This window comes from Streptomyces sp. NPDC046379, assembly GCF_055587785.1.
The window spans coordinates 1-56204 of record NZ_JBVJFP010000023.1 but is presented as its reverse complement, the minus strand read 5'-3'; the positions used below and the strand labels follow the sequence as shown (position 1 = coordinate 56204).

52 protein-coding genes, 1 rRNA gene and 1 pseudogene are annotated in these 56204 nt (G+C 72.7%); 23 read left to right on the top strand and 31 right to left on the bottom strand.

Translation table 11 applies throughout. The annotated features are described in order from the left end of the window. Nucleotides 1–258: 258 nt before the first annotated feature. Both ACZ6KF_RS30335 and ACZ6KF_RS30330 read left to right on the top strand, forming a co-directional pair. Complete coding sequence (locus ACZ6KF_RS30335) at nt 259–912, top strand: hypothetical protein (protein ID WP_356632452.1); 654 nt, start codon at nt 259–261, stop codon at nt 910–912. Between the two features lie 140 nt (nt 913–1052). Then, entirely contained in the window at nt 1053–1949 is an 897-nt protein-coding gene (locus ACZ6KF_RS30330; protein ID WP_469160064.1) for a phosphorothioated DNA-binding restriction endonuclease, read from the top strand. A 10-nt stretch (nt 1950–1959) separates the two neighbouring features. Here ACZ6KF_RS30330 and ACZ6KF_RS30325 read toward each other — a convergent pair whose 3' ends face one another. The 4 genes from ACZ6KF_RS30325 to ACZ6KF_RS30310 all read right to left on the bottom strand — a co-directional run bounded on the left by ACZ6KF_RS30325 (nt 1960) and on the right by ACZ6KF_RS30310 (nt 5047). After that, complete coding sequence (locus ACZ6KF_RS30325; RefSeq protein WP_356632456.1) at nt 1960–3132, bottom strand: oxygenase MpaB family protein; 1173 nt, start codon at nt 3130–3132, stop codon at nt 1960–1962. A gap of 38 nt (nt 3133–3170) precedes the next feature. Next, on the bottom strand, nt 3171–4223 hold the full coding sequence (locus ACZ6KF_RS30320; protein WP_469241299.1) for a polyprenyl synthetase family protein: 1053 nt from the start codon (nt 4221–4223) through the stop codon (nt 3171–3173). After that, entirely contained in the window at nt 4216–4491 is a 276-nt protein-coding gene (locus tag ACZ6KF_RS30315) for a polyprenyl synthetase (RefSeq protein ID WP_356632460.1), read from the bottom strand. The genes ACZ6KF_RS30320 and ACZ6KF_RS30315 overlap by 8 nt, the downstream gene beginning before the upstream one ends. Before the next feature lie 112 nt (nt 4492–4603). Then, nucleotides 4604–5047 carry a hypothetical protein gene (locus tag ACZ6KF_RS30310; RefSeq protein ID WP_356632462.1) on the bottom strand — a complete coding sequence of 148 codons (444 nt, stop codon included), beginning with the start codon at nt 5045–5047 and terminating at the stop codon, nt 4604–4606. Nucleotides 5048–5493: 446 nt separating this feature from the next. On the opposite strand from ACZ6KF_RS30310, the gene ACZ6KF_RS30305 reads away from it, so the two are divergent. The 4 genes from ACZ6KF_RS30305 (at nt 5494) to ACZ6KF_RS30290 (ending at nt 10275) form a co-directional block, all read left to right on the top strand. Beyond that, nucleotides 5494–6150: a hypothetical protein gene (locus ACZ6KF_RS30305; RefSeq protein ID WP_356632464.1), complete on the top strand. Its 657-nt coding sequence runs from the start codon at nt 5494–5496 to the stop codon at nt 6148–6150. A gap of 150 nt (nt 6151–6300) precedes the next feature. Further along, nucleotides 6301–7824 (top strand): ABC1 kinase family protein, encoded by a 1524-nt coding sequence (locus ACZ6KF_RS30300; RefSeq protein WP_469178344.1) that lies wholly within the window; start codon nt 6301–6303, stop codon nt 7822–7824. Nucleotides 7825–7922: 98 nt separating this feature from the next. After that, nucleotides 7923–9002, top strand: coding sequence for a polyprenyl synthetase family protein (locus tag ACZ6KF_RS30295; protein ID WP_469241297.1), 1080 nt, complete (start codon nt 7923–7925; stop codon nt 9000–9002). 259 nt (nt 9003–9261) lie between these two features. Then, nucleotides 9262–10275 (top strand): terpene synthase family protein, encoded by a 1014-nt coding sequence (locus ACZ6KF_RS30290; protein ID WP_469241295.1) that lies wholly within the window; start codon nt 9262–9264, stop codon nt 10273–10275. A gap of 14 nt (nt 10276–10289) precedes the next feature. On the opposite strand, the gene ACZ6KF_RS30285 is transcribed toward ACZ6KF_RS30290, so the two are convergent. After that, on the bottom strand, nt 10290–11861 hold the full coding sequence (locus ACZ6KF_RS30285; protein ID WP_469241293.1) for an EamA family transporter: 1572 nt from the start codon (nt 11859–11861) through the stop codon (nt 10290–10292). A gap of 101 nt (nt 11862–11962) precedes the next feature. Here ACZ6KF_RS30285 and ACZ6KF_RS30280 point away from each other — a divergent pair, with 101 nt between their 5' ends. After that, nucleotides 11963–12922, top strand: coding sequence for a LysR family transcriptional regulator (locus tag ACZ6KF_RS30280; protein WP_469241291.1), 960 nt, complete (start codon nt 11963–11965; stop codon nt 12920–12922). Here the strand turns inward: ACZ6KF_RS30280 and ACZ6KF_RS30275 are convergent. The 5 genes from ACZ6KF_RS30275 to ACZ6KF_RS30255 all read right to left on the bottom strand — a co-directional run bounded on the left by ACZ6KF_RS30275 (nt 12885) and on the right by ACZ6KF_RS30255 (nt 18272). Then, nucleotides 12885–13715: an ATP-grasp domain-containing protein gene (locus tag ACZ6KF_RS30275; RefSeq protein WP_356632474.1), complete on the bottom strand. Its 831-nt coding sequence runs from the start codon at nt 13713–13715 to the stop codon at nt 12885–12887. The two genes, ACZ6KF_RS30280 and ACZ6KF_RS30275, sit on opposite strands and share 38 nt — an antisense overlap. Nucleotides 13716–13926: 211 nt before the next feature. After that, nucleotides 13927–15435, bottom strand: coding sequence for a sensor histidine kinase (locus ACZ6KF_RS30270; RefSeq protein WP_469160057.1), 1509 nt, complete (start codon nt 15433–15435; stop codon nt 13927–13929). 56 nt (nt 15436–15491) lie between these two features. Next, nucleotides 15492–16271: a response regulator transcription factor gene (locus ACZ6KF_RS30265; protein WP_469160056.1), complete on the bottom strand. Its 780-nt coding sequence runs from the start codon at nt 16269–16271 to the stop codon at nt 15492–15494. Between the two features lie 268 nt (nt 16272–16539). Next, entirely contained in the window at nt 16540–17184 is a 645-nt protein-coding gene (locus tag ACZ6KF_RS30260; RefSeq protein ID WP_356632480.1) for an FMN reductase, read from the bottom strand. Continuing rightward, nucleotides 17181–18272: an LLM class flavin-dependent oxidoreductase gene (locus ACZ6KF_RS30255; RefSeq protein ID WP_356632482.1), complete on the bottom strand. Its 1092-nt coding sequence runs from the start codon at nt 18270–18272 to the stop codon at nt 17181–17183. The genes ACZ6KF_RS30260 and ACZ6KF_RS30255 overlap by 4 nt, the downstream gene beginning before the upstream one ends. A 105-nt stretch (nt 18273–18377) precedes the next feature. Here ACZ6KF_RS30255 and ACZ6KF_RS30250 point away from each other — a divergent pair, with 105 nt between their 5' ends. Both ACZ6KF_RS30250 and ACZ6KF_RS30245 read left to right on the top strand, forming a co-directional pair. Next, the gene (locus tag ACZ6KF_RS30250; RefSeq protein WP_356632484.1) at nt 18378–18713 is read left to right on the top strand and encodes a YnfA family protein; all 336 of its coding nucleotides are present in this window, start codon (nt 18378–18380) and stop codon (nt 18711–18713) included. Nucleotides 18714–18872: 159 nt separating this feature from the next. After that, nucleotides 18873–19643: an SDR family NAD(P)-dependent oxidoreductase gene (locus ACZ6KF_RS30245; protein ID WP_356632486.1), complete on the top strand. Its 771-nt coding sequence runs from the start codon at nt 18873–18875 to the stop codon at nt 19641–19643. A gap of 5 nt (nt 19644–19648) precedes the next feature. On the opposite strand, the gene ACZ6KF_RS30240 is transcribed toward ACZ6KF_RS30245, so the two are convergent. Further along, nucleotides 19649–20842 (bottom strand): RtcB family protein, encoded by a 1194-nt coding sequence (locus tag ACZ6KF_RS30240; RefSeq protein ID WP_469241289.1) that lies wholly within the window; start codon nt 20840–20842, stop codon nt 19649–19651. A 169-nt stretch (nt 20843–21011) separates the two neighbouring features. Between ACZ6KF_RS30240 and ACZ6KF_RS30235 the strand changes: the two genes are divergently transcribed. From ACZ6KF_RS30235 to ACZ6KF_RS30225, 3 genes are all read left to right on the top strand, one after another. Beyond that, nucleotides 21012–21866, top strand: a complete 855-nt coding sequence (locus tag ACZ6KF_RS30235; protein ID WP_356632491.1) for a DUF3558 domain-containing protein — start codon at nt 21012–21014, stop codon at nt 21864–21866. 143 nt (nt 21867–22009) lie between these two features. Continuing rightward, entirely contained in the window at nt 22010–22912 is a 903-nt protein-coding gene (locus tag ACZ6KF_RS30230; RefSeq protein WP_469178332.1) for a DUF3558 family protein, read from the top strand. Nucleotides 22913–23076: 164 nt separating this feature from the next. Beyond that, nucleotides 23077–24345, top strand: coding sequence for a DUF2637 domain-containing protein (locus ACZ6KF_RS30225; RefSeq protein WP_469178330.1), 1269 nt, complete (start codon nt 23077–23079; stop codon nt 24343–24345). 72 nt (nt 24346–24417) lie between these two features. On the opposite strand, the gene lysS is transcribed toward ACZ6KF_RS30225, so the two are convergent. Next, nucleotides 24418–26166: a lysine--tRNA ligase gene (gene lysS / locus ACZ6KF_RS30220; protein ID WP_356636802.1), complete on the bottom strand. Its 1749-nt coding sequence runs from the start codon at nt 26164–26166 to the stop codon at nt 24418–24420. Between the two features lie 128 nt (nt 26167–26294). Here lysS and argS point away from each other — a divergent pair, with 128 nt between their 5' ends. After that, nucleotides 26295–28052 carry an arginine--tRNA ligase gene (gene argS, locus ACZ6KF_RS30215; RefSeq protein WP_469178328.1) on the top strand — a complete coding sequence of 586 codons (1758 nt, stop codon included), beginning with the start codon at nt 26295–26297 and terminating at the stop codon, nt 28050–28052. Here argS and ACZ6KF_RS30210 read toward each other — a convergent pair. Then, on the bottom strand, nt 28030–28464 hold the full coding sequence (locus ACZ6KF_RS30210) for an ATP-binding protein (RefSeq protein WP_469241287.1): 435 nt from the start codon (nt 28462–28464) through the stop codon (nt 28030–28032). The genes argS and ACZ6KF_RS30210 overlap by 23 nt on opposite strands. Before the next feature lie 112 nt (nt 28465–28576). On the opposite strand from ACZ6KF_RS30210, the gene ACZ6KF_RS30205 reads away from it, so the two are divergent. From ACZ6KF_RS30205 to ACZ6KF_RS30190, 4 genes are read left to right on the top strand one after another with little or no spacing between them, the layout of a single operon-like run. After that, the gene (locus tag ACZ6KF_RS30205; protein ID WP_469241285.1) at nt 28577–29404 is read left to right on the top strand and encodes a helix-turn-helix domain-containing protein; all 828 of its coding nucleotides are present in this window, start codon (nt 28577–28579) and stop codon (nt 29402–29404) included. Continuing rightward, nucleotides 29401–29712, top strand: a complete 312-nt coding sequence (locus ACZ6KF_RS30200; protein WP_356636794.1) for a DUF397 domain-containing protein — start codon at nt 29401–29403, stop codon at nt 29710–29712. The genes ACZ6KF_RS30205 and ACZ6KF_RS30200 overlap by 4 nt, the downstream gene beginning before the upstream one ends. Further along, nucleotides 29709–30056, top strand: coding sequence for a DUF952 domain-containing protein (locus tag ACZ6KF_RS30195; RefSeq protein ID WP_356636792.1), 348 nt, complete (start codon nt 29709–29711; stop codon nt 30054–30056). The genes ACZ6KF_RS30200 and ACZ6KF_RS30195 overlap by 4 nt, the downstream gene beginning before the upstream one ends. 46 nt (nt 30057–30102) lie before the next feature. Next, a complete protein-coding gene (locus ACZ6KF_RS30190) occupies nt 30103–30891 on the top strand; it encodes a DUF4253 domain-containing protein (protein WP_469241283.1) in 789 nt (262 codons plus the stop codon). Nucleotides 30892–30912: 21 nt separating this feature from the next. On the opposite strand, the gene ACZ6KF_RS30185 is transcribed toward ACZ6KF_RS30190, so the two are convergent. The 3 genes from ACZ6KF_RS30185 to ACZ6KF_RS30175 all read right to left on the bottom strand — a co-directional run bounded on the left by ACZ6KF_RS30185 (nt 30913) and on the right by ACZ6KF_RS30175 (nt 35213). Next, nucleotides 30913–32397, bottom strand: a complete 1485-nt coding sequence (locus ACZ6KF_RS30185; RefSeq protein WP_469160765.1) for a polysaccharide pyruvyl transferase family protein — start codon at nt 32395–32397, stop codon at nt 30913–30915. Between the two features lie 133 nt (nt 32398–32530). Further along, complete coding sequence (locus ACZ6KF_RS30180; protein ID WP_469241281.1) at nt 32531–33763, bottom strand: aminotransferase-like domain-containing protein; 1233 nt, start codon at nt 33761–33763, stop codon at nt 32531–32533. Nucleotides 33764–33851: 88 nt separating this feature from the next. Beyond that, nucleotides 33852–35213 carry a helix-turn-helix domain-containing protein gene (locus ACZ6KF_RS30175; protein ID WP_469241279.1) on the bottom strand — a complete coding sequence of 454 codons (1362 nt, stop codon included), beginning with the start codon at nt 35211–35213 and terminating at the stop codon, nt 33852–33854. A gap of 213 nt (nt 35214–35426) precedes the next feature. Here ACZ6KF_RS30175 and ACZ6KF_RS30170 point away from each other — a divergent pair, with 213 nt between their 5' ends. Then, nucleotides 35427–36146, top strand: coding sequence for a DUF4232 domain-containing protein (locus ACZ6KF_RS30170; RefSeq protein WP_469241277.1), 720 nt, complete (start codon nt 35427–35429; stop codon nt 36144–36146). 17 nt (nt 36147–36163) lie between these two features. On the opposite strand, the gene hemB is transcribed toward ACZ6KF_RS30170, so the two are convergent. Beyond that, on the bottom strand, nt 36164–37156 hold the full coding sequence (gene hemB, locus ACZ6KF_RS30165; protein ID WP_469160761.1) for a porphobilinogen synthase: 993 nt from the start codon (nt 37154–37156) through the stop codon (nt 36164–36166). 159 nt (nt 37157–37315) lie between these two features. Here hemB and ACZ6KF_RS30160 point away from each other — a divergent pair, with 159 nt between their 5' ends. Further along, complete coding sequence (locus ACZ6KF_RS30160) at nt 37316–37852, top strand: SMI1/KNR4 family protein (protein ID WP_356636777.1); 537 nt, start codon at nt 37316–37318, stop codon at nt 37850–37852. Nucleotides 37853–38100: 248 nt separating this feature from the next. Beyond that, nucleotides 38101–39486, top strand: coding sequence for an FAD-binding oxidoreductase (locus tag ACZ6KF_RS30155; RefSeq protein WP_469160760.1), 1386 nt, complete (start codon nt 38101–38103; stop codon nt 39484–39486). 88 nt (nt 39487–39574) lie between these two features. Here the strand turns inward: ACZ6KF_RS30155 and ACZ6KF_RS30150 are convergent, their stop codons facing one another. The 5 genes from ACZ6KF_RS30150 to ACZ6KF_RS30130 form a co-directional block, all read right to left on the bottom strand. Beyond that, entirely contained in the window at nt 39575–41284 is a 1710-nt protein-coding gene (locus ACZ6KF_RS30150) for a bifunctional uroporphyrinogen-III C-methyltransferase/uroporphyrinogen-III synthase (RefSeq protein ID WP_356636773.1), read from the bottom strand. Next, entirely contained in the window at nt 41281–42240 is a 960-nt protein-coding gene (gene hemC / locus ACZ6KF_RS30145; protein ID WP_356636771.1) for a hydroxymethylbilane synthase, read from the bottom strand. Before hemC ends, ACZ6KF_RS30150 begins: the two co-directional genes overlap by 4 nt. Next, complete coding sequence (locus tag ACZ6KF_RS30140) at nt 42237–43982, bottom strand: glutamyl-tRNA reductase (RefSeq protein ID WP_356636769.1); 1746 nt, start codon at nt 43980–43982, stop codon at nt 42237–42239. The genes hemC and ACZ6KF_RS30140 overlap by 4 nt, the downstream gene beginning before the upstream one ends. Then, nucleotides 43979–44740, bottom strand: coding sequence for a redox-sensing transcriptional repressor Rex (locus ACZ6KF_RS30135; protein WP_356636767.1), 762 nt, complete (start codon nt 44738–44740; stop codon nt 43979–43981). Before ACZ6KF_RS30135 ends, ACZ6KF_RS30140 begins: the two co-directional genes overlap by 4 nt. Before the next feature lie 479 nt (nt 44741–45219). After that, nucleotides 45220–45516: a glutaredoxin family protein gene (locus ACZ6KF_RS30130; protein WP_469160758.1), complete on the bottom strand. Its 297-nt coding sequence runs from the start codon at nt 45514–45516 to the stop codon at nt 45220–45222. A 106-nt stretch (nt 45517–45622) separates the two neighbouring features. On the opposite strand from ACZ6KF_RS30130, the gene ACZ6KF_RS30125 reads away from it, so the two are divergent. The 3 genes from ACZ6KF_RS30125 to ACZ6KF_RS30115 all read left to right on the top strand — a co-directional run bounded on the left by ACZ6KF_RS30125 (nt 45623) and on the right by ACZ6KF_RS30115 (nt 49061). Next, the gene (locus ACZ6KF_RS30125; RefSeq protein WP_356636762.1) at nt 45623–46519 is read left to right on the top strand and encodes an HAD family hydrolase; all 897 of its coding nucleotides are present in this window, start codon (nt 45623–45625) and stop codon (nt 46517–46519) included. 256 nt (nt 46520–46775) lie between these two features. Next, entirely contained in the window at nt 46776–47597 is an 822-nt protein-coding gene (locus tag ACZ6KF_RS30120) for an ECF subfamily RNA polymerase sigma factor, BldN family (RefSeq protein ID WP_469160757.1), read from the top strand. A 237-nt stretch (nt 47598–47834) separates the two neighbouring features. Then, complete coding sequence (locus ACZ6KF_RS30115; protein ID WP_469241274.1) at nt 47835–49061, top strand: DUF5667 domain-containing protein; 1227 nt, start codon at nt 47835–47837, stop codon at nt 49059–49061. Nucleotides 49062–49296: 235 nt separating this feature from the next. Here the strand turns inward: ACZ6KF_RS30115 and ACZ6KF_RS30110 are convergent, their stop codons facing one another. The 9 genes and pseudogenes from ACZ6KF_RS30110 to rrf all read right to left on the bottom strand — a co-directional run. Continuing rightward, a complete protein-coding gene (locus ACZ6KF_RS30110) occupies nt 49297–50340 on the bottom strand; it encodes a lysophospholipid acyltransferase family protein (RefSeq protein WP_469160756.1) in 1044 nt (347 codons plus the stop codon). Nucleotides 50341–50353: 13 nt separating this feature from the next. Then, on the bottom strand, nt 50354–51415 hold the full coding sequence (locus ACZ6KF_RS30105; RefSeq protein WP_356636754.1) for an NAD-dependent epimerase/dehydratase family protein: 1062 nt from the start codon (nt 51413–51415) through the stop codon (nt 50354–50356). A gap of 157 nt (nt 51416–51572) precedes the next feature. Then, nucleotides 51573–51671: a 30S ribosomal protein bS22 gene (locus tag ACZ6KF_RS30100; protein WP_003948845.1), complete on the bottom strand. Its 99-nt coding sequence runs from the start codon at nt 51669–51671 to the stop codon at nt 51573–51575. A 113-nt stretch (nt 51672–51784) separates the two neighbouring features. Then, entirely contained in the window at nt 51785–51997 is a 213-nt protein-coding gene (locus ACZ6KF_RS30095) for a helix-turn-helix domain-containing protein (RefSeq protein ID WP_121791081.1), read from the bottom strand. A gap of 134 nt (nt 51998–52131) precedes the next feature. Next, nucleotides 52132–52947, bottom strand: a complete 816-nt coding sequence (locus ACZ6KF_RS30090; protein ID WP_469241272.1) for a phosphatase — start codon at nt 52945–52947, stop codon at nt 52132–52134. A gap of 99 nt (nt 52948–53046) precedes the next feature. Continuing rightward, entirely contained in the window at nt 53047–54219 is a 1173-nt protein-coding gene (locus ACZ6KF_RS30085) for an acetoin utilization protein AcuC (protein WP_469160755.1), read from the bottom strand. Beyond that, nucleotides 54170–55386, bottom strand: a pseudogene (locus ACZ6KF_RS30080) (MFS transporter). The gene ACZ6KF_RS30085 and the pseudogene ACZ6KF_RS30080 overlap by 50 nt, the downstream one beginning before the upstream one ends. A gap of 37 nt (nt 55387–55423) precedes the next feature. Then, nucleotides 55424–56068, bottom strand: a complete 645-nt coding sequence (locus ACZ6KF_RS30075; protein WP_469178302.1) for an HAD family hydrolase — start codon at nt 56066–56068, stop codon at nt 55424–55426. 59 nt (nt 56069–56127) lie between these two features. Further along, nucleotides 56128–56204 (bottom strand): 5S ribosomal RNA (gene rrf, locus ACZ6KF_RS30070); the annotation flags it as partial.

Sequence of the window (56204 nt, the reverse complement as noted above, 5' to 3'; positions counted from 1 at the left end):
CTCCGGTTGCAGTGACTCCCTCAGAGTAGGCCAGCGGCCGGGACCGGGTATCACGGTGTGCGACGCGGCGGCATCTGCGAAACTGAGACCCGATACACACAGCTTGCGCGGGGTGAGAGGGTCAGGGCCTGCGAGGATCCGACGGTCAGTCGTTTGCGTGCGCACGTTTCGGCGGGCGGCCGTGGGGGAGGTCACTGACACGATGATCGGGTTGCGCGGCCGGGGACACGGGTCCTAGAAAAGCAGTCGGGTGGAGATATGCATCGCGGTGGCGGACTGGGCGAGGGGACTGACGACCTGGGTCCTCGACGTGCCCGGCGGGGAAGGCACCGACGCGAGGCGGAGGAAACGACCGAGGCACGTCAGAACCACGGAGTACCGAGTGAGCCCGAGCCGGTCGACCGGCGGCCGGCCGACCGCCGGACGGAGCGCCGGGTGGAGCGCCTGCGGGCGGAGAGCAGGAATGGTGGTCGGGTGGGGGTGACGTACAAGTACTTCGGCGCGCCGGACGGTGCGACCGCGGCCCGCGTCCCGATCTCGATGCGCCCCGAGGAACTGGGCGGCGACGAGCTCGGCATGAACGGCATGTTCACCAAGATCAAGCCGGAGACGATGGCCGCGATGGTCCTCACCGGCATCGAGGGCGTCCCCCTCCACAAGGTGCCGCCGCTGGAGCTGGTCGTCCTGCACCCCGACTACGCCGTGGTGAAGCTCCCCATGACGGTCGTGGACCCCTTGCGCGGCATCGGCGAGGAGGCGGTCGGCGCGGCGGCCTTCATCTGGTCGACGGTCCCGGACCGGGGCGGCCCGCGGGACGCGTTCAACGTGTACCAGCTGCTGCACGAGTGGCAGGACTTCTCGCACCGGCTGCATGAGGCGGGACATCAGCCTTACTGCCTGGTGTGGCCGTGAGCTGAGGAGGCTTGGGGGTGGGCGGGGTCTTCGGGTCCCGCCCTTTTCGTGCGGGTCGGGGGGCCGCCCCACTCCCGGGCAGGCAGCAAGTCCGAGCGGTCCCGCACATGTGCGGGCGGCCCCGTCTACGATCAGCCGCCATGGACTGGCTGGAGCGGATGGCGAGGCTGAGGCAGTGGACCAGGAGTGGAACGCGCGCTCCGCACAAGCCGCTGCTGCTCCTGTACGCCCTCGGCCGGTTCCAGGAGGACGCCGACGGCGGTCTGCGGTACACCGCGGTGGAGCAGGACCTGCAACGGCTGCTGATCGAGTACGGGCCACCCCGCAGGACGACCCCCGCCTACCCCTTCCACCACCTGGTCGGCGACGGCGTATGGGAAGTGCGCACCGATCGCGGACCGGGCAGCCCGGGCAGCGGGGTGCGGGACCTCCGGGATACGGGCGCGACCGGGCGGCTCGCGCCGGACCTGAGAGCGGCCCTGCGACGTGAGCCCGAACTGCTCGGCAGGATCGCGCGCTTGCTGCTCGACCTGCACTTCCCGCCCTCTCTGCACGGGGAACTGTGCGAAGCCGTGGGCCTGGCGCTGGAGCCGGCGGAGGCCGAACCGCTCGCCGCGGCACGCAGGCAGCGGGACCCGCGGATGCGGGAGCGGGTGCTGACCGCCTACGAGTACCGGTGCGCCTTCTGCGGGTACGACGGCAGGATCGGCGCGGTACCGGTCGGGCTGGAGGCCGCCCACGTGCGCTGGTGGGCGTTCGGCGGACCCGACGAGACGGAGAACGGGCTGTGCCTGTGTGCGCTCCACCACAAGCTCTTCGACAAGGGCGTCCTCGGTGTGGGAGACGATCACCGCATCCTGGTCTCGCAACGCTTCGTCGGCCACAGCCCCGCCGCCCGTGAGCACGTCATAGCCCTCGCGGGCCGCCCGCTCATCGGCCCCCAGCCCGGCGCACGCCCCGTTGCCGCAGCTCACCGCGCCTGGCATGCCCGGGAGGTCTTCCACGGCGAACCGCGCCCTGCCGCGGCTGCCGGCTGAGCATCCCGCCTCACGCCCCGACGTCCGACGCCGGCGGCACCCAGCGTCGGCTGCGAGGGACCGTGTCCTTGACGCCGTAGTCCTTCTTCAGGTGCTCGGGGATGGCGTAGTGCATCACGCGTCCGCGGGTCAGCGAGGAGAGTTCGAGGACCGTGGTGAGGTGGCCGAGGCGGTCCAGGGCCCAGGCGCCCAGGGGGGAACGGTCCTCGATGGTCTCCAGGGCGCCGAGGAGGTGGGGGACGGCCCGGACGACGGTGTCCCACGGGGTTTTCGGGACGTCGAGCCAGTCGGCGCAGGTGTCGCCGACGAGGTGGCGGATCAGCGCGGAGACGATCGGGTCGAAGAACGTCCCCGGAACGACCTCCTCGTACAGGTCGATCAGCTGCCGCGTCAGGTGCGCGCCCTCTTCGGAGGGGCCCATGTGCCGGATCATGTACAGGTCCAGGAAGCGGCGCGCCTCTTCCAGGGTCTTCGGTACGGCGTCCTGGTCGACGCCGAGCATGGCGCCGACGACCCGCCAGGCGTAGTAGTAGGCCTCCGCGCCCTCCTGGGACATGTGGACGCCGAGGCGGTGCAGGCTGTCGAGGACCAGCAGGGAGAAGAACATCTGCCCGCCGATCATGTCCTCCTGGCAGATCGGCACGCCCAGCGCCGCCGTGTCCCAGCGGTCCTCCCGCCGCAGGTGGTGGCGGATGGCGGCGTGCAGCAGGCGGACCTTCTGTGCGGCGGGGATGAAGCGGCTGCCGGCCTCGAAGGCGTCGGGCTGCATGAGGTGGACGGTGAACTGGCCGGTCTCCGCCATGCGTTTGGCGGGGTACTTCAGCGAGTGCGTGGCCGACAGCAGCTTCGCCACGTGCGGCACGACGTAGCAGGCCGGCATCGACGCGAACGACAGGGCCGTGGAGATGTGCACGTTGTTGTCGATGAAGAACAGCCGCGCCTTCTCCATCTCGCCCCAGTCGACCCACGCGGGCGGGGCGGCGGTCCGGGCGAGGTAGTCGCGCGCCACCTCGGGCAGGCCGTCGGGGAGCGGGGCGCCCGCGGTGGAGACGTACCGCATCAGGGTGTTGAGTGTGCCCACCTCCCCGCGTTCGAAGAGGGTGGCCACGGTGGCGTCGGCGAGTTCGTCGCCGACCTCGCGCAGGGCGTCCGGTGACGGCTGTGACGCCTCGGTGCGGGCCATGACAGCGCTCCTTGGGTCGGGGTCGGGGTCGGGGCGGGTCAGTGGTGGCGGTGTGCCGCCGCGTCCGTCAGGGTGCGCAGGGCCGTGGCGGCGGGCGCGGGCAGGCTCAGGGCGTCCAGGGCGGTCAGGGCCTCGTCCACGCGTTCGGCGATCATGGCTTCCACGCGGTCCGGCGCCTTCAGCCGGCGCATCAGCTCCCGTACCTCTTCGAGTCGCTCCCCGTCGGGGTCGGGGCGGCCCAGCAGGGCGCGCATCCGGATCCGGTCCGCGTCGTCGGCCAGCCGCCAGGTCTCGGCGAGCAGCGCGGTGGGCCGGTGGCCGCGTACGTCGTCGGCGCTCGCCTTGCCGGTGACGCGCGCGTCCCCGAACAGGCCGATGAGGTCGTCGCGCAGCTGGAACGCCTCGCCCAGCGGCAGGCCGTACGCCCGGTAGCCGGCGCCCAGTTCGCCGTCGGCCCCGGCCAGGGCGCCGCCGATCAACAGGGGCTGCTCGACGGTGTACTTGGCCGTCTTGTAGCGGATCACCTTCAGCGACACCGCCGTGTCCGGGACGCCCGCGGTGTGCAGGATCTCCAGGCACTCCCCGGCGATCAGGTCGCGGGCCAGCGCGCCCCACAGCGGGCGGGCCCGGCCGAGGTAGGCGGCCGGCAGGCCGCTGGTGACGAACAGCTGTCCCGCGAGGGACATCAGCAGATCGCCGGTCAGCATGGCAAGCGACCGGGCCGCGCGGGCGGCGCCGGGCCGGTGGGCCACCGCGGAGCGCAGGGCCACATGGGCGGTGGGACGGCCGTGCCGCAGCGGGCTGTCGTCGATGAGGTCGTCGTGGACGACCGCCGCGGCGTGCACCAGTTCCATGGACGCCGCAGCCCGCACCATGGCGTCGCTGTCCGGCTGGCCCGCCGCCCGCCAGCCCCAGTAGCAGAACGCCGCGCGCAGCCGCTTGCCCTCGGCCACCGCCGACTCCAGCCGGACCGCGACCGGGGTCAGCAGGGGATCGATGTCCGCCAGCCGGTCGGCCTCCGCGCCCACGAACGAGCGCAGTACGGCATCGACGCGCGCCCGGAAGGCGGGCGCGTCCCACTGCTCAGTCACCGCCGCCCGCCCGCCGGGCCAGTGCGTGCCGGGCCAGGATTTCGAGGTGCGCCGGCGGCGCCGCGTACCGGTCCAGGGCCAGGCGGCCCCGCGCGACGAGGTCCCGCTCGGCGTCGGCCGCCAGTTGGGCCGCGTCCGAGCGCCGCAGCAGCCCCCGCACCGTCCCCCACGCCGCCCCCAGCGTGCTCACCGCCAGATCGGCGAGCCCCGCCGCCAGCAGCACCGCCTGCTCGTCCAGGCCCTCGCGGGCCCCGCCCTCCCCGGTCACGTTCGTCTCCCCTCGCCGGTCCCGTCATGTCCAGGCTGACCGCGGGGGCGGTTCGGTGCGGCGGCAACTCACCGACGGGTGAACGCCCGTACAGGCGTGCGCACTTGTCAGCTCAGGGCGTGTACCGCTTGAGGTACAGCGTCTTGCCGTACTCCTGGGCCAGCCACAGGCGGCGGTGTTCGCCGAAGTCGGCGAGGTTGGGGTTGTCGAAGGTGTGGGGGGTGTCGGAGTGGGGGTTGACGGTGACCCAGACGCGTTCCACGCACCAGGCCGGGTGGTGGCCGGCGGGCTCGAAGCGGAGGTAGGTGGGGTAGCGGTCGAGGTCGTCGGTGTCGAGCTGGGGGCGGCGCGGGTCGTTGTGGTTCGCGTTCTCGATGTTGGCGTCCTCACCGAGGACGAAGGTCCAGTTGTCGCCTCGCTCGGTGCCGGCGCTGGTGCCGGCGGCGTTGAGCACGAACTCGCGGCCGGCGATGCCGAGGTAGACCCAGCCGTAGGTTCCGGCGCGCGGCAGGTCCGCGGTGCGGACGTGCGCCTCGATTTTCCTGATGTCCGCCATATTCATCATTCCTTTCCGCGCGGACTCCGTGGGCGCCGACACAGGGACGGCGATTCATTGTCGTTATTCCGTTGAATGGCGTCGGATGAATCGGTCGGACGGATATATGGCCGAATGAGGGCGAGCGCCAGGCACACCGGGAGAGCGGGAAAGTTGGATTATCTGCTCCGACTGCCGCGTGTCGGTTCCGTTTGCAAGGAGAAGAGGCGCGGCCGTGGCCAGGGGTTGGCGCATCGGGACGGCTCTAATCGGCCATGAACACCGGTTGACCAGCAGCGATCGGCGCACGCCCGGCGTGCGGCGCCCTTTCGACACGCGCGCTCCCTCGATCGAGGCAAAGCGTGCCGGGTCGCGTTTTTCCGGGTGGGCGGCGGACAACATCCCATTTACCGGCTGCGAAAGGCCGCCCCTCGGACGATCCCCTGTTTTCTGCCTCGGGAGGTTTTATGCCCCGCCGATCACGCACGTCGTTCAGTCATGCCCTCCAGCGAATTGTTCACGCCACGGAAGAGCTGGTCGACGACGCGCTGGACCGCGCCGGTGATTTCGAGCGTGGAATGCGGCGTTCGTTCAGCAGGGCTCTGGACGACGATCCGGACGACTGGGACGACGACCGGCGCGACCGCTGGGACCGACGGGACCGCTACGACAGGGACGACCGATGGGACAGGGACAGGGACAGGGACGACCGGTATGACTGGGACGACCGGCACGACCGGCACGACCGGCACCGGCGGCGGGACCGGCACGATCGACGTGATCGCCACGACCGCCACGACCGTGACCTTCCGCACGACGGCTACGACCCGTACGACGACCGGTACGACGACGACTGGCACGGCGACGACCGGGACGACCGCGACGGCCGGGGGCGCCGCGGCCGGCACGACCGCGGGCCCCGGCGCCGGCCCGACCCCGACGGATCCCGCGACGAGGACCGCCATCATGGCGGCGACCGGCGGTACGAGCGGGAGAGCCGGGAGGGTCTGGAGGGCCGGGAGGGCCGGGGCAGTCGAGGGGGACGTGACGGCGAGGAGTTCAGGGCGCTCAAGGACCAGCTGTCCCAGCTGGCGAACCGCATCGACCGGATCTCCGGTGGCTGACGCCGGGGCCCGCCGCTGCCCGGCCGGCCGCCCGGCCGGCCGCCCGGCCGGCTGCCCGACTCGCCACCGGACCCGTATCCCGACCGGCTGCCCGACCCCTCCCGCTGCCCCTCGGCGTCCGCCCGGCCCTCCGGCCCTCCGGCGGCCGTCGTGGTGAGCTCCGGCCGCGGGCGGCTGCTGCTGCGCGTGCTCGGCCGGCTCGCCGGATGCGAGGCCGCGCGCGTCGTGAACCGGACCGGCCGCGCGGCGGCGGGCGAGGACACCAACGCCCTGCGCCGAGCCCGCGACCTGCGCGGCGCGCTGGAGAGCCTGGGCCCCTTCTACATCAAGGTCGGACAGATGCTGGCCACCCGTCCCGACATCGTCACCCCGGAGATGATCACCGAGTTCGAGAAGCTCCAGGACCAGGCCGCGCCCGCGCCGTTCACCGAGTTCGAGCCGGTCCTCACCGAGGAGCTGGGTCCGCTGTGGCGGCGTTCGTTCCGCGACATCGACACGCACAACCCGCTGGGCACCGCCTCCCTGTCGCAGGTCTACCGGGCCGAGCTGCCCTCGGGCCGTCAGGTCGCCGTCAAGATCCAGCGGCCCGGCGTGCGCGAGACGGTGGCCGCCGACATGAAGCTGATGGGCACCCTGGCCCGGGTCGCGGCCCGTCGCGCGCCGCGGTTCAACGAGGTCATCGACGTCGAGGCGATGCTCGGCGTGGTCTTCGACGCGATGCGGCCGGAGCTGGACTTCGTGATGGAGGCCCGCAACATGGCGGAGGCCGGCAAGGCCGCCGCCGACTTCGAGTACATCGCCGTGCCGGACGTGCTCAAGGCCACCCCCCGCGTCCTGGTGCAGAGCCTCGCGCCGGGCAGGCCGATCCGGGAGGCGGACCGTGACGCGTTCTCCGCCGAGGAACGCGCCGCCATCGGACGCGACCTCCTGGCGTTCATGTACCGCGGCTACTTCGTCGACCGCGTCTTCCACGCCGACCCGCACCCCGGGAACGTGTTCGTCGAACCCGGCGAGCCCGCCACCCTGATCGACTGGGGCATGGTGGGCCGCATCGACCGGCCGATGAGCACCAGCATCCTGCTCATGCTGCTGAACCTGGCCATGAACGACGGCGCCGGAACCGCCCGCGCCTGGATCGACATGGGCAGCACCACGTCCTGGACCAACGCCTCCGCCTTCGCCGGCGACATGGCGGCCCTGGTCCCCCAGATCGCGACCGCCTCCCTGGAGGAGCTCAACTTCGGCGTCACGCTCACGGCGGTGCTCCAGCACTCCACACGGCGCGGCATCCGCACCAGCCCCATGGTGTCCATCCTCGGGAAGTCGTTCGCCAACATCGAGGGCTCCATCCGGCATCTGAGCCCCGAGCTGTCGATCATCGAGGTGTTCTCCGAGGAACTCCTCGGCATCGTCACCGACCTGATCAAGGAGAACATCTCTCCCCACCAGGCCGTACGCACCGCCCTGGAGGTCATCACCGCCGGCGCCGCCGCTCCCCAGCAGCTGCGCGGGGTCACCCGGGACCTGTCCAACAGCGATCTGAGCATGCGGATGACGCTCAACAGGCCGCGCCGGCCCCACCACCGCGAAGCCGCCCTGCGCCTCGGCCCCATGGAGGCGGCCCTGACCATCGGCGCCGCGCTGCTGTGGCACCACCAGTCCAAGCTCGGCTGAGCACGAGCCCCGACCCCCTGCGGGAGCCCGCCCACTCTGGTGCGGCAACCCCCTTCAGCCGTCCCCGTCCCCCACCACCTCACCACCAAGGAGTCCGGGTGAGTACCGACGCCGCCACGACGGACACCCTCGACCCGACCGACCTGCGCTCCCGTATCGACACCGCCCTCGCCGCGTTCCTCCGCCGCGGGCGCACGACCGTGCCCGCCCAGCGCGCTCCCGCCGACGAACTGTCCACCGCCCTGGCCGACTTCGTCCTCGCCCCCGGCAAACGCCTCCGCCCGCTGCTGTGCGTCCTCGGCTGGCACGCCGGCGGCGGAACCGGCGACGACGAGCGGCTGCTGCGGCTCGCGGCGAGCCTCGAACTGTTCCACGCCTTCGCCCTCATCCACGACGACATCATGGACGCGAGCGACACCCGCCGCGGCCACCCCACCGCCCACCGCGCCTTCGCCGCCCGGCACCCCCGCCGGCGGGACGCCGACGCCTTCGGCACCAGCGCCGCCATCCTCCTCGGCGACCTCGCCCTCGTGCGCGCCGACGAGATGCTGCACGCCGCGCGTCTGTCGCCCCGCGAGTCCGAGGTGGTCCTGCCGTTGGTCGACGCCATGCGCGACGAGCTGGTCCGGGGCCAGTACCTGGATGTACTGGCGACGGGCGCGGCGAGCGGTGACGTGGAGCGGGCGCTGACCGTGAACCGCCTCAAGACCGCGCAGTACACCGTCGAACGGCCCTTCCAGCTGGGCGCGGCCCTGGCCGGCGCGGACGCCGCCCTGCTGCGCGCCTGCTCGGCGTTCGCGCTGCCGTTGGGCGAGGCGTTCCAGTTGCGGGACGACCTGCTCGGCGTCTTCGGCGACCCCGGTGTGACCGGCAAGTCCGCCGACGAGGATCTTCGGTCCGGCAAGGCCACCGTGCTCATGGCGCTGGCCGTGCGCCGGGCCGACCGGGCCGAGCGGGAGCAACTGGCCCGGCTGGTCGGTGATCCGCTGCTGGACGCGGAGGGCGCGGCGCGCGTGCGCCGGATCCTGGAGCGGACCGGTGCCCGCGACACCGTCGAACACATGATCGCCGAACGCTACGACACCGCCCTCGCGGCCCTGGACCGGGCGGAGCTCGCTCCCCGGGTGTCGGCGGTACTGCGCCGTATCGCGACGTCGGCGGTCCGCCGTACGGCGTGACGCGCGGCTCGGTACGGCTTTCGGACCGCGCGCCCCCGTACGTCCATGGACTCGTCCGGCCCCTGGACTCGTCCAGCCCTCCAGCCCCCGGCCCCTCCCGCATCGCCCTCCCGTATCGCCCCTCCCGGCCCTCGAACAGGAGTCCGCCGTGAGCACCAGCGCGCCCGACGCCCAACCGTCTCTCCCCTCCCACCCGGCTGTCCCTTCCCTCCCTCCCCTCCCGTTCTACTGTCCGCTCCCGTCCGTCCTCCACCCGGACGTGGACGACGTCGAGCGCCGCGCCCTCGCCTGGGTCGACGCGTCCGGGCTGTGCCCCGACGAGGCGTCGCGAGCTGTGGCCGTCGCGAGCAACAGCGCGGAGTTCTACGCCCGTTTCGCGCCGGCCGCCGATCCCGAACGGCTGTGGGTGGCCGCCTGCTGGGTCTACTGGGGGTTCGTCTTCGACGACGCCCGCTGCGACGAGGGGCCGTTCGCCGCCGACCCGGCCGCCTTCGCCGCGCTCGCGGGCAGCGTGCAGCGGGCGCTGGAGGTGCCCGGCCCGCTGCGCACCGGCGACCGCTACGCCGCCGCGCTGCACGACCTCGGCGAGCACATGCGCGCCTGCGCCGGCCCCGTGCAGTGCCGGCGCTTCCACCACGCCCACCGGGCCTGGCTCGGCGGCGTGCAGTGGCAGATCGGCAACCGCGCCGCCGGGCGGATGCCGGACCTGGACGAATACCTGGCCATGCGGCTGCACGCGGCCGGCGGCGAACCGACGTACGCCCTGCTGGAGATCGCCAACGGCATCGACGTACCGGCCGCCGAGATGGACTCCCCCGCGGTCCTCGCGCTGACGGAGATGGCGATGCTGGTCGCCTCCCTCGACAACGACCGCCACTCGTACGCCAGGGAGACCGGCCTGGGCCAGACCGGCCAGAACATCGTGACCGTCCTGATGGCCCAGGACGGCCTCTCGCCGGGGCGTGCGCTGCGGGAGGCGATCGCCTTGCGGGACGCGATCCTGGACCGGTTCCTCGCCCTGCGCGCCGAGATCCTCCCGCGCGCCGGCGCCGCGCTGCGCCGCTATCTGGAGGATCTCGGCCACGGAATCCGCGGCAACATCGAGTGGGGCCTGCGCGTGCCCCGCTACGCCGGTCCCGTCGGCGCCGGGCCATCTCCCGTACGGGCTCGGGTGCCCGCGCAACTTCCTTGGACGCAGCGGCCGTTGAGGGGCGGGCGCGATCCGCGACGCCTGCCGTCCATCGCCTGGTGGTGGCGGGACCCGGCCTTCTGACCCCGGGGAGGCCGTCAGTCCCGGTGGACCACGGTGAAGTGCCGTGTTCCGTAGGGGACTTCCAGCTCGTCCACGACGGCGACCGCGAGGTCCTCCGCACTGATCCAGGACGTGCCGGCGGACGTCGTGAGCAGGGTGTCCGTGCCCCGGCGGTAGCGGCCGGTGCGCTCGCCCGGCTCCAGCAGGGCGGGCGGGCTGAGGTAGGCCCAGTCGGCGGCCGAGTGGGCCTCACAGGCGTGCAGTTGGGCGACTCCGGCCAGGGCCACCTCGCGGTAGGAGGCGGGAACGTACGCCGGGTCGTCCGCTGCCCGTCGGGCGGGGTCGCCGGGGCTGCGCAGGGCGCCCGCACCGCCGATCACCAGGGCGCGCACGCCCAGTTCGGCGGCCGTGTCCAGCACCGTGCGGGTCGTGGCCGCCAGGAAGTCCTGGTCCACCGGCTCCGTCCGCACGGTCAGGACGACGGCGTCCGGCGCCGAGGCCACGAGCGCCTCCCGCACCGCGCGCCCGTCGCTCGCGTCGACCGCCACCGGCGTCACCTCCGCGCCCGTCCGCGGCGTCACGTCCCCCTCGCCGCCCTCCGGCTTCCGGGACAGGGCGATCACCCGGTGCCCCCGCCGGCCCGCCTCCGCGACCACCCGACGGCCCACCATCCCCGTCGCCCCCAGTACGGCGATCCTCATGCCTCTGCCCACCTTGCCTCGGCCCCTCCAGTCAGGGGCGTTCACCTGCGCCGCCGCCATCGCGGCCAGCGCCACCACGAACCCCACGCCCTGCACCGCGCCCAGCGACTCGCCCAGCAGCCCGGCGCCCACCACCGTCGCCACCAGCGGCGACAGCAGCACCAGCGGCGCCGACGCACCGACCGGCAGCCTCCCGATCCCGCGGAACCACACCGTGTACGCGATCAGCCCGCCCATGCTGCCGAGCCACACGTATCCCCCGGCCGCCCCCGTGTCGATCCGTTCCGGAACCCCCTCGACCGCCAGCGTGACCGGCAGCAACAGCACCCCGCCCGCCGTGAGTTGCCACCCCGCCAGCGCCAGCGGCCCGACCCCTGCCGGACGCCCCCAGCGCTTGGTGAGGACGACGCCGCCCGCCATGCCCGCCGTACCGCCGAGCCCGGCGAGCACCCCGACCGGGTCGAGCCGGGCGTCGGGCCCCAGCACGACGAGCCCCACGCCGGCCACGCCCAGCACGCCCCACCCCCAGCGCCACAGGGTCGGCCGGTCGTCGAGCACCGCGACGGCCAGGCCCGCCACCATCAGCGGCTGGGCCGCGCCGAGGGTGGCCGCGACCCCGCCGGGGAGCCGCTCGGCCGCCAGGAACAGCAGCGGGAACAGCGCGGCGATATTGAGGGCGCCGAGCACCCCCGCCTTCCACCACCACTCGCCGCGCGGCAGCACCCGCGTGAGCGCCAGCCCCAGCAGCCCGGCCGGCAGGGCCCGCATCAGCCCGGCGAACAACGGGTGCCCCGGCGGGAGCAGTTCCGTCGTCACCGCGTACGTCGTGCCCCACGCCGCCGGAGCGAGCGCGGTCAGCGCCACGGTCCCGGCCGTACGGCGCGTGCCTGTCTGGAGGGAGTGCATGCCATGCAGTCTCGGCAGGGCGGGCACGATGAGTCCAAGACATGCTTTTCATCCCAGCGATGAAGGACAGCCATCAATGGGTCCATGGATCATGTCCCTCCATGGACCTCCAGCAGATGCGCTACGTCGTCGCCGTCGCCGAGACCCGCAGCTTCACCCGCGCCGCCGAGCGCTGCTTCGTGGTGCAGTCGTCCCTCAGCCACCGCATCGCCGGCCTCGAGCGGGAGCTGGGCGTCCGGCTGTTCGCCCGGACCAGCCGGCGGGTGGAGCTGACGAGCGCCGGGGAGGCGTTCCTCGCCGCCGCCCGCGAGTGCCTGGCCGCGGCCGACCGTGCGGCGGCCGACGCGGCGGCGGCGACCGGCGTCGTGCGCGGCCGGCTCGCCGTCGGCGTCATCGTCACCACCGCCGCGGTCGACGTCCCGGAGCTGCTCCAGCGCTACCGCGCCCTGCACCCCGACGTCCGCGTCGTCCTGCGCTCCGGCCGCAGCGACCAGCTCGCGGCGGCGATCCGCGACGGCGACCTGGACATCGCCTTCCTCGGTCTGCCGGAGGGCGAGCAGCCGCCCGGTGTGGAGAGCGTGGTGCTCGCCCGCGACGCCCATGTGCTGGTCGTCCCGGCCGGGCACCGGCTGGCCGGCGCCGAGCGCGTCACCCTGCGCGACATCGCCGACGAGACCTTCGTGGACTTCGTCCGCGGCACCCCGGCCCGCGCCCAGTCGGACCAGGCCTTCGCCTCCGCCGGTCTGGTCCGGGACGTCGCGTACGAGGCGGGCATCGTGGAGCTGATCATGGGGCTGATCACGCGCGGACTGGGCGTCGCGCTGCTGCCGTCGGCGTTCGTCCGGCCGCTCGTCGCCGCACGGCCGGGGCCGGCGCTGGTCCCGGTGGCCGACGGGCCGCGCCGCATCGAGTGCCTGGCGTGGAGCCGCTTCAACCCCAGCCCGGCCACCCGCGCCATGCTCGCCGTGCTCGGGGACCTCGGGGCCCTCGACGGCCTCGGCGCCCCCGGCGCCCCCGGCGATCTCAGGGGAACCGCAGGAAACGGTCCAGCGACGCCGTGAAACTCCGCACGAACGCCTCCCGCCTCTCCTCCCCCACCAGCTCCAGCGACAGGTAGGGATTCAGGTCCTCCAGCTCCACCAGCAGCAGCTCACCGTCCCGCGTACGACAGGCGTCCACCCGCTGGATGCCCTGGTCGAGGGTGTTCCAGTCGATGAACCGGCGGGCGAAGTCCAGGTCGGCCGCGGTGGCGTCGTACGGCGCCAGGTCCCAGCGGCGGGCCGGGTCGGGGGCGTACAGGGCGTACTGGAAGGCGTCGTCCACGAAGTAGAAGGAGACCTCGTGGACGAAGTCGATCCGCGGCTGGACCAGGACGTCGTCGCCGAAGGCCGGGCCGTCCAGCTCCTCCGGCGTCACGAAGCGCAGGCCTATGGAGTCCGCGCCCGCCCTCGGCTTGACCGCGTACTGCGCGGCCCGCGGAAGCCGCGACAGGTCCTCCGCGCGGTCGACGGTCGGGATGACCGGGAAGCCCCCGGCGGTCAGCTCCAGCAGATACCCCTTGCCGGCCATGTCGCCCCGCCCGTGCAGCGGGTTGTAGACACGGGCGCCGAGCCGCAGCGCCCGCTCCCGGAAGGCGTCGTACTCCTTCTGGTAGTGCAGCACGGGCCCGCTGTTGCGGACGACGACCGCGTCGAAGCCGTCCATCAGCGCGGCGGCGTCCAGCGGGTGGCACAGGGCGAGGTCGAAGTGGGCGCGCAGCCGGGAGGTCAGGAAGACGTCCTCGTCGCCGTAGCGCCGCCCGCGGGCCGGGTAGGCCAGATCGGTCACGAACAGGACGGAAGAGCGTGCGGACACGGAAGGGCTCCTTCTGCATGACCGGTGGCCGGCGACCGCGGCCGGCGACCGCGGCCGATGAACTGCATGACCAATGACCAGTGACCGATGACCAATAACCGAAGACCGAAGATCCACGGCCGGGCACGAGGCGGCCGTCGGTCACTGACCACCAGGGGCCGATTACTGGCCACCGTGTCCGGTTGTCAACGACCGACCGGTGGCCGCAAATCTAACCGACCGGCCCCTCACCCGACCGTCCCCCGCCCCCGACCGTGAATCCGATCACCATGCCGCCCCCCTCCCGCCGCCGCGCGAACGGCTCGCCCCCGTGCGCCAGCGCGACCTCCCGCACGATCGACAGGCCGAGCCCCGAGCCCGGCAGGGAGCGGGCGTCGGCGGCGCGGTAGAAGCGGTCGAAGACGCGCATCAGGTCGGCGTCCTCGATACCGGGACCGCGGTCGAGCACCTCGACCCGGATCGTGCCGGGGCGCGCCGGACCGGCGACGGCCAGCTCGATCGGCTCGGTGCCCCGCCGGTCGAACTTGGCCGCGTTCTCCACCAGGTTGGACATCGCCCGCGCGAGCATTCCCGGCCGTCCCTCGGCCGTGGTGTCGCCGCAGGTGCGCAGCACGATCCGGCGTCCGGTACGGCGCCGGACCAGGCCCACGACGTCCTCGGCCAGCTCGGCGACGTCCACGCGCTGCACGGGCTCGGCGTCCGACTGGCCGGCCGCGAGATCGACCAGCTCGTTGACCAGCTCGGTCAGTTCGAGGGCCTCCTGGGCGAGGTCGGCGACCAGCTCCTCGCGGGCGGGAGGCGGCAGTTCGTCCATGCGGCGCAGCAGGGAGATGTTGGTGCGCAGGGAGGTGAGCGGCGTGCGCAGCTCGTGTCCGGCGTCCTGGACGAGCCGCCGCTGGTCCTCCTCCGACTGGGCGAGCCGCCCGAGCATGCGGTCGAAGGCGCGGCCGAGCCGGCCGACCTCGTCGCTGCCGGTGACGGGCACGTCGATGCCCAGTCGCCGGGTGCGGGCGACGGCCTCCGCGGCGGAGGTCAGGATCACCAGCCGCCGGGTGATGCGCCGCGCCAGCCACCAGCCGAACAGGCCCGCGCCCGTCACGACCGCCGCCATCAGCAGCAGCGTGCGCTGCTGGAGCGCCCGCAGCAGGTCCTCGGTGTCGCTGAACTCCTGCGCGACCTGCACCCCGCCCCGCCCGCCGCCCAGCGAGACGGTCGCCACGCGGTAGACGTCGTCGCCCACGTCGACGTCCTTGTGCACCGCCAGCCGCCCGGCCTCCCCCGCCCCCGCGACCTCCCGGTCCTCGTCGACGACCGGCAGCCCGGGGCTGCCCGGGTCGACGATGTGCCCGTCGGGCCCGAGCACCTGCACGTCGGTGCGGGCGGGGCGGACGAAGTCGTGGCCCGGGCCCGAGGAGAAGTCCTCCGGGTCCATCCGCCGCTCACGCACCTCGACCCGCAGATCCTGCACGACCTCGTCGAACACGGACTGCTGGTCGACCCGCACCAGCCGGGCGGCGGCGCTGTAGGACAGGATGCCGACGGCCACGGTGACGACGGCGGTCACCGTGGCGAAGGACAGCGCGAACGTGGTCCGCAGCGACACGGCGAAGGCGGCCGGCCACGACGCCGTACGCAGCCGCCGCAGGACTCCCGCACCAGGCCGACCACGCCCCGCCCGGGTCCCGGCAGCGCGTGACCCGGTCCGCCGCGGCGCACGCATCAGCGCCCACTCCCCGCGGCCCACGCGCCGGCGCCCGCTCGCCCGCCGCCCACGGCTCAGTCCTCCCGCAGCACGTACCCCACCCCGCGCACGGTGTGGATCAGCTGCGGCGCCCCGGGTTCGTCCAGTTTGCGGCGCAGGTAGCCGACGTACACGGCGAGGTTCTTGGAGCCGGGGCCGAAGTCGTAGCCCCAGATGCGGTCGTAGATCGTGGAGTGGTCGAGGACGACGCCCGCGTTGCGCACCAGCAGCTCCAGCAGCTCGAACTCGGTGCGGGTCAGCTCCAGCTCCCGCGCCCCGCGCCACGCGCGCCGCGCCAGCGGGTCCATCCGCAGCCCGGCCGCCTCCACGACCCGCGCCGCCCCACCGGCCCGCTTGTCCTGCTTGTCCTGCTCGTCGGCGACGGGCGCCGGTGCCGGCGCCGAGGGGCCCCCGGCCTCCTGCGCCCCCGCTGCCCCCTGCGCCCCCGCCCCGGTCCTGCGCAGCAGCGCCCGCAGCCGTGCGAAGACCTCCTCGACGTCGAAGGGCTTGACCACGTAGTCGTCGGCGCCCGCGTCGAGGCCGGCGATCCGGTCGGCCGTCTCGACCAGCGCGGTCAGCATCAGGATCGGGGTGCGGTCGCCCTCGGCGCGCAGTTCACGGCAGACCTGGAGCCCGTCGACGCCCGGCATCATCACGTCCAGGACGAGCACGTCCGGCGGCGTCCGGTGGGCCTCGGCGAGCGCCTCCTCGCCGTCGGCGACGGCGGTGACGTCGTACCCCTCCAGGGTGAGGGCGCGCTCCAGGGCGTGCCGGATCGCGCGGTCGTCCTCGGCGAGCAGCAGGGTGGGGGCCACGGGTCCAGTGTGGCAAAGCGCGATCGGGCGTCACCACCGGGCGGAGCGCTCCCCCGATCGGTGGTGGGGCCCATCGGTCGGGACCGCCCCGGATCCGTAGGGGCCCATCGGTCGGGACCGCCCCCGATCCGTGGGGGTCTCACCGGGCGGGACCGCCCTCGCCTCACCGGTCGGCACCGCCCCCGGCCAGTAGCGGGGCCCACCAGTCGGTACACCCCCCGATCGGTAATGCGGCCCACCGGTCGGTACCGGCCCCTCCCGCCGTCCGTCACCCCACGGCGCGCAACGCGGCCAGCTGCTCCTCGAACGGCACGACGTCCAGCGTCCCGTCCCCCGCGACCCCGGCCGTCGCCTCCTCCTCCGCCGGCGGACGCCTCCGCACCGCGGCGAGCCCGCCCATCAGCGCCGCCAGCTCTCCCGCGGCCCGCTCGACGCGCGCGTCGAGCCCCGGCGCGCCCCAGTCCTCGGAGGCGGCGTAGACCCCGGTCGGGACGACGACGGCCCGCAGGTGGGCGAAGAGCGGGCGCAGCGCGTGCTCCAGCACCAGCGAGTGCCTGGCCGTACCGCCGGTCGCGGCGATCAGCACCGGCTTCCCGGCGAGGGCGTTCTCGTCCTGCCCGCCCAGGGCGTCGAAGAACGACTTGAACAGTCCGCTGTACGAGGCCGAGAACACCGGCGTGACGACGATCAGCCCGTCCGCGCCGGTCACGGCGTCCAGGGCGGCGCTCAGCTGCCGTCCGGGGAAGCCGTTGGTGAAGGTGTGGGCGATCTCGACGGCCAGCTCGCGCAGCTCGACCACCCGCACGTCGACGGGCGTCTCACGGCCCACGGCGGCGGCCAGCCGGTCGGCGAGCAGCCGGGTGGACGAGGGCACGCTCAGCCCCGCGGACACGACGACGAGCCCGGCGCTCATACGGTCTGCACCTCCTGGCCCTGACGGGCGAGCAGCGACTGGTGGGTGGGGGCGTCCGGCACGCCGGCGGGCCGGTTCTTGGCGAACTCCTCGCGCAGCACGGGCACGACCTCCTCGCCGAGCAGGTCGAGCTGTTCCAGCACGGTCTTCAGGGGCAGCCCGGCGTGGTCCATCAGGAACAGCTGGCGCTGGTAGTCGCCGGCGTACTCGCGGAAGGACAGCGTCTTCTCGATGACCTGCTGCGGGGAGCCGACGGTCAGCGGCGTCTGCTCGGTGAACTCCTCCAGGGAGGGCCCGTGGCCGTAGACCGGCGCGACGTCGAAGTAGGGGCGGAACTCGCGCACCGCGTCCTGCGAGTTCTTCCGCATGAACACCTGGCCGCCGAGGCCGACGATGGCCTGTTCGGGGGTGCCGTGGCCGTAGTGCGCGTACCGGGTGCGGTACAGCTCGACCATCCGCTTGGTGTGGTCGGCCGGCCAGAAGATGTTGTTGTGGAAGAAGCCGTCGCCGTAGTAGGCGGCCTGCTCGGCGATCTCCGGGGAGCGGATGGAGCCGTGCCAGACGAACGGCGGCACGCCGTCCAGCGGGCGCGGGGTGGAGGTGAAGCCCTGCAGCGGGGTGCGGAACTTGCCCTCCCAGTCGACGACGTCCTCGCGCCACAGGCGGTGCAGGAGGGCGTAGTTCTCGATGGCGAGGTTGATGCCCTGGCGGATGTCCTGGCCGAACCACGGGTAGACCGGGCCGGTGTTGCCGCGGCCCATCATCAGGTCGGTGCGGCCGTCGGCGAGGTGCTGGAGCATCGCGAAGTCCTCGGCGATCTTCACCGGGTCGTTCGTGGTGATCAGCGTGGTCGACGTGGACAGGATCAGCCGCTCGGTGCGGGCGGCGATGTAGCCGAGCATGGTCGTCGGCGAGGACGGCACAAACGGCGGGTTGTGGTGCTCGCCGGTGGCGAAGACGTCGAGGCCGACCTCTTCGGCCTTGAGCGCGATGGCGACCATGGCCTTGATCCGCTCGCGCTCGGTGGGCGTACGTCCCGTGGTCGGATCCGGAGTGACGTCGCCGACCGTGAAGATCCCGAACTGCATGGTTGCCGGCCTTCCTAAGTGGTTGACGGTTCAACTATACCCCTGGAACGGAGCCCGCCTCCCGTCTATTCCTGGGTGCCCGTGAAGGCATGAAAAGCTCATCCCATGCTCGTCGCCCGCTCCGCCGCCCTCTTCGCCGTCGCCGCCGTCCTGGAGATCGGCGGAGCGTGGCTGGTGTGGCAGGGGTACCGCGAGCAGCGCGGCTGGCTGTGGATCACCGGCGGCGTGCTCGCCCTCGGCGCGTACGGCTTCGTCGCCACCTTCCAGCCCGACGCCCACTTCGGCCGCGTTCTCGCCGCGTACGGGGGGATCTTCGTCGCCGGTTCGATCCTGTGGGGCGTGATCGCGGACGGCTACCGGCCCGACCGCTGGGACATCGCCGGGGCGCTGGTCTGCCTGGCGGGCATGGCCCTGATCATGTGGGCCCCGCGCGGCGACTGACACGGCCCGCCTGGCGGCCGACCGCCGCAGGGACCGCCGGACGGACCACCGTACGGACCGCCGGACCCCCGCCCGCGCACCCCGCCTATCCTGGCGCCGGACGCCCGGCGTCACCCGCCGTACCGGACCACGCCCGACCAGAGGACACAGGAGCACCCCATGACCCCCGCCCCCTCCTCCCGCATCGCCGTCGTCACCGGTGCGAGCAGCGGCATCGGCGCGGCCACCGCGCGCAGGCTGGCCGAGGCCGGCTACCGCGTCGTGCTGACGGCCCGGCGCAAGGACCGCATCGAGGCGCTGGCGGCGGAGATCGCGCAGGCGGGCGGCCAGGCCACGGCGTACCAGCTGGACGTCACGGACCGCGCGGCGGTCGACGAGTTCGCGACGGCGTTCACCACGGTCGGCGTCCTCGTCAACAACGCCGGCGGCGCACTGGGCGCGGACCCGGTGGCGACCGGCGACCCGGCCGACTGGCGCACGATGTACGAGACCAACGTCATCGGCACCCTGAACCTCACCCAGGCCCTGCTGCCGAAGCTGATCGCGAGCGGCGACGGCACGGTGGTCGTCGTCTCCTCCACCGCGGGGCACGCCACCTACGAGGGCGGGGCGGGTTACGTCGCCGCCAAGCACGGGGCGCACGTACTGGCGGAGACGCTCCGTCTGGAGATCGTGGGCGAGCCGGTGCGGGTGATCGAGATCGCGCCCGGGATGGTCAGGACGGAGGAGTTCGCCCTGACCCGCTTCGGCGGCGACGCGGACCGCGCCGCGAAGGTCTACGAGGGCGTCCCCGACCCCCTGACCGCGGACGACGTGGCCGACACCATCACCTGGGCGGTCACCCGCCCGCCCCACGTCAACATCGACCTCCTGGTGGTCCGCCCCCGCGCGCAGGCGTCGAACACGAAGGTGCACCGGGAGGCGCGCTGAGGGCGTCAGCCCTTCACGCACACCACCTGCTTCAGCTTCGCCACGACCTCCACGAGGTCCCGCTGCTGGTCGATGACCTGCTCGATCGGCTTGTACGCGGCCGGGATCTCGTCCACGACGCCGGAGTCCTTGCGGCACTCCACGCCCCGCGTCTGCTCCTCCAGGTCCTTCGTCGAGAACCGGCGCTTGGCCGCGTTGCGGCTCATGCGCCGGCCGGCGCCGTGGGAAGCCGAGTTGAAGGACTTGTCGTTGCCGAGGCCCTTCACGATGTACGAGCCCGTGCCCATCGAGCCCGGGATGATCCCGTAGTCGCCGGAGCCCGCGCGGATCGCGCCCTTGCGGGTCACCAGCAGGTCCATGCCCTCGTACCGCTCCTCCGCCACGTAGTTGTGGTGGCAGGAGATCTCCTGCTCGAAGGTCGGCCTGGCCTTCCGGAACTCCTTGCGGATCACGTCCTTCAGCAGGCCCATCATGATCGCGCGGTTGTACTTCGCGTACTCCTGGGCCCAGAACAGGTCGTTGCGGTACGCCGCCATCTGCGGGGTGCCGGCGACGAAGACGGCGAGGTCGCGGTCGATCAGGCCCTGGTTGTGCGGGAGCTTCTGGGCGATGCCGATGTGGTGCTCGGCGAGTTCCTTGCCGATGTTCCGGGAACCGGAGTGGAGCATCAGCCAGACGGAACCGGTCGTATCAGTGCAAACTTCAACAAAATGGTTTCCGCTGCCCAGCGTTCCCATCTGCTTCTCGGCACGCTCATGACGGAACCTGACCGCCTCCGCCACACCCCCGAACCGCCCCCAGAACTCGTCCCACCCCCCGGTGGGGAACCCGTGCAGCCGCCCCGGGTCCACCGGATCGTCGTGCATCCCGCGCCCCACCGGAATCGCCTGCTCGATCCTCGAGCGCAGCCGGGACAGGTCGCCGGGCAGGTCGTTCGCCGTCAGGGACGTCTTCACCGCCGACATCCCGCAGCCGATGTCGACGCCCACCGCCGCCGGGCACACCGCGCCCCGCATCGCGATGACCGACCCGACCGTGGCCCCCTTGCCGTAGTGGACGTCCGGCATCACGGCCAGGCCCTCGATCCACGGCAGCGTCGCGACGTTCCGCAGCTGCTGGAGCGCGGAGTCCTCGATGGTCGCCGGGTCGGTCCACAGCCGGATGGGCACCTTCGCGCCCGGCATCTCCACGTACGACATGTCGCCCTCTTTCCCCCGTAAGACAAGCAGAAGTCATGAATGGCAAAACCGCCGCCAAGGTCGACGTAAAGGACAACGGACCGGCGTTCACGGCAGCGCGTGCGATACACATTGTCTGCGGCGGCCACCCCCGCCCGGCAACCGATTAACCAGCGAGAGGAGCCCGACCGTGCAGCGGACGGCGTACGTATCCGGCGTCGCGGCACTCCTCGCGGCCCTGCTCGCCGGCTGCACGGGCGCCTCGGACGACGGAGCGACCGAGGACGGCGCGAACCCCGAGTCCGGCGCCAACGCCTCCGCCCCCGCCGAGCCGGGCCGCTACCGCACCCTCCCCGAGGCGTGCGCCGCGGTCGGCGAGGACACCCTCGAAACCCTGCTTCCGGGCATCCTGGGCATCCCGGACGGCGAGCAGCGCGAGCGGGCCTACGCGGGCGAGCCGACCCCCACCTTCGACAACGACCGCAAGGTCGGCTGCCGCTGGAAGGTCGAGTCCGCCTCCGCGACGAACCACCTGCGCGTCGACTTCGAGCGCGTCGTCTCCTACGACGCAGCGGTCAGCGACGAGACCGAGGCGGAGGGAGTCTTCGCCGCGAAGCGGCAGGCGGCGAACCTCCCGGAGCCGTCCGCCTCCGCCCCCGCCTCGGACACGGCGTCCCCCGCACAGGCGTCGGACGGCGAGGCGAGCCCCGAGGACGACGCCGCCCCCGCCTCCGCGCCGTCCGACGAGGACTCCCCCTCGGGCGAAGGGTCCCCCTCCGGCACCGCCTCCCCCTCCCCCACCGCCCTCCAGCCCCGCACCCTCGACGACCTGGGCGACGAGGCCTTCCTGAACGACGTGCTGGGCAGCTCGGGCTCGACGGCGAGGCAGCGCACGGTCACTGTGGCGTTCCGCACGTCCAACGTCATCGTGACCGTCGAGTACGAGGAGCAGCCGGCGACCGTCGGCGTGGAGCCGGACAGCGAGGAAATGCAGGACAGGGCGCGGAAACTGGCCGCCCGGCTGGACGACTCGCTGTCCGACTGAGGCGACTTCGGGCGGCGGCGCACACCCCGCGAACCGCGTCCGCGCGCCTCCCCCACCGCGTACCGTGACCCCTCGGACCCGTACCGGCCGCCGCAGCCACCGGCGCACCGGACCTTGCCGACCTCTCAGGAACGACGAGCGTCATGAGTGAAGGAACCATGCAGCGACGGATACAGCGAGCCGAAGAGCGTGACCAGCAGCAGCGTGCCGGGCGATCGGGGCGTCGCGCCCGTCTCCTCGCCTGTGCGGCCGCCGCCGTCCCCGCGATGCTGATCGCCGCGGGCTGCTCCTCCGGCTCCGATTCCGACTCCTCCGACGACGCCGGGCAGGCGTCGCCGAGCGTGTCCGCGAGCCCGTCGCCGACCGTCCGGGCGGCGGCGTACGCCACGCTGCCCGAGGCGTGCGACGTGCTGTCGGAGAAGACGCTGGACGAGCTGGTGCCGGAGGCGAAGTCGGGCAAGGAGGGCGATTCCGACGACATCGCCAGCCGGGCCAACTGCTCCTGGGACAGCCTGGACAACAACGGCGTCAAGGGCTCGCAGTTCCGCTGGCTGAACGTCTCCCTGTTCCGTTTCGAGTCGGACGTGGCGCGCGGGGCGGGCGACGAGCTGGCTCAGGACTTCTACACCGAGCAGGTCGCGGACGCCCAGGCGGTCGAGGGCGCGAAGAGCGTCGAGACGGAGCCGCTGACGGGTACGGGCGACGTGGCGACGGCGGTCCGCTACGACCTGAAGAAGAAGGAAGGCACGTTCAAGCAGCAGTCGGTCGTCGCGCGTGCCGAGAACGTCGTCGTCATCGTCGACTACAACGGCGCGGGCCTGGCGGGCGACAGGACGCCGGACGCCGGCGATCTGATGAAGCTGGCGAAGAAGGCGGCGAAGGAGGCGGTGGACGAGGTGGAGGACGCGAACGAGGCCGACAAGGGTCCGTCCGCCAAGTCGTCCCCCAAGTCCCCCTCGAAGTCGGCCGCTTCAGGATCGTCCTCGTCGAAGTCGTCGTCGGATTCCTCGTCTTCCTCGTCGTCGTCGAACAAGCGCAGGAGCTGACCGGCGGCCCCGAGGGTCACGGAACGGCCGACCTGGAAGGGACCGGCCACCCGCCCTCCGCACACATGTGCCACTCTGTTGGCCGCGCACCACGCGCGACAGCGACAGACAGCGGAACGGACAGCGGGAGGGGAGTACGGGTGGCCGCGCCACAGCTGACACGGATGCACCGCGTTCTCATCGGCGTGGTGGTCTTCGGTGCCGTGATCATCGCGGGCATCGGTTTCGCCGGGTCGTACGCCGCCGTACGCGAACTCGCCCTGAAGAAGGGCTTCGGGGACTTCTCCTACGTCTTCCCGATCGGCATCGACGCGGGCATCTGCGTGCTGCTCGCCCTCGACCTGCTGCTGACGTGGATCCGCATCCCGTTCCCGCTGCTGCGCCAGACGGCGTGGCTGCTGACGGCTGCGACGATCGCGTTCAACGGCGCGGCGGCCTGGCCGGACCCGCTCGGCGTGGGCATGCACGCCGTGATCCCCGTCCTGTTCGTGGTCGCCGTGGAGGCGGCCCGGCACGCGATCGGCCGGATCGCGGACATCACGGCCGACAAGCACATGGAGGGCGTCCGCCTCACCCGCTGGCTGCTCTCGCCGGTGCCGACGTTCCTGCTGTGGCGGCGCATGAAGCTGTGGGAGCTGCGCTCCTACGACCAGGTGATCAAGCTGGAGCAGGAACGTCTCGTCTACCAGGCGCGCCTGCGCTCGCGTTACGGCCGTTCCTGGCGCCGCAAGGCCCCGGTGGAGTCCCTGATGCCGCTGCGGCTGGCGAGGTACGGCGTCCCCCTGGCGGACACGGCCCCGGCGGGCCTCGCGGCGGCGGGCATCGAGCCGGCCCTGATCCCGCCGCCCCCGAAGCAGGCGGCCGTGGCCCCGGTGGAGCAGCGCCGCGAGCTGACCCAGGAGCCGTACGCCGCGCCGGCCCCCCAGGCCCCGGCCCCGCCGCCGCAGCCTCAGCCGCAGGCACAGCAGGAGCCGGAGCCGGACCCCGAGTTCAACCCGTGGCTCCAGGCCCGCGACCCGCAGTCGGTGGAGTACCACGGCGACTACGACCCGACGTACGACCCGGAGGCGGCGTACGCGCAGTGGTACGAGGAGCAGCAGCAGGCCGAGGAGTACGCCCGGCAGCAGTACGAGGAGCCCCCGCTCCGCGAGCCGTCCCCGGAGGACACCGGCAGCTTCCCGATCCCGGTGAGTCCCGGCCGCACCCGCGAGCTGGGCGGGGGCGGCGGCGCCCCGGCGGCGGAGCCGGACGAGGACGCCTTCTACCAGGTCTTCCGCCAGTCGATAGACGGCAGTTACCCCACGCCCCGCGTCCTGGGCGACAACATCCAGGCGACGTACGGCGTCACCCTGAGCCCGGGCGAGCTGAAGACCCTCACCGACCGCTTCCAGAAGCGCCACTCGGCGGAGCTGGAGGAGGACCACATCGCGTGAGCGCGAACGGAAGGGGGCGCCCGGTGCACACCGGGCGCCCCCTTCCGTCGTGACGACGTGCGGCCGGACCGCCTACTCCCCGAGCAGCGCCCGCACCCTCTCCTGCCCCACCGCGAGCAGCAGCGTGGGCAGACGCGGGCCGGTGTCGCGGCCGACGAGCAGGTGGTAGAGCAGGGCGAAGAAGGAACGCTGGGCCGTCTTGATCTCCGGCGGCAGTTCCTTCGGCGTCGCGTCCGCCGAGAAGCCGGCCTGCACCTTGGGCACGCCGTAGACGAGGTGGGTCAGGCCGTCCAGCGACCAGTGGTCGGCGAGGCCGTCGAGCAGCAGCCGCAGGGAGCCCCGCGCCTGGTCGTCGAGGGACTTCAGCAGCTCGTGGTCGGGCTCCTCGCGCACGATGGTGCGCTGGTCGGCCGGCACGTGCGTGTTGATCCACGCCTCGGCCTTGTCGAACCGGGGCCTGGCCTCGTCCAGCGAGCCGAGCGGCTGGTCGGGGTCGAGTTCGCTGAGGATGCGCAGCGCCTGGTCCTCGTGCCCGGCGGTGATGTCGGCGACGGAGGCGAGCGTGCGGTACGGCAGCGGCCTCGGCGTCCGCGGCAGCTCCCCGGCGGCGGTGCGCACCGCGCGGGAGTGGGCGGCGACGTCGGCCGGGAGGGCCGAGCCGTCGGCGACCTTGGCGTCGAGCTTGTCCCACTCGTCGTACAGCCGCTGGATCTCCTGGTCGAAGGCGATCTTGAACGACTGGTTGGGCTTGCGGCGGGCGTAGAGCCAGCGCAGCAGCTGCGGCTCCATGATCTTCAGCGCGTCGGCCGGGGTGGGCACGCCGCCCCGCGACGACGACATCTTGGCCATGCCGCTGATGCCCACGAACGCGTACATCGGCCCGATCGGCTGCTTGCCGCCGAAGATCCCGACGATCTGCCCGCCGACCTGGAACGACGACCCCGGCGAGGAGTGGTCGACGCCGCTGGGCTCGAAGATCACGCCCTCGTACGCCCACCGCATCGGCCAGTCGACCTTCCAGACCAGCTTGCCGCGGTTGAACTCGTTCAGCCGGACGGTCTCGGAGAAGCCGCAGGCGGTGCAGGCGTACGTCAGCTCCGTGCTGTCGTCGTCGTAGAAGGTGACCGTCGTCAGGTCCTTCTCGCAGTTGCCGCAGTACGGCTTGTACGGGAAGTACCCGGCGGAGCCGGAGCTGCCGTCGTCCTCGGCCGCCGCGCCGGAGCCCTCGGCGGCCTCCAGCTCGGCCTCGTCCACCGGCTTCTGCTGCTGCTTCTTCGCGGCGGCCGGGGACTTCTTGGTGCGGTACTGGTCGAGGATCGCGTCGATGTCGCCGCGGTGCCGCATGGCGTGCAGGATCTGGTCCCGGTACACGCCCGAGGTGTACTGCGCCGTCTGGCTGATGCCGTCGAACTCCACGCCCAGCTCGGCCAGCGACTCGATCATCGCCGCCTTGAAGTGCTCGGCCCAGTTCGGGTGCGACGACCCCTTCGGCGCGGGCACCGAGGTCAGCGGCTTGCCGATGTGCTCGGCCCACGACTCGTCCACGCCCGCGATGCCGGCCGGCACCTTGCGGTAGCGGTCGTAGTCGTCCCAGGAGATCAGGTGCCGCACCTGGTGACCGCGGCGGCGGATCTCGTCGGCGACCAGGTGCGGGGTCATGACCTCGCGCAGGTTGCCCAGGTGGATGGGGCCGGACGGGGAGAGTCCGGACGCGACGACGACCGGTTTGCCCGGGGCCCGACGCTCCGACTCCTCGATGACCTCATCCGCGAAACGGGAGACCCAGTCGGTGGTCTCGGTGCTCTGAGCCACGATCGGCACGTCCTTCTTTCTGAACGGGGTGACATCCCATTCTCACAGACCGGAACGCGCCCCGGAAAACGGCTTTACCCCCCATGGGATACTGGCCGTGTCTATCCATCCCCACGAGGAGAACGGCACCCATTCCTATGGCCTCGGTCACGTCCCTCAGCGACTCCGTCCAGCGGCACCTCGCCGACGCCCTCGCCTCCGCGCTGCCGGAGGCCGACGGCGTCGACCCGCTGCTGCGACGAAGCGACCGGGCCGACTTCCAGGCCAACGGCATCCTGGCGCTCGCCAAGAAGACGAAGGCGAACCCGCGCGAGCTGGCCGCCGAGGTCGTTGCGCGCATCGCGTCCGGCGGTCCGATCAAGGACGTCGAGGTCTCCGGCCCCGGCTTCCTCAACATCACGCTCGCCGACCGCGCGATCACCGAGAACCTCGCCGCCCGCTACGCGGACGACCGCCTCGGCGTCCCGCTCGCCGACCGCCCCGGCACCACCGTGGTCGACTACGCCCAGCCCAACGTGGCCAAGGAGATGCACGTCGGCCACCTGCGGTCCGCGGTGATCGGCGACGCGGTGGTCAGGCTGCTGGAGTTCACCGGCGAGCAGGTCGTCCGCCGCCACCACATCGGCGACTGGGGCACCCAGTTCGGCATGCTCATCCAGTACCTGGACGAGCACCCGCACGAGCTGGACCACAAGGACGCCCAGGTCACCGGCGAGGAGGCGATGTCGAACCTCGACCGCCTCTACAAGGCCGCGCGCAAGCACTTCGACTCCGACGAGGAGTTCAAGACGCGCGCCCGCCGCCGGGTGGTCGACCTCCAGGCCGGGGACCCGCACACCCTCGCCATGTGGCAGAAGTTCGTGGACGAGTCGAAGATCTACTTCTTCTCCGTCTTCGACAAGCTGGACATGGAGATCCGCGACGAGGACATCGTCGGCGAGTCCGGCTACAACGACATGCTCGCCGAGACCTGCCGCTTCCTGGAGGAGAAGGGCGTGGCCGTCCGTTCGGAGGGCGCGCTCTGCGTGTTCTTCGACGACGTCAAGGGCCCCGACGGCAAGCCGGTCCCGCTGATCGTGCAGAAGTCGGACGGCGGCTACGGCTACGCCGCGACCGACCTGTCCGCGATCCGCGACCGCGTCCTCCACCTCAAGGCCGACTCCCTCGTCTACGTGGTCGACGCCCGCCAGTCCCTGCACTTCAAGATGGTCTTCGAGACCGCCCGCCGGGCCGGCTGGCTGAGCGACGAGGTCACGGCCTACCAGCTCGCCTTCGGCACGGTCCTCGGCAAGGACGGCAAGCCGTTCAAGACGCGTGAGGGCGAGACGGTCAAGCTGGTCGACCTGCTGGACGAGGCCGTCGACCGCGCCTCGGCCGTGGTCCGCGAGAAGGCGCAGGACCTCTCCGAGGAGGAGATCGCCGAGCGGGGCGCCCAGGTGGGCATCGGCGCGGTGAAGTACGCGGACCTGTCGACGTCGGCCAACCGCGACTACAAGTTCGACCTGGACCAGATGGTCTCGCTCAACGGCGACACGTCCGTCTACCTCCAGTACGCGTACGCCCGTATCCGCTCGATCCTGCGCAAGGCCGGCGACGTACGGCCCCAGGCCCGCCCGGAGCTGGAACTGCACGCCGCCGAACGGGCACTGGGCCTGCACGCCGACGCCTTCGCGGAGACCGTGGCCGAGGCCGCCCGGGAGTACGCCCCGCACAAGCTGACGGCCTACCTCTACCAACTGGCCTCGTTGTACACGACGTTCTACGACAAGTGCCCGGTGCTCAAGGCCGAGACGCCGGAGCAGGTGGCCAACCGCCTGTTCCTGTGCGACCTCACCGCCCGCACCCTGCACCAGGGCATGGCCCTGCTGGGCATCAGGACCCCCGAGCGTCTCTGACCTCCGGGAGCAGGAACTCGCACCACACGGCCTTGCCGAGTTCCCGCTCCCGCACGCCCCACTTGTCGGAGAGGGCGGCCACGAGCAGCAAGCCGCGGCCGCCCTCTTCGCGTTCGCCGTCCCCGCCCGTGATCCGCGGCGTGCCCGGCCCGCTGTCGTGCACCTCCACGCGCAGCACGCGGCCGTCCCGGCACATGAACAAGAGGAACTGACGTCCGGGCGGTACGCCGTGCACCAGCGCGTTCGTGGCCAGCTCGCTCACGCACAGCAACACGTCCTCGGCCAGCTCCGTGCCGGCCATCCCCCAGCCGGCGAGCGTCTCGTGCGCGTACTGCCTGGCAGCGGGCACGGAACGGCGGGAACGGTGGAAGAACTTCTCCCGGAGGGGCGGGAGTTGGATTGTCTCGTTCACGGGGCGATCGTCGCGGTACGTCACTGCCGTTGATCAGTGAGTGACCTCGTACGGATATTCTGTACGGCTTCGCCCAGGGTGGCGTACGACGGCCATGGGGAGTTGGACCGGCATGAACTCCAAGAAGCTACCGCGCAAGAAGAACGCCTCCGCCATGCGCATGCTGGGCGGCCAGCTCGGCGCCGCGCGCAGGGCGGCGGGCCTGACCCAACGGGCGCTCGCCGAACGGCTGAAGGTGGACGAGGAGACCATCGCCTCGATCGAGCAGGGCCGCCGCACCCTCAAGCCGGATCTGGCCGAACTGCTGGACCGGGAGCTGGACACGAAGGGGGTGCTGGCAGCGGGGGTGGACAACTTGCCGGAGGTGGATCAGTTTCCGTTGTGGGCGGAGTTGTACATGGAGCATGAGCGGAAGGCGATTGCCCTCTCCCTGTATGCCAACCAGGTACTGCCCGGCTTGCTGCAGACCGAGGCGTACGCCCGCGCCGTCCTGCAAGAACGAGTTCCCGCGTTCAGTGAGGACGAAGTCGAGACCAAGACAGCAGGGCGAATCGGCCGCCAGCACATCCTGCGCCGCAAGGCCCCACCGACCGCCAACTTCATCATCTGGGAGCCAGTGCTCAGCCTGGCTGTTGGAGGACCGATCGTTAGGACCGAGCAGCTTCGCCATCTACGAGACTGTGCTGAACTCCCCGACGTCTCAATTCAGTTCCTGCCACTGTCCAGCCCTTATCACGCGGGCCTCGACGGTCCGTTCGTGCTGCTGGAAACCCCCGACCACCAGCACCTCGCCTACATTGAAGGACACCGTGGCAGCCAGTGGGTATCCGACCCGGATGAGGTGTCCATCCTGTCGCGCAAGTATGCAATGCTGCGGACGCAGGCCTTGACCACCCAGGATTCCGTGGGCCTGCTCGACCGCCTGCTAGGAGACCGATGAGCACCGAAACCCTTCAGTGGTTCAAGTCGACCTACAGCACCGATGAGGGCGGCGCCTGCCTTGAAGTCGCCTATACGTGGCGGAAGTCGACGTACAGCGCCAGCGAGGGCGGCGAATGCGTGGAAGTCGGCTACCCCTGGCGGAAGTCGACCTACAGCGGAGACAAAGAAGACGCCTGCATCGAAATCGCCGCCTGCCCCCACACCGTCCACATCCGCGACTCCAAGGACCCGAACCCCGAGGCGGCCCCCACCCTCCAGGTGACCCCGGCCGCGTGGACCGCGTTCACGGAGTTCGCCCGCTCGTGATCTACCACGTCATCTCCGGAGGAGACCCGTACGCGCCCGCCTCGCTCGCCGAGGAGGGGTTCGTGCACTGCTCGCCCGACGAGGCGACCACCGTCGCGGTGGTGAACGCCTTCTACCGGGACGCCGGGCGCCCGCTCAGGGTGCTGGTGCTGGACGAGGACCGGCTGACGTCACGCGTCGAGTGGGAGGCGGCCGACCCCGCGCCGCCTCCGGGAGTCTCCGGCGACGTCTCCTTCCCGCACGTCTACGGGCCGCTGGACCGCCAGGCGGTGGTGCGGGTGCTGGAGGTCGTGTGGGACGGGGAGGGCCGGGCGACCGGGCTGCGGGAGCCGGCCGGGGACTGACCCCGGCGGGCGGCCGTTGTCAGTGGGTGGCCCTACAGTCACGTGCATGGCGACGCTTCCCAACTTCCTGCTGAAGCTGGCCCTGGACCCGAGCGGCCAGGCGCTGGGCCTCGACCTGCCGCCCGGCATGGTGCTGGACGAGACGGACGACGGCCCGCTGGACGAACCGCTGCTGTGGTACGCCGACGTGCGGGCGGAGTCCGGCGGCTGGGCGCTGGTGGAGCCGGCGCGGCGGACGGTGGGGCTGCTGCCGGTGATCGTCGAGGCCGGGGACGGCCACCACGGGCCGGACGACTGGGAGCTGGCGCCCGGCGACATGTCGTATCCCGGCGATCACGACGCGGACGAGGTGCTGGCCGGGCTCTGGGAGGAGTGCGCGGCGGACGGGGAGGAGTGGCCGGGGACGGCGGCGGCCGTCGAGGGCGGGGCGGACCCGGACACGGTGGCGGCCCGGGTCGCGGAGGTGCTGCTGGGCGACGGCGGCCCGCTGAAGGACCCGCGGCTGGCCCTGGTCCCGGCGCGGCGCAGCGCGGACATCCCGGCGGCGATCGGGTGGACGGGCCCGGTCAACCACGAGAGCGACGCGGGCCGGCTGAGCGCGGTGCTGCGCTCCTGGGAGGACCGCTTCGGCATACGGGTCGTGGTGCTCGGCTTCGACCACCTGCTGGTGTCGGTGGCGGCCCCGCCGACGACCCCGGAGGAGGCGGAGGCGGTGGCCGCCGAGCACTTCGCGTTCTGCCCGGACAACGTCTGGCAGGGCGCGCACACCGACCTGCGGGCGTACGCGCGGCACCGGGTGCTGGGCCAGGAGGCCTGGCACTTCTGGTGGGACTGAGCGTCCGGCGGCGGGGCCGGGTCAGCTGCCCGACAGCTTGCGCATACGGCGCTTGAGGGCGGGGCCGAGCCGGACCATCGCGCGCTTCTCGATGCCGCCGACGCGGCGCTCCAGGGCAGCCAGCTGCTTGCGGGTGGCGGCCAGTTCGGCGCGGGCCTCGGCGAGGAGGCGAGCGGTCTCGGCCTCGCGCTGCTCGGCGGCGGCGACCCGGCCGCGCAGCTCCTTGGTCTCCTTGACGCGGGTGTCGATGCGGGAGTTGGCGACGGCGAGGCGTTCACGCAGGCGGGCGATGCGGTAGCGCATGTGGCCGTCGTCGGAGCCGTCCCAGACCGGCAGGGAGGCGGGCAGGTCGAGGGCGGCGAGGCGGGCGTCGAAGGCGGCGCCGCCGTCGCCGTGGGTGTAGGTGTTCTTCAGGCCGTTGCGGTCGAGGAAGGCGGTCATCCGGTCGAAGCGCTCGCGGTGGCCCTTGAGCATCGCGGTGAAGTCGGCGGCTTCGTACAGCTCGCGCGGGTCGGTCTCGGCGGGGAGGCCTTCCAGGGAGCGGTGCGGGATGTCGAAGTACCGGCACAGTTCGAGGGTGCGCGAGTCGTGGGTGAGGACGACGCCGGGGGTGCCGGCGAGGAGGGCGGCGATGTTGCCGTGGATGCGGGTGCCGTAGGCGAAGTCGTAGGCGCGCAGCTCGTCGATCCAGGTCGCCGGGTCGAGCGGCATGCGGACCTTGTTCTCGCGCAGCAGCTCGTGGGTGAGCTGGAGCGGGAAGGGGTCCTCGACGCCGGTCTCGGGGGTGATGTCGCCCCACAGCAGCAGTTCGGCATCGACCAGGTTCTGCGCGTAGTAGGTCAGGTGCGGGTGGCGCTGCCAGGCGTGGTGGGCGAGGCCGGAGATGTCGCCGACGGGGATGGCGTCGGGGGAGAGGTTGAGGGCGATGCGGGAGTCGGCGGTCAGGTCGGCGGTGCGCGGCGCCGGGAAGGTGTCGCCGTACAGGAACATCGACGGGCAGCCGATGATGTCGACGCGGTCGGCGGGGACGCCGAGGCCGGTCAGATAGCCGTGGGTCAGCTCGCCGCGCACGCCGATGGACGCCGACCGCTCCAGGACGGCGGCCGTGAACCGCTTGACCGACTCCTCCATGGGCTTGAGCCACGCGGTGTCGTAGTCGGCGGGCGCCTGGGCGCCGACGCCGAAGACGACGACCGGGATGGTCAGCTGCTCGATGAGGGTCGAGAGCCGGTCCAGTGAGGCCTGGAAGGACGGGCGGAAGGCGTTCGCGAGCGGGACGACGAAGACGTCGTACTGCTCGTTGATCTCGGCGGCGCGGCGCGCGGACGGGTCGGTGCGGATGCCGTTGGAGACGACCTCGGTGTCCGGCGCCGACAGCATCTTGTGGGCGGAGTCGCTGAAGAGCAGGTTGCCGGTGTTGGTCCCGATCAGGTCCTGCTGGATGAACTCGGTCGGGGTGGCGACCCGGAAAGGACTCTTCCCGGACCGGATCAGAATGCGCTTCACGGCGCGACGCTCCCTGCCTCGGCTGCGGACCGTCCTCGGCCGCATGTGCGAAGCAAACCCTACAGAACCGTAAATGTTGAGTGAAGGCAGCGCTGCGGGAGGCTGGACGGCAGGAGCGGACGCGGGTGCGGAGTCACCGCACCGCCGCCGCGAGACCCGCGCCGAGCCGCCGCAGCCCTTCGCGGATCTCGGCGGGCGTCTGCGTGACGAAGCACAGCCGCAGCGTGGAACGGTCCGGCGCGTCGGCGTAGAAGGGCGCGCCGGGGACGTAGGCCACGTCGTGGGCGACGACCCGCGGGAGCAGCGCGGCGGTGTCGTACGCCTCCGGGAGCCGGACCCAGAGGAACATGCCGCCCTCCGGCCGGTTCCAGACCGCGCCGGCGGGCAGGGCGTCGGGCAGCCCGGCGAGCATCGCGTCGCGGCGCTCGCGGTAGACGCCGGCGACCCTGGCCACGTGGGCGTCGAGGTCGCGGTCGGCGAGGTAGCGGGCGGCGGCGAGCTGGTTGACGGTCGGGGTGTGCAGGTCGGCGGCCTGCTTGGCGACCGCGCAGGCCCGGCGCAGCCCTTCCGGCGCGCGCAGCCAGCCCAGCCGCAGGCCGGGCGCCATGACCTTGGAGAACGAGCCGAGCAGCACGACCCGGTCGGCGGCCTCGACGTGCGCGGCGATCCACGGCACGCGCTCCCCCTCGAAGCGCAGCTCGCCGTACGGGTCGTCCTCGACGATCCACAGCCCGTGCCGTGCGGCGACGGCGGCGACCTCGGCGCGGCGGGCGGCGGGCATGGTGCGGCCGGTCGGGTTCTGGAAGGTGGGGACGGTGTAGAGCAGCTTGGGCCGCTCGCTGACGACCAGCTCCGCGAGCGCCTGCGGGTCGACGCCGTCCGCGTCCCCGGGCACGGCGACGATCCGCGCGCCCGCGAGGCCGAACGCCTGGAGCGCGGCCAGGTAGCAGGGGCTTTCGACCAGGACGGTGTCGCCGGGTTCGACGAGGGCGGCGGCGAGCAGGGAGAGGGCCTGCTGGGAGCCGGTGGTGACGAGGAGGTCGTCGGGGCCGGTGGCGAGGCCGCGGGCGGTGGTCCGGGCGGCGAGGGCGGTCCGGAGCGCGGGCTCGCCCTCGGTGAGGGCGTACTGGAGGGCGCGGGCGGGCTGCTCGGCGAGGACGGCGCGGTAGGCGTCCGCGATGCCCTCGGCGTCGAACAGCTCGGGCGCGGGCAGCCCGCCCGCGAAGTTGATCACCTCGGGGCGGGCGGTGACGGCCAGGATGTCCCGCACGGGCGACCCGCCGACGGCGAGCGTGCGCGCGGCGAGGGCCGGGACGGGGGCGGCTGCTGACGTGGGCGCGGTGACTGCGGGATCCGTGATGGTCATGGACGGCACCCTAGGGAATTGGATGCCGTCTACAAGCAGGTTTCCGGGATCCGGACTCCGTGGCCGGCCGACTCCGTTGCCGGCTCGGCTAGTTCAGCTCCCCTTCCTTGATCCACCGGTCGCCGCCGAGGGGGAAGGAGTACGACGGCCGGCCGTTGTTGCCGCTCGTGCGGAAGGGCCTGCCCTCGTCGTCCACGACCACCGTCCCGTGCCGCTTTCCGCTGGTCCACCCCAGCTCCAGGACCCACCGCACGTCGTAGGCCGACGCGTCGGCGGTGATGTGGAAGACCTCCGGCTCCGACTCGCTCACCTTGAACGGCAGATCCCGCTGCCCCTCCCCCGCCACGACGACGGGCCGGGCGGCGTCCAGGGCGACGGTGAACGGCCGGATGGGCACGTCGCCGCCGCAGCCGACGCCCATGGCGTAGTCGGTCCAGGGCAGCGGGGCGCCCCGGCCGACGACCCGCACGTCCAGGCTGTTGAGGACCACGGTCTCGTCGCCGGTTCCCTGCACGGTCAGCGTCACGTACTGCTCCCCCGACGGCACGGCCCCGGCGTCGGCCACCCAGGTCGGGGCGTCCTGCTCGGTGGGCGGCGGGTCGACGGCGGTGGGGGGCTCGTCGATCAGGTAGTGCTGGGAGCAGGGGCTCTCCCAGGCGTGGGCGTTGGCGGTGACGGTGAGGGGGACGGCCTCGGATACGCCGCCGCCGGGCGGGGCGGGGGCGTCACCGGCGCCGGGGGTGGGGGACGGGGCGGGGGCGGTCGGAGCGGTGGGGGCGGTGGACTTGGCGCTCCTGGTCGGGGTGGGGGAGGGCGAGGGCGTCGGGCTCCCGGAGGAGGCGGCGGCCACGGGTCCTCGCCGGGCGGTGTCCCCGGCGCGGTCGTCGCCGTCGCCTCCGGAGGGCAGGCCGATGGCGAGGGCGACGGCGCCGAGGAGGGCGGCGACGGTGACGGCGGCGACGAGGGCGGTGCGGTGACGGCGGGGGGCGGCCGCCTCGGCCACCCCTTCGGCCTCGGCCGCGGCCGCCCTCTCGGGTTCCCCCTCGGTCTCCCCCTCCGCTTCCCCCTCGTCCCCCTCCGCCTCCGTCACGGCCTGAGCGGCACCCGCGCCCTCGCCCCCCTCAGCACCTCTCTGCTCGGCACCCCTCTGCTCCGCACCCCTCTGTTCGGCACCCTTCTGCGCGGCGGCCCCCTTCTTCCCCCGCCCGGCGTCCGCGAGCACCCACCGCCGATGCAGCTCGACGAGTTCCTCCGGCGAGGCCCTGCACAGCCGGGCGAGCCGCTCGACGGGCGCGTAGTCCGTCGGCACGGCGTCCCCGTTGCAGTACCGGTGCAGGGTCGACGTACTCATGTGCAGCCGCTTGGCGAGCACCCCGTAGCTCAGCCCCGAGCGGTCCTTCAACTCCCTCAGCCGCGCGGCGAACTCCTCGGCCGCAGTGCCGTCGGACACCGTTTCCTCGCCCCCGTCGTTCCGTTCCGGCGTTCCAGGGAATGGTCGTTTCCCCAGGTCGGACCCGTTCCGCGCGTTCCAGCGTCCCTGATCGCCGGGCAGGCCTGGCGGCTGGGACGAGACGCGGCACAAGCTCTGGTCATCCAAGCACGCCGCTCCCGCCGAACGGTCGAGCGGCCCGCTCAACCCACCTTGTTCGAAAGGGTTTCAGCCATGCGCAGCTTCCGCCGCACCCGCCTCCTCGCCACTACGGGCGTCGCCCTCGCCGCCCTCGCCCTGACCGCCTGCGAGGACGGCACCGGCACCAGGGACGAGGGCGCCTCGCGCCCGGCGACGACCGCTCCGGAAGCGAAGGAGCCGACCGCGTCCGAGCAGCCGACCGCGACCGGCCGGCCGTCGGAGCCGACCGCGCCGACCGGGAACCCCGAGGAGCCGGGGAACCCCCAGGGGACGGAGAAGCCCCAGAGCCCGCAGCCGTCCCGGACCACCGGCGGAAAGCCGGCCGCCACCTCCACCACCTGCAACGGCACGAACACGAGGGTGACCGCCCAGCCGGTGCCCCGCCCCCTGAACCACATGCTGCTCACGGTCACGAACACGGGCACGAAGCCCTGCAACCTGCCGTACTACCCGGTGCTCCGATTCGACGAGATGCAGTGGGTGCCGCAGGCGATGCCGGGCACGAAGCCGCAGGCGGTGCCGACGCTGGCGCCCGGCGAGTCGGGCTACGCGGGCGTCCGGCTGGCCGCTGCGGACGGCAGCGGCTCGGGCGGGGCGACCGGCCGCCGGCTGACCGTCGGCTTCCAGGGCGGCACGCCGAACAGCGACGGCGGCCCGTCGGCGACCCCCGCCCTGCCGGCGAAGGGCGTGTACTACGACAGCTCGCTGGCGGTGACGTACTGGCAGTCCTCGATGGAGGACGCCCTGAACTGACCGGCCTCGCCCGTCGGTTACCGCAGCTGCCGGGCCACTTCGGTGGCCCAGTAGGTGAGGATGTTCTGCGCGCCGGCCCGCTTGATGCCGGTCAGCGTCTCCAGGATGGCCCGGTCCCGGTCGATCCAGCCCTTCTCGGCGGCGGCCTCGACCATCGCGTACTCGCCGGAGATCTGGTAGGCGACGACCGGCACGTCCACGGTGTCCGCGACGCGGGCGAGGATGTCGAGGTAGGGGCCGGCCGGCTTGACCATCACCATGTCGGCGCCCTCCTCCAGGTCGAGGGCGAGTTCGCGCAGGGACTCGCGGGCGTTCGCCGGGTCCTGCTGGTAGGTCTTCCGGTCGCCCTTGAGCGAGGAGCCGACGGCCTCGCGGAAGGGGCCGTAGAAGGCGGAGGAGTACTTGGCGGTGTAGGCGAGGATCGCCACGTCCTCCCGCCCGATCTGGTCGAGCGCGTCGCGGATGACGCCGATCTGCCCGTCCATCATCCCGCTCGGCCCCACGACATGGGCGCCGGCGTCGGCCTGGACCTGCGCCATCTCGGCGTACCGCTCCAGGGTGGCGTCGTTGTCGACCCGCCCCTCGGCGTCCAGGACGCCGCAGTGGCCGTGGTCGGTGAACTCGTCGAGGCACAGGTCGGACATGACGATCAGCTCGTCTCCGACCTCGGCCCGCACGTCGCGCAGGGCGACCTGGAGAATCCCGTCCGGATCGGTCCCGGCGGTCCCGAGCGCGTCCTTCTTCTCCTCCTCGGGCACCCCGAAGAGCATGATCCCGGAAACCCCGGCCTCGACGGCGTCGACGGCGGCCTTCCGCAGACTGTCCCGGGTGTGCTGCACGACACCGGGCATGGCCTGCACCGGCACCGGCTCGGCGACGCCCTCGCGCACGAACGCGGGCAGGATCAGATCGGCGGGGTGCAACCGGGTCTCGGCGACCATGCGCCGCAGAGCGGGAGTGGCCCGCAGCCGACGGGGACGCGTACCGGGAAAGGAACCGTACTTCGTCATACCCCCAAGTTACGCCCGCCCCAGGGGTGCCTTTGCCGACGCGGAGTCGGGGCGGACGGCATCGGGCGGCCGACGCCGACCGACACCGGCCCGCCGGTTCCCTGCCGGTCGACGTCGGCCGCCCGCCCCGCTGTCGGTCCCCCCGTATACCGTGCCCGCGTGAACGAGACGACCGGCGACGACCGCCGCCTCCCGCCCGCCCTCGCCGACGTGGCCCGCACGACGTTCCCCTACGGCGACGACGGGGGCATCGACTTCGAGCCCTACGACGTCTTCTGGTCCGCCGAGGAGACCACCGACTGGCTGCGTCACTGGACCGGAAACCACACCCTCGACGGCGGCGCCTACCGCGTCTTCGGGCAGGACGGCACCGGCGGTGTGGCCGCCCTCTGGTGCGCGCGCCCCGGCCGGCCGCCGGCCGAGCAGCCCGTGGTGTTCATGGGCTCGGAGGGCGAGTCCGGCGTGGTGGCCGGGAACCTGTCCGACTTCCTGTGGGTCCTGGCCGACGGCGTCGGCCCCCTGGAGTCCGTGCTGTACGACGACCACTCCCCCTGGACGCACCCCGCCCTCGCCGAGCTGACCGCACTCGCCGAACGCCACGCCACCACCCCGCGCCGCCCGGCCGCCGAGATCATCGCCGGTGCCCGTGCGGAGTTCCCGGCCTTCGTGGAGGACCTCGACGCCCTCTGCCGCTGACCGGCCCGGCGTGCGGCGGCCATGCCCGGATCCGTCGCCGCCCGGCACGCGGCACCCGCGCCGGACCGCACCGTCCACCCGCCCCACATGCGACACCCGCCCCCCGGGTCCATCCTGAAAGGTAACGAGCGCACGGCAGGACCCCGACGGCCTCTCACCCGCCACACCCGCACCCCACGAGCGCGACGGCCGACCGCAGCCGCCGCCGTCCCTCCGCAGCGGACGCCATCCATCATGCGGAGGTCGCGATGACCGCGACGCACCCCACCCCCGACCTGTTCGCCCTGTCCGAGATCCGCGGCCCCGTGCTGCGCCCCGGCGACCCCGGCTACGCGGAAGAGGTGGCCGGCTTCAACGTGGCCGCCCTGCACACGCCCGACCTGGTCGTGGGCGCGACCGGCGCGGACGACGTCGTGGCCGCGATGCGCTGGGCCGCGGCCACCGGCACCCCCGTCGCCGTCCAGTCGACCGGCCACGGCGCCAACTTCCCCATCGACAGCGGGCTGCTGATCAGCACGGCCCGCATGACCGACGTCACGGTCGACCCGGCCGCCCGCACCGCGACCGTCTCCGCCGGCGCCAAGTGGCGGCACGTCCTGGACGCGGCGGCCCCGCACGGCCTGGCCGCCCTGTCCGGCACCTCCACGGACGCGGGCGCGGTCGGCTACACCGTCGGCGGCGGCCTGCCGGTCCTCGGCCGGGCCTACGGCTACGCGACCGACCTCACCCGCTCCTTCCGGGTCGTCACCCCGGACGGCGCCCTGCGCGCCACGGACGCCGACACCGAACCCGAACTGTTCTGGGCCCTGCGCGGCGGCAAGGGCAATGTCGGCGTGGTCACCGACATGACCTGCGACCTCTTCCCCCTCACCCGCGTCCTCGGCGGCGCCGTCCACACGCCCGGCGAGAACGCCGAGGCCCTGATGACCGCCTGGCTCGACTGGACCCGGCGGATCCCGGACGAGATGTGCAGCGCGTTCGCCGTGCTGCGCCTGCCCCCCATCCCGCAGATACCCGAACCGCTGCGCGGCGGTTTCTGGGCCCGCGTCGCCCTCGCCTGGACCGGCGACCCCACCGAGGGCGAGAGCCTGCTCACACCGATCCGCGCCGCGGCCCCGGTCGCCGTCGACACGGTCGAGGTCATGGACTACACCGCCCTGGACCGCATCTACATGGAGCCCCAGGACCCCCTGCCGGCCCGTGAGTCCTGCGCCCTGCTGGCCGACCTGCCGCCCGAGGCGGTCCGGGCGTTCCTGCACGAGGTCGGCCCCGAGAACCCCGACTGCCCTCTCGTCGTGGCCGAGATCCGCCACATGGGCGGCGCCCTGTCCCGCCCGCCCCGCGTGGAGGACGCGATCTGCGCCCGCGACGCCGCCTACTTCCTGGAGACGGTCGCCATCGTCCCCTCCCCGCCGGAGGCCGAGGCGGTCGAACGCGCCACACGGTCCCTGCACGAGGCGATGGCCCCCTACGGCACCGGCCACACCATGGTCAACATCCACGGCGCGCCGGGCGACGAAACGGACCGCGCCCGAGCCTGGACCCCGGCCCACTACGCACGCCTGCGCCACGCCAAGTCGGCGTACGACCCGGCCGACCTCCTCCGCTTCGGCCATGTGGTGACACCGGCCTGATCGGCCGGCCGCCGACCCGCGACGACAAGATCGGCGGGGCGCCCCCCGAAGGGAACGCCCCGCCGATCCGCTCACGCCTCGGCGCCTCTCACGTCGTAGACCGCCGCCTCCGCGCCCCCGGACGCCGCTCGCTGGGCCGCGTCACCGGGTCGCCGGCCTCCAGCGCGGCGGCCCTGCGCTTCATGCCGAAGTCCGCCAGGGCCTCCGCCAGCTTGTGCACCGACGGTTCCGGGGCCATGACGTCGACGCGCAGCCCGTGCTCCTCGGCCGTCTTCGCCGTGGCCGGGCCGATACAGGCGATCACCGTCACGTTGTGCGGCTTCCCGGCGATGCCGACGAGGTTGCGCACCGTGGACGACGACGTGAACAGCACCGCGTCGAAGCCGCCGCCCTTGATCGCCTCCCGGGTCTCGGCGGGCGGCGGCGAGGCGCGCACCGTGCGGTAGGCGGTGACGTCGTCGACCTCCCAGCCCAGCTCGATCAGGCCGGCGACCAGGGTCTCCGTGGCGATGTCGGCGCGGGGCAGGAAGACGCGGTCGATCGGGTCGAACACCGGGTCGTAGGGGGGCCAGTCCTCCAGGAGGCCCGCCGCGGACTGTTCGCCGCTCGGGACGAGGTCCGGCTTCACGCCGAAGGCGATCAGCGCCTTGGCGGTCTGCTCGCCCACCGCGGCGACCTTGATGCCCGCGAAGGCGCGCGCGTCCAGGCCGTACTCCTCGAACTTCTCGCGGACGGCCTTGACGGCGTTGACCGAGGTGAAGGCGATCCACTCGTAGCGTCCGGTCACCAGGCCCTTGACCGCGCGCTCCATCTGCTGGGGCGTGCGCGGCGGCTCGACGGCGATCGTCGGCACCTCGTGCGGTACGGCCCCGTAGGACCGCAGTTGGTCGGAGAGCGACGCCGCCTGCTCCTTCGTGCGCGGGACGAGGACCTTCCAGCCGAACAGCGGCTTGGACTCGAACCACGACAGCTGGTCGCGCCGGGCGGCTGCGGAACGCTCGCCGACCACGGCTATCACCGGCCGGGCGCCCTCGGGGGAGGGCAGCACCTTCGCCTGCTTCAGGGTCTGCGCGATCGTGCCGAGGGTGGCCGTCCACGTCCGCTGGCGGGTCGTCGTACCGGCGACCGTGACCGTCAGCGGGGTGTCCGGCTTGCGGCCCGCGGACACCAGTTCGCCGGCCGCGGCGGACACCGCGTCCAGGGTGGTGGAGACGACCACCGTCCCGTCGGACGCGCCCACCTCCGTCCAGCACCGGTCCGACGCCGTGCGCGCGTCCACGAAGCGGACGTCCGCGCCGTGCGCGTCCCGCAGCGGCACACCGGCGTACGCGGGCACGCCGACCGCGGCGGCCACGCCCGGCACCACCTCGAACGGCACCCCGGCGGCGGCGCAGGCGAGCATCTCCTCGGCGGCGTACGTGTCGAGGCCCGGGTCCCCGGACACCGCACGCACGACCCGCCTGCCGCCCCGCGCGGCCTCCATGACAAGATGTGAGGCATCCCGCACTGCGGGGACACCAACGGCTGTTGACTTGCCGTCAACGACCGTGAGCTGCGGCGTGCCCGTGCCCGGAACCGGGTCCGACGACGGACCGGGCTCCGCGTGCACGACGGACACGCCCGGCCTGGCGTGGGCGCGTACGACGTCGAGCACCTCGTGCTCGGCGACGAGGACGTCCGCGTGCGCCAGCGCCTCGACGGCGCGCAGGGTCAGCAGTCCCGGATCCCCGGGTCCGGCACCGAGGAAGGTGACGTGCCCGTGTTCCGGACCGGCGGCGGGAAGAGTGGTGGGGCTCACTGTGCTCGCTCCCCCATCAGACCGGCCGCGCCCTGGGCGAGCATCTCGGCGGCGAGTTCGCGGCCGAGCGCCTCGGCGCCCTGGTGCGTCTCGGGCACGGGACCGGTGGTGGACAGCTGCACCGTCCGGGAGCCGTCGGTCGTGCCGACGACGCCCCGCAGGCGCATTTCCTTGACAATCTGCCCGTCGGCCAGAAGGTCGGCCAACGCGCCCACGGGGGCGCTGCAACCGGCCTCCAGGGCGGCGAGCAGGGACCGCTCGGCGGTCACGGCGGCCCGGGTGAGGGGGTCGTCGAGCTCGGCGAGCGCGGCGATCAGGTCCGCGTCGTGCGCGGCGCACTCGATCGCCAGTGCCCCCTGGCCGGGGGCGGGCAGAACGGTGTCGACCGACAGGAAGTCGGTCACTTCCTCGCTCCGGCCTATGCGGTTCATCCCGGCGGCGGCCAGCACCACGGCGTCCAGCTCGCCGCTGTGGACGAACCCGATCCGGGTGTCGACGTTGCCGCGGATCGGCACCGTCTCGATGTCCAGGCCGTGGGCGCGGGCGTACGCGTTCAGCTGCGCCATGCGGCGCGGCGAGCCGGTGCCTATGCGGGCCCCGCGCGGCAGGTCGGTGAACTTGCGGGCGTCGCGCGCCACGAGGACGTCGCGCGGGTCCTCCCGCTCGGGCACCGCCGCCAGGACCAGGTCCGCCGGCTGTGCGGTGGGCAGGTCCTTCAGGGAGTGCACCGCGAAGTCGACCTCGCCCCGCAGCAGCGCGTCGCGCAGTGCGGTCACGAAGACGCCGGTGCCGCCGATCTGCGCGAGGTTCTCGCGCGACACGTCGCCGTACGTGGTGATCTCGACCAGCTCGACGGGCCGTCCGGTCACCTGGCTCACGGCGTCCGCCACCTGCCCCGACTGGGCCATGGCGAGCTTGCTCCGCCGTGTCCCGAGCCTCAGTGCCTTGTCGCTCATGACAGCCCTCGGTTCTTGCCGTTCTTCTCGGATTCGTTCCCGGCCCGGGAGACGGCGGCGACCGTCTCCGGGTCCAGGTCGAACAAGGTGCGCAGCGCGTCCGCGTACCCGGCGCCGCCGGGCTCGGCCGCGAGCTGCTTGACCCGTACGGTCGGCGCGTGCAGCAGCTTGTCGACGACGCGGTGCACGGCCTGCCGGATCTCGCCGCGCTGCTTGTCGTCGAGGCCGGGCAGCCGCCCGTCGAGCCGGGCGATCTCGCCCGCGACGACGTCGGCGGCCATGGCACGCAGGGCGACCACGGTGGGCGTGATGTGCGCGGCCCGCAGCGCCGCGCCGAAGGCCGCGACCTCGTCGGAGACGATACGCCGGACCTGGTCGACGTCGGCCGCCATCGGCGCGTCGGCGGAGGCCTCGGCCAGCGACTCGATGTCCACCAGCCGCACGCCGGGCAGCCGGTGCACGGCCGCGTCGATGTCGCGCGGCATGGCGAGGTCGAGCAGGAACAGGACGGGCTCGGGGCGCGGCGCCTCGGCGACCGGCTCGGGCCTGCGGCGCTCGGGGATCCGGCCGGCGCTGGCGGCGGTCGCGGCCAGCGCGGTGATCAGTTCGGCCTCGGCCTCGGGCCCGCGCCGGGCGGCCTCGCGCCGGTCGACGGCGCCGCCCGCGGCCCAGGCGGCGTGCTGCTCCAGCGTCGCGGCGTCCATCCCGGCGACGGCGGCCTCGCCCAGCACGGAGAAGCCGGGCTGCACGGCGGACAGGTCCAGGGGGCAGCCCTCGTCGGTGCCGACGCTCGTGGGCGGCAGCGGCGTGGGCGCCAGCTCGGCGAGGTCCGCGCGGGCGGCCGTACGCGCGTCCCCGTCCGCCTCGGCGGCCGGTTCCGCGACGGCCGCGGCGTGGCCCGTGCGTCCCTCCAGGGCGGCGGCGATCGCGTCGGCGGCCAGGACGAGGCCGGTGGCGCCGGTGCAGGAGACGGCGATGTCGGCACGTGTCAGCTCGGCCCGCACCGACTCCATCGGTACCGCCCGGGCCACCACGTCCGTGTCGTCGCCCTCGGTGAGTATCTGCGCGAGCCGCTCGGCGCGGTCGAAGGTGCGGTTGGCGACGACGATCTCGGCGACCCCGGTCCGCGCGAGCGTCGCAGCGGCCAGCGAGGACATCGAGCCCGCTCCGATGACCAGCGCCTTCTTGCCCGCGGCCCACGTCTCGACGGAGCCGCCGGAGGCCAGCTGCTCCAGGCCGAAGGTGACCAGCGACTGCCCGGCCCGGTCGATGCCGGTCTCGGAGTGGGCGCGCTTGCCGACCCGCAGCGCCTGCTGGAACAGGTCGTTCAGCAGCCGGCCCGCGGTGTGCAGGTCCTGCGCCCGGGCGAGGGAGTCCTTGATCTGGCCGAGGATCTGGCCCTCGCCGACCACCATCGAGTCCAGCCCGCACGCCACCGAGAACAGGTGGTGCACGGCCCGGTCCTCGTAGTGCACGTACAGGTAGGGCGTCAGCTCGTCCAGCCCGACCCCGCTGTGCTGGGCGAGCAGCGTGGACAGCTCGGCGACGCCCGCGTGGAACTTGTCGACGTCGGCGTACAGCTCGATGCGGTTGCAGGTGGCCAGCACCGCGGCCTCGGCGGCCGGCTCGGCGGCGACCGTGTCCTGGAGCAGCTTCATCTGGGCGTCCGCGGTCAGCGCCGCCCGCTCCAGGACGCTGACGGGGGCGCTGCGGTGGCTCAGCCCGACGACGAGGAGACTCATGCCGGCATCACGGCGGGCACGTCCCCGTCGGGTCCCTGGTCGGCGGAGTTCTCGCGCGGGGCGGCGACCGGGGCCGCGCTCTCGGCGAGGGCCTCCTCGCCGGCCTTGCGCTGCTCGTGGAAGGCGAGGATCTGCAGCTCGATGGAGAGGTCGACCTTGCGCACGTCGACACCGTCCGGCACGGTCAGCACGGTCGGCGCGAAGTTGAGGATGGAGGTCACCCCGGCGGCGACGAGCCGGTCGCAGACCTGCTGGGCGGCGCCCGCGGGGGTCGCGATCACGCCGATCGACACGCCGTTGTCCTGGATGATCCGCTCCAGGTCGTCGGTGTGCTGCACGGGGATGCCGGCGACGGGCTTGCCCGCCATGGCCGGGTCGGCGTCTATCAGCGCGGCGACCCGGAAGCCCCGGGAGGCGAAGCCGCCGTAGTTGGCGAGCGCGGCGCCCAGGTTTCCGATGCCGACGATGACAACCGGCCAGTCCTGGGTGAGGCCGAGTTCACGGGAGATCTGGTAGACGAGATACTCGACGTCGTACCCCACGCCACGCGTGCCGTAGGAGCCCAGGTACGAGAAGTCCTTGCGCAGCTTCGCCGAGTTCACCCCGGCCGCGGCCGCCAGCTCCTCGGAGGAGACGGTCGGCACCGAGCGCTCCGAGAGCGCGGTCAGGGCGCGGAGGTACAGCGGAAGGCGGGCGACGGTGGCCTCGGGAATCCCTCGGCTACGGGTCGCCGGTCGGTGAGTTCGGCCAGTTGCCACGGTGCTCCTGCGGGTAGAGCGGGGCTGCGGGCGGTCATACGTCCCCGGACCGCCCCGTCGACAGCAGGCTATGTCTTTGTGAACGCGTGCACAAAGATGGTGTCCGATTTGTCCGCCCAACGTGACCGGGGTCACGCGCCTCCGGCGCGCGTTCGCGGAACCGGCGCGCGACCCACACCGTTCCTTGCCTCTTGGGGGCAAAACCGCACACTCCCTCAACGATCACCGCCCCCGAGACCCTGTCGCCATCGATCCTAAGTGACTTTCCGGACGACTTGGACTGGCCGGTCAGTGATCGTTTCCGATCGCCCGCGGCCGCTCACGGTCCGCTCCCGGGCGAGCGCGCGCCGCAGCCACCCGCGCCCACCGCGACCCCGGGCCGCAGCCCGCCCGCGCCCGTCGCGAGCGCGCGCCGCGCCCCGCCCTGCCCCACGCGGTCCCGCCCTGCCCCACGCGGTCCCACGCGGTCTCACGCGGTCCTACGCGAGCGCCCGTCGCAGCCGCTCCTCGTTCACCCGCCAGAAGGTGTGCTGCTCGCCGTCCACCAGCACCACCGGGATCTGCTCCCAGTACGCGTCGTACAGCGCCTGATCCTGCGTGATGTCCTTCTGCTCCCACGGCACGCCCAGCTCGCCGCACACCCTGTCGATCACCGCCTGCGCGTCGTCGCACAGATGGCAGCCGGGCTTGCGGATGAGCGTGACGAGCCGGTCCTGAGCTGCGGCCTTGTCCTGAGCGGCGCTCCGGCGCCGGAAAACGGGACTCATACCGGCCATTGTCGCGCCGCCGGGGCCGCGCGCTTAACGGCCCGGTCGAGGAGAGTTCACGGGCCGCCGACCTCTCGACTCCGGAAGCACCGGCCGGAATGGCTATGCTCACGCCATGGCCGCTCTCGGATGGCTCACTCCCCGTAGGCGCTCCGCCACGGCGCGGAGCGTGTTGGCAGGCGAGGCCTCGGCCGAGGCCGCACGCAAGACCGCACCCGAGCCGGAATTCCCGGTGCACGGCGACGAGCACGCCGCCGCCTTCTTCGACCTGGACAACACCGTCATGCAGGGCGCGTCCCTGTTCCACTTCGGGCGGGGCCTGTACAAGCGGAAGTTCTTCGAGACCCGCGACCTGGCCCGCTTCGCCTGGCAGCAGGCGTGGTTCCGGCTGGCGGGCGTCGAGGACCCCGAGCACATGCAGGACGCGCGCAACTCCGCGCTGTCCATCGTCCAGGGCCACCGGGTCGCCGAGCTCCAGACCATCGGCGAGGAGATCTACGACGAGTACATGGCCGAGCGCATCTGGCCGGGCACCCGCGCGCTCGCGCAGGCCCACCTCGATGCCGGTCAGCGGGTGTGGCTCGTCACGGCGGCCCCGGTGGAGATCGCCCAGGTCATCGCCCGCCGGCTCGGACTGACGGGCGCGCTCGGCACGGTCGCCGAGTCCGTCGACGGCGTCTACACCGGCAAGCTGGTCGGCGAGCCCCTGCACGGCCCCGCCAAGGCCGAGGCGGTGCGCGCGCTGGCCCTCGCGGAGGGCCTGGACCTCACCCGCTGCGCCGCCTACAGCGACTCGCACAACGACATCCCGATGCTGTCGCTGGTCGGCCACCCCTACGCGATCAACCCCGACGCGAAACTGCGCAGACACGCCCGGGAACAGGACTGGCGGCTGCGCGACTACCGCACCGGCCGCAAGGCGGCGAAGGTCGGCATTCCGGCGGCGGCCGGGGTCGGCGCGGTCGCGGGCGGCACGGCGGCGGCGATCGCCCTGCACCGGCGACGCCGCTAGCCCGCCGGGAGCCGCGCGAACTCGTCGCGGAGCAGCTCAACTCGAAGCTTTTCGTTCAGGATCCGATCACAGACCGCCACGCGACCGGGCGTCAAACGGCAACGGAAGCGACGCAACCGGCGATTTGAGCAACTGGGCGTAGCAGCGCCTGCACGAAGCGTTATTCTCCTCAGACGCACACGGGTACCTGTCCGTCGCTACGACGGGTGAATGGTCCCGCACAGCAAGTGATGGAAGCTCTGCCTCTGGGAGTCCCGTGTACCCACACGTCGGGGTTGACGCCTCGGGCCTGGCTACGCTTCGCGCAACAGTCCTCGACATGTTGCGCGGCCTCGTCCCCAATGCGTCCGCCGTCCCCGCATTCACCACCGCCGCGCCGGCCGGCCCGTGCTACGCGCTGGCTGACGGCATCGAGCAGGTGCCGGCGGCCGGCGTCGTCGACGGCCGCCGGCCGGGCGACGGGCGGGCGGCCGGAAGACGAGGCCGCACGGCCGTCGCGGCCACCGCACGCCGTCCGGCCGCCGACAGCGACAGCGCCCGGATGATGGACCTCGTGGAGCGCGCCCAGGCCGGCGAGGCCGACGCCTTCGGCCGCCTCTACGACCAGTACAGCGACACCGTCTATCGGTACATCTACTACCGAGTCGGAGGAAAGGCGACCGCCGAGGACCTCACCAGCGAGACCTTCCTGCGCGCCCTGCGCCGCATCGGCACGTTCACCTGGCAGGGCCGCGACTTCGGCGCCTGGCTGGTCACGATCGCCCGCAACCTGGTCGCCGACCACTTCAAGTCGAGCCGCTTCCGGCTCGAGGTCACCACCGGCGAAATGCTCGACGCCAACGAGGTCGAGCGCTCACCCGAGGACTCCGTCCTGGAGTCCCTCTCCAACGCCGCCCTGCTGGACGCCGTACGGCGGCTCAACCCACAGCAGCAGGAGTGCGTGACGCTCCGCTTCCTCCAGGGCCTGTCCGTCGCCGAGACCGCCCGGGTCATGGGCAAGAACGAGGGCGCCATCAAGACACTGCAGTACCGCGCGGTCCGCACCCTCGCGCGGCTGCTCCCCGACGACGCGCGCTGACCGGCGCGCACGCTCCGCAGTATTCAACTCACCATCAGTGAAAGTCCGTTGACTCCACCGCCCGGCCCGCCGTCTTCCGTAACCCAAGTGCCGCCGCGCTCGTTGTGCGGGATGCAGGCTCCCTGTGGTCACTCCCTGGCCGACTCCCACCGCTCGAACGTGTGGTTTCGGCTCGGGGCGTGCAACCCTCAGGACCCCCTGGGGAGTCGACCGTCATGACGAGAGGAGGTGCCGCCAGTGATCGCGAACGTATCGGCGCACCGGCGGGCGAACGCCTTCGCCCAGGCCCTGGAGGAGCAGTCCGAACGGGGTACGGCGGCCGAGCAGTCCGAGGACACGGCCCCGGCCTCGGCGGGGCGGACCGATCAGGGCCGTCTGCTGGCCGTGGCCGCAGGCCTCGCCGAGTTGCCGAGGCCCCAGCTGGACCCCGAGGTCAAGGCCGTCCAGCGGGCGCAGCTGGTGGCGAGCTTCGAGGCCATGCTGCAGGAGGGCGGTGAGGCGGGCGGCCGTGCGCTGCCCGGACAGCGGTCCCGTGGCGAGGGCGGCCACCGGGCGGCCCCGCTGGGCAGGTTCCGCCCGCGCTCCCGCCTGGCCAAGGGCCTCACCGCGGGCGGCATCGGCGTGACCGTCGCCGCCGGCGCCTTCGGCGGAGTGGCCGCCGCCAGCTCCGACGCCCTGCCCGGCGACTCGCTCTACGGCCTCAAGCGCGGCATCGAGGACTTCAAGCTCGGCCTCGCCGACGGGGACGACGAGCGCGGCGAGGTGTACCTCGACCATGCCTCCACCCGGCTGAACGAGGCACGCCGGCTGATGGAGCGCGACCGCGGCGGCCACCTCGACCACGAGTCCGTCGGCGAGATCCGCCGCGCCCTGTCCGGCGTGAAGCACGACGCCTCCGAGGGCCACCGGCTGCTCACCGCCGCCTACGAGCGCGACCCCGAGTCGCTGGAGCCCATCAAGGCCCTCGACGCCTTCTCCCGCTCCCACCGCGACACCTGGGGCGCCCTGCGCGAGCGCCTCCCGGTCCAGCTCGGGGACGTCAGCGAACAGGTGTCGTCGGTCTTCGACGCCATAGACGAAGAGGTGGCCCCGCTGCAGTCCCTGCTCCCGAAACCCACCGCCACGGGCACCGAGCGCAGGACCGACGGGCGGCGCGGCACGGACGACGGCCGGGCACCCGGCGCCCCTAAGCCCGGCGGGTCGACGACGCCCAGCGCCGGCGGCTCCGGCACCCCCGACGGCGGCCGCCCCGGCGCCCCGAGCCGCTCGGCGGACTCCGGCAAGGAGAACGACGGCCTCCTCGGCGGCAGCGCCGGCGACCTCCTCGACCCCTCGCAGGAGCCCGGCGCCCCCACCCCGCCCTCGACCAAACCGCCCGCTCCCGAGCCCGACGTCACGCTCCCGCCCCTCCTCCCCGGCCTCCTGCCGGGCCTGGGCATCGAGGCGGAGGACGCGGACGACTAGCAGCCCGTACGAGAGCGGGGCGTCCCTTCACCGAAGGGACGCCCCGCTCTCGTGGTTCTCGTCAGAAGAACACCGACCTCCGCCGCACCAGCAACTTGACCCCTCCTGCCCGCCGCCCTCGCACCGCTGCGCAGGCTCCGGACCGCTGCGCCGGACTCCGTCCGCCGGCTCCGAGCACCCCCGCACACAACAGCCGGGCGCCCCCGTCACCGCACCCCGCACGTCACGGGCCCCGTCAGAAGAACACCGACCTCCGCTGCACCAGCAACTTGTACAGCGTGTGCTGGATCTGCTCCCGTACCTGGTCCGTCAGGTTGAACATCAGCATCGGGTCCTCCGCCGCCTCGGGCGGATACCCGTCCGTCGGGATCGGCTCGCCGAACTGGATGGTCCACTTCGTCGGCAGCGGCACCGCCCCGAGCGGCCCCAGCCACGGAAACGTCGGCGTCAGCGGGAAGTACGGGATCCCCAGCACCCGCGCGATCGTCTTCGCGTTGCCGATCATCGGGTAGATCTCCTCCGCCCCGACGATCGAGCAGGGAATGATCGGCACGCGCTGCCGCAGGGCCGTGGACACGAAGCCGCCCCGGCCGAACCGCTGGAGCTTGTACCGCTCGCTGAACGGCTTGCCGATGCCCTTGAAGCCCTCCGGCATCACCCCGACCAGCTCGCCCTGCCCCAGCAGCCGTTCGGCGTCCTCCGCGCAGGCCAGCGTGTGCCCGAGCTTGCGCGCCAGCTCGTTGACGACCGGCAGCACGAACACCAGGTCGGCCGCCAGCAGCCGCAGATGACGCCCCGCCGGATGCTCGTCGTGGACGGCGACCTGCATCATCAGCCCGTCCAGCGGCAGCGTCCCGGAGTGGTTGGCGACGATCAGCGCACCGCCCTCGGAGGGGATGTTCTCGACGCCCTTCACCTCGACCCGGAAGTATTTCTCGTACATCGGCCGCAGCAGCGACATGAGCACCTGGTCGGTGAGTTCGGCGTCGTAGCCGAAGTCGTCGACGTCGTAGTCGCCGGTGAGGCGGCGGCGCAGGAACGCCAGCCCCGCCGCGATCCGCTTCTCCAGGCCGCGCGGATCGTCGTACGACGGCTCCGGCGCCGGTACGTCCTCCTGCGCGGCCTGCGTCTGTGCGGTCTCCGTGCCCGGCAGCGGCTGGACCTCGCAGGCCTGGGCCGCCTCCCCGGAGCCGCGTCGGCTCGCCGCGGACCGGCGCCGCTGTGCCGCGCCGCCGCGGGAGCGGTCGTCGTCGAACGGAATGACCTTGGCGTCCGCCATCGTGCTGCGCTCCTCAGTTGGCGCTCTGCGTCGGCAGCCGCCGCCCGCCCGGCAGGGGCAGTTCGGCGACCCGGTCGACGGCCCGGGCGAGAGTCTCGGGCGGCAGAAGTCCGGGCCCGCGGCTGCGGGCGAAGTCCGCGAACGTCTCCGCGGTCGTGTGCTTCGGCGTGAAGCCCAGCGTCTCGCGCATCTGGGTCGTGTCCACCACCCGGCCGTGGGTCAGCAGCCGGATCTGTTCGGGCGAGAAGTCCGTGATTCCCAGCGTACGCACGAGCGAGCCCGTCCAGGTGACCGCCGGCAGCAGCAGCGGCACCGTGGGCCGCCCCAGCCTGCGGGAGCACTGCGACAGCAGCAGGACGCCGTCCCCGGCGATGTTGAAGGTGCCGCTGTTGAGCGTGCCCCGGCGCGGTTCGTGCGCGCCGATGCGCAGCACCTCGATCACGTCGTCCTCGTGCACGAACTGCAGCCTCGGGTCGTAGCCGAACACCGTCGGCAGCACCGGCAGCCCGAAGTACGAGGCGAGCGGCGACTCCGCGCTCGGCCCCAGGATGTTGGCGAACCGCAGCACGCACACCGCCACGTCCGGCCGGCGGCGCGCGAACCCGCGCACATACCCCTCGACCTCGACGGTGTCCTTGGCGAAGCCGCCGCTCGGCAGCGACTTGGGCGGGGTGGTCTCGGTGAACACGGCGGGATCGCGCGGCGCGGACCCGTAGACGTTCGTGCTGGACTTCACCACCAGCCGCTTCACCGCGGGCGACTTCTGGCAGGCGCCGAGCAGCTGCATCGTGCCGATGACGTTGGTCTCCTTGACCGTCGTCCGGCTGCCGCTGCCGAGGGCGATTCCGGTGACGTCCATGTGGACGACGGTGTCGGCGCCCGTCTCGGCGAGCACCCGGGCGATGGTGGGCTGGCGGATGTCGGCCTGGATGAAGTCGGCGCCGCCGAGGTGGTGCTCGGGCGGGACCGCGTCCACGCCGACGACCCGGTCCACGTCCGGATCCCGCTGGATCCGCCGGACGAACCGGCCCCCCAGCCGGCGGGCCACCCCGGTCACGAGCACGACCTTGCCCAAGATCAGCGCCTTCCTTCCGTCCTGGTGCGTACCCTGTCGCCTTCCCCGTCTGCTCGCCAACTTAGCGCCTGAACACGCGTGGGCCCCCCACCGAATCCGGTGGGGGGCCCACGACCACGCCTTCGCGGCGTCCTTCAGCGCGTCGTACCGCTTGGTACTACTTCTTGTTACGACGCTGGACGCGCGTGCGCTTGAGCAGCTTGCGGTGCTTCTTCTTGGCCATCCGCTTGCGCCGCTTCTTGATAACAGAGCCCACGACTACCCTCGCTCACTTCTCATCACTCGGTGTTTGGGCGCCATGGGCCCACACGACCTACGAGGGGCTAGCCTACCCGCCCGAGCGCTGAGGTCGTAATCGAGGCGCATCGCTCAGGCCGTCTCCACCCCCACATAGCTGTCGCGGAGGTACTCGTGGACCGCTTGTTCCGGGACCCGGAAGGACCTTCCGACCCGGATCGCGGGCAGATGACCGCTGTGCACCAGGCGGTACACGGTCATCTTCGACACTCGCATCACCGAGGCGACCTCCGCCACGGTAAGGAACTGAACCTCGTTCAGAGGCCTCTCGCCAGCTGCAGCCATGACACACCTGAACCTTCCGCACTCGACTCGACGGCCACCGGCTTCCCCTTCCGGTGACTCTTCGTCGCTGCGTGCTCACTCCCCAGACTAGGGGCGGGTGATGCGAGTGGGGAAGAGGTGCACCCATCGGCGGCCTACTGTGACAGACACGCCCGTTTGACTACGTAGTGCGTGAGCGGCCGGTAGTAAAGCGACCGCACACCGTCATCCAGGGGCACGGCCACGGACACGCGCCCCTCGGCCTCCCCGACGAACAGCGCGGGATCGTCGGTGTCGCCCAGGCCAATGGCCTCGAACCCCAGCTGACCTGCCCCGCAGACCCAGCCGTGGTCGCCGATCACCAACTCCGGCAGGGGCCCGCCGGCCTGCGCACACGCCGCCAGCGCCGCCCTCACCGGCAGCGGCGAGTGAGTGTGCGCGCCGGTCGCACCACCGGCGGCTCCCCCGCCGGCCTCCCGCACCAGGGCCACGCCTCGTACGTAGTCGAGCTGGTGTGTACGTAGACCGAACCGGGTCGTTATGTCGACACAGAGACCCTGCGCCGGTGTGAGGACAGCACATCCCGCCGCCGACAGGGCGTCCGCGAGAGCGACGTAGAAGTCCAGGAGCCGGTGCGGATGCCCGGTCCCCAGCAGCACGGGCGCGCCCCGTCGGGCGGCCCCGGCGACCCGCTCCGCGAACGCGTCCAGCCGGGCCAGCGTCCGCTCCGGGTCGATCACATCATGCCCCGAAACGTGTCGCGGATCGGCCGAAACCCCGCACTTCCGCGCCATCAACGCGAGCAAATCCCGCTGTGACCAGTCGTTCTCGGGATCGATCCCGATCAGCACCCGGGGGTCGCGGGCCGCGAACAGCCGGTAGCTGCGCAGGCTCGTCTCCCGTGCGGTGGCCACGGCGCCGGCGAGCCGCGCGGCCAGGAGATGCGCGCGCAGCGCGCCGCGGGACACCATGGCCCGATGGTGACGGACGCCGCCGCCGCCCGCCCCGGAATCCCGGTGAAGGCGCACGGTTGGCGTAACGCCCGCCGGAAGCCCCCGCCCCCGGACGCCCTACGGCAGCAGCCCGCGCAGCGGGAACACCGCCCGCCGCGCCGCCAGCACCGCCTGGTCGAGCCGGTCCGCCGGGTCGTACCCGGCCTCCCAGGGCGCCCACCGCACCGGCCACCGCCCGTCCGTCATCCGGGCCGGCGCCAACTGCCGTGTGCGTGCGTACACTTCCTGCCGCCAGCCCTCGGGGATCGTCTCCTCGGGCGCCACCGGCCGCCCCGCGGCGATCGCCACCAGATGCGTCCACGACCGCGGCACCACCTCCACGACCGCGTATCCGCCGCCGCCGAGCGCGATCCACCGCCCGTCGGCGTACTGGTGCGCCAGGTCGTGACAGGCGTCCTGCACCGCCCGCTGCGCGTCCAGCGACACCGCCAGATGGGCCAGCGGGTCCTCGAAGTGCGTGTCGGCCCCGTGCTGGGTCACCAGCACCTGCGGCCGGAAGTCGGCGATCAGCTCCGGCACCACCGCGTGGAAGGCCCGCAGCCATCCCGCGTCCCCGGTCCCCGCCGGCAGCGCGACGTTGACCGCCCCGCCCTCCGCCGAGTCCGCGCCCGTCTCCTCCGGCCACCCGGTCTGCGGGAACAGGGTCCGCGGATGCTCGTGCAGCGAGATCGTCAGGACCCGCGGGTCCTCCCAGAACGCCGCCTGTACGCCGTCCCCGTGATGCACGTCGACGTCCACGTAGGCGACCCGCTCCGCGCCCAGCTCCAGCAGCCGCGCGACGGCCAGGGCGGCGTCGTTGTAGATGCAGAAGCCGGAGGCCCCGGCCGGCATGGCGTGGTGCAGCCCGCCGGCGAAGTTCACCGCGTGCAGCGCCTCCCCCCGCCACACGGCCTCCGCCGCGCCCACCGACTGTCCCGCGATGAGCGCCGACACCTCGTGCATCCCGGCGAACGCGGGGTCGTCCACCGTCCCCAGCCCGTACGACGGGTCGGCCGCCGCCGGGTCCGCTGAGGCCGCCCTCACCGCGTCGATGTAGTCCTGGCGGTGGACGAGCCGCAGCGTCGACTCCCCCGCCGCCCGGGCCGCCACGGTCTTCATCTCCCGGTCGAGCCCGAAGGCCTCGACCAGTTTCCGGGTCAGCGTGAGCCGGACCGGATCCATCGGGTGGTCCGGACCGAAGTCATACCCCGTTACTGCCTCGTCCCACATCAGCTGTGCGCGGCCGCTCATGCCCGCCACGGTATCGGTCCGGTTGAGCATCGAACGACCGGGCGTACACGAGTGTCACCAGCACGAGCACCATCGGCACGAGCATCGCCCCCCGGTGACTCCAGGCGTCCCCCAGCGCCCCGACCAGCGGGGAACCGATCAGGAAGCCGACGTAGTTGAAGACGTTGAGCCGCGCCACGGCCGCGTCCGAGGCGCCCGGGAACAGCCGCCCGGCCGCCGCGAAGGTCTGCGGCACCAGCACGCACAGCCCGAGCCCCAGCAGGGTGAACCCCGCCATCCCGGCCCACGCTCCCGGAGCCCCCGCCACCACCGCGAACCCCACGGCCGCCAGGACGGCCCCGCCCCGCACCACCGCCGCGGCCCCGAACCGCCGCACCCCGAAGTCGCCCAAGGCCCGCCCCACCAGCGTGGTGACCATGTAGACGTTGTACGGCACGGTCGCCAGCTGCTCCGACCCGCCGAGCACGTCCTGCACGTACTTCGCGCTCCAGTTGGAGACGGTCGCGTCCCCGATGTAGGCGAAGGTCATCACGAGGCACAGCGGCAGCAACGCCCGCAGCCCCACCCCGCTCCCCTCGACCTTCCCCGCCTCCGGCGCGCGTCCCTCGCCCCGGTCGTCCGCATACCACCGGCTCCCGACGAGCGCGGCCGGCGCCAGCACCCCCACTACCGGCAGATACGACACGACGAGCGCCTGCTCCCAGTGCGCCCCCGCCCACGCCAGCGAGGCCCCCACGATCCGCCGAGGCTGTACGCGGCATGGAACCCGAGCATGATGCTGCGCCCGTACGCCCGCTGGAGGCTGACGCCGAGCATGTTCATCGACGCGTCGAGCGCCCCGACGGCGAGCCCGAAGGCGGCCAGCGAGATTGCCAGCTCCGCCATCCGTTCCCCGGCTCCCACTCCGAGCAGCGCCAGCAGCACGATGGGCTGGGACCAGCGCAGCACCCGGCTCGGGGGCACCCGGCGCACCAGCCGCCCGGTCGCCACGCTCCCCACCCCGGCCAGCACCGGCACGGCGGCCAGGAAGGCGGGCAGCAGCGCGTCGGAGACCCCGTACCGGTCCTGAATGGCCGGGATCCGCGTCACCAGGAGGGCGAACGCGACGCCCTGGACGAAGAACCCGAACGCCAGCGAGGACCGGCCGCGCCGCAGCGCGTCCGGCATGACATCGGTCATGCGGCGGAGCGTAGGTGAGTTTTCCTCAACTCAGCAGACCGCAGAGGTCTTCCATTCTGGAGAACAGTCCCTTCACCCCGGTGAGCCGCTCGGCCGGCGTCATCGCGGTGAACCCGTAGACGTCCATGTCTGCGGCCAGGGCCGCCTGCACGCCGAGCGGGCTGTCCTCGACGACGACACACCTCTGCGGCTCGACGCCCATCCGCCGGGCGGCGTACAGGAAGAGGTCGGGTGCGGGCTTGCCCCGTCCGACGTCCTCGGAGCTGAAGATCCGCTCGTCGTCGAACCATCGGTCCAGCCCGGTCGTGCGGTGCCCGACCCGTATCCGCTCATGACTCCCGGACGACGCCACGCAGTACGGCACCCCGTCGGACGCCAGCCTCTCCAGCACGTCGGCGACTCCGTCGACGGGCTTCAGCTCCCGGGCGAAGGCGGCGAACACACGGGAGTGGAAGACGTCGTCGAAGTCCGCGGGCAGCCGCTGTCCCGTCCGCTCCTCCACCAGGTCGTGCACCCGGTGCATGGCGGAGCCCATGTAGTCGCGCAGCGAGTCCTCGTAGGTGGTGGGGTGGCCCAGCTCGGTGAGGTAGGCGGCGAGGAGGGTGTTCGAGATGGGCTCACTGTCGACGAGCACACCGTCGTTGTCGAAGATGACGAGGTCGTAGCGCATGAACCGACCTTAAACGCAGAAAACCCCGTACCGAAAGGCACGGGGTTTTCTCAAAGATTGTTCGGCGGCGTCCTACTCTCCCACAGGGTCCCCCCTGCAGTACCATCGGCGCTGTAAGGCTTAGCTTCCGGGTTCG

Bases quoted from the DNA above. Each gene is read 5' to 3' on its own strand.
- ACZ6KF_RS30085 (WP_469160755.1), bottom strand. From the start codon at position 54,219: ATGAGCGGCCGCGCACAGCTGATGTGGGACGAGGCAGTAACGGGGTAT.
- ACZ6KF_RS30180 (WP_469241281.1), bottom strand. From the start codon at position 33,763: ATGACCATCACGGATCCCGCAGTCACCGCGCCCACGTCAGCAGCCGCC.
- ACZ6KF_RS30335 (WP_356632452.1), top strand. From the start codon at position 259: ATGCATCGCGGTGGCGGACTGGGCGAGGGGACTGACGACCTGGGTCCT.
- ACZ6KF_RS30130 (WP_469160758.1), bottom strand. From the start codon at position 45,516: ATGGCCGGTATGAGTCCCGTTTTCCGGCGCCGGAGCGCCGCTCAGGAC.
- ACZ6KF_RS30255 (WP_356632482.1), bottom strand. From the start codon at position 18,272: ATGCAGTTCGGGATCTTCACGGTCGGCGACGTCACTCCGGATCCGACC.
- ACZ6KF_RS30330 (WP_469160064.1), top strand. From the start codon at position 1,053: ATGGACTGGCTGGAGCGGATGGCGAGGCTGAGGCAGTGGACCAGGAGT.
- hemB (WP_469160761.1), bottom strand. From the start codon at position 37,156: ATGACGAAGTACGGTTCCTTTCCCGGTACGCGTCCCCGTCGGCTGCGG.
- ACZ6KF_RS30075 (WP_469178302.1), bottom strand. From the start codon at position 56,068: ATGCGCTACGACCTCGTCATCTTCGACAACGACGGTGTGCTCGTCGAC.
- ACZ6KF_RS30095 (WP_121791081.1), bottom strand. From the start codon at position 51,997: ATGGCTGCAGCTGGCGAGAGGCCTCTGAACGAGGTTCAGTTCCTTACC.
- ACZ6KF_RS30280 (WP_469241291.1), top strand. From the start codon at position 11,963: ATGGACCTCCAGCAGATGCGCTACGTCGTCGCCGTCGCCGAGACCCGC.
- ACZ6KF_RS30270 (WP_469160057.1), bottom strand. From the start codon at position 15,435: ATGCGTGCGCCGCGGCGGACCGGGTCACGCGCTGCCGGGACCCGGGCG.
- ACZ6KF_RS30310 (WP_356632462.1), bottom strand. From the start codon at position 5,047: ATGGCGGACATCAGGAAAATCGAGGCGCACGTCCGCACCGCGGACCTG.
- ACZ6KF_RS30240 (WP_469241289.1), bottom strand. From the start codon at position 20,842: ATGTCGTACGTGGAGATGCCGGGCGCGAAGGTGCCCATCCGGCTGTGG.
- ACZ6KF_RS30245 (WP_356632486.1), top strand. From the start codon at position 18,873: ATGACCCCCGCCCCCTCCTCCCGCATCGCCGTCGTCACCGGTGCGAGC.
- hemC (WP_356636771.1), bottom strand. From the start codon at position 42,240: ATGAGCGACAAGGCACTGAGGCTCGGGACACGGCGGAGCAAGCTCGCC.
- ACZ6KF_RS30090 (WP_469241272.1), bottom strand. From the start codon at position 52,947: ATGGTGTCCCGCGGCGCGCTGCGCGCGCATCTCCTGGCCGCGCGGCTC.
- ACZ6KF_RS30140 (WP_356636769.1), bottom strand. From the start codon at position 43,982: ATGAGTCTCCTCGTCGTCGGGCTGAGCCACCGCAGCGCCCCCGTCAGC.
- ACZ6KF_RS30110 (WP_469160756.1), bottom strand. From the start codon at position 50,340: ATGGCGGACGCCAAGGTCATTCCGTTCGACGACGACCGCTCCCGCGGC.
- ACZ6KF_RS30205 (WP_469241285.1), top strand. From the start codon at position 28,577: ATGAACTCCAAGAAGCTACCGCGCAAGAAGAACGCCTCCGCCATGCGC.
- ACZ6KF_RS30260 (WP_356632480.1), bottom strand. From the start codon at position 17,184: ATGAGCGCCGGGCTCGTCGTCGTGTCCGCGGGGCTGAGCGTGCCCTCG.
- ACZ6KF_RS30230 (WP_469178332.1), top strand. From the start codon at position 22,010: ATGAGTGAAGGAACCATGCAGCGACGGATACAGCGAGCCGAAGAGCGT.
- ACZ6KF_RS30250 (WP_356632484.1), top strand. From the start codon at position 18,378: ATGCTCGTCGCCCGCTCCGCCGCCCTCTTCGCCGTCGCCGCCGTCCTG.
- ACZ6KF_RS30225 (WP_469178330.1), top strand. From the start codon at position 23,077: ATGCACCGCGTTCTCATCGGCGTGGTGGTCTTCGGTGCCGTGATCATC.
- ACZ6KF_RS30200 (WP_356636794.1), top strand. From the start codon at position 29,401: ATGAGCACCGAAACCCTTCAGTGGTTCAAGTCGACCTACAGCACCGAT.
- argS (WP_469178328.1), top strand. From the start codon at position 26,295: ATGGCCTCGGTCACGTCCCTCAGCGACTCCGTCCAGCGGCACCTCGCC.
- ACZ6KF_RS30170 (WP_469241277.1), top strand. From the start codon at position 35,427: ATGCGCAGCTTCCGCCGCACCCGCCTCCTCGCCACTACGGGCGTCGCC.
- ACZ6KF_RS30125 (WP_356636762.1), top strand. From the start codon at position 45,623: ATGGCCGCTCTCGGATGGCTCACTCCCCGTAGGCGCTCCGCCACGGCG.
- ACZ6KF_RS30325 (WP_356632456.1), bottom strand. From the start codon at position 3,132: ATGGCCCGCACCGAGGCGTCACAGCCGTCACCGGACGCCCTGCGCGAG.
- ACZ6KF_RS30285 (WP_469241293.1), bottom strand. From the start codon at position 11,861: ATGCACTCCCTCCAGACAGGCACGCGCCGTACGGCCGGGACCGTGGCG.
- ACZ6KF_RS30190 (WP_469241283.1), top strand. From the start codon at position 30,103: ATGGCGACGCTTCCCAACTTCCTGCTGAAGCTGGCCCTGGACCCGAGC.
- ACZ6KF_RS30155 (WP_469160760.1), top strand. From the start codon at position 38,101: ATGACCGCGACGCACCCCACCCCCGACCTGTTCGCCCTGTCCGAGATC.
- ACZ6KF_RS30305 (WP_356632464.1), top strand. From the start codon at position 5,494: ATGCCCCGCCGATCACGCACGTCGTTCAGTCATGCCCTCCAGCGAATT.